Annotated in this window: 51 protein-coding genes (1 of these 51 only partly in view); 17 read left to right on the top strand and 34 right to left on the bottom strand. The window is 61.2% G+C overall.

What is annotated here, in order from left to right:
* Positions 1-68: 68 nt before the first annotated feature.
* Complete coding sequence (locus tag Q1A20_RS16225; protein ID WP_299917656.1) at positions 69-479, bottom strand: hypothetical protein; 411 nt, start codon at positions 477-479, stop codon at positions 69-71.
* Between the two features lie 91 nt (positions 480-570).
* The gene (locus tag Q1A20_RS16220) at positions 571-2,082 is read right to left on the bottom strand and encodes a class I adenylate-forming enzyme family protein (protein ID WP_299917684.1); all 1,512 of its coding nucleotides are present in this window, start codon (positions 2,080-2,082) and stop codon (positions 571-573) included.
* A 147-nt stretch (positions 2,083-2,229) separates the two neighbouring features.
* Between Q1A20_RS16220 and accB the strand changes: the two genes are divergently transcribed.
* Genes accB through aat form a run of 3 tightly spaced genes read left to right on the top strand, consistent with a single transcriptional unit; the run spans position 2,230 to position 4,734 of the window.
* Complete coding sequence (gene accB / locus Q1A20_RS16215; RefSeq protein WP_299503193.1) at positions 2,230-2,724, top strand: acetyl-CoA carboxylase biotin carboxyl carrier protein; 495 nt, start codon at positions 2,230-2,232, stop codon at positions 2,722-2,724.
* Between the two features lie 12 nt (positions 2,725-2,736).
* Positions 2,737-4,089 (top strand): acetyl-CoA carboxylase biotin carboxylase subunit, encoded by a 1,353-nt coding sequence (gene accC / locus Q1A20_RS16210; protein WP_299917654.1) that lies wholly within the window; start codon positions 2,737-2,739, stop codon positions 4,087-4,089.
* 12 nt (positions 4,090-4,101) lie between these two features.
* Positions 4,102-4,734 (top strand): leucyl/phenylalanyl-tRNA--protein transferase, encoded by a 633-nt coding sequence (gene aat, locus Q1A20_RS16205; protein ID WP_299405297.1) that lies wholly within the window; start codon positions 4,102-4,104, stop codon positions 4,732-4,734.
* On the opposite strand, the gene Q1A20_RS16200 is transcribed toward aat, so the two are convergent.
* The 6 genes from Q1A20_RS16200 to Q1A20_RS16175 all read right to left on the bottom strand — a co-directional run bounded on the left by Q1A20_RS16200 (position 4,698) and on the right by Q1A20_RS16175 (position 8,536).
* Positions 4,698-5,054 carry a DUF2155 domain-containing protein gene (locus Q1A20_RS16200; RefSeq protein ID WP_299405300.1) on the bottom strand — a complete coding sequence of 119 codons (357 nt, stop codon included), beginning with the start codon at positions 5,052-5,054 and terminating at the stop codon, positions 4,698-4,700. The two genes, aat and Q1A20_RS16200, sit on opposite strands and share 37 nt — an antisense overlap.
* Complete coding sequence (gene mlaD / locus Q1A20_RS16195; RefSeq protein ID WP_299405302.1) at positions 5,051-5,497, bottom strand: outer membrane lipid asymmetry maintenance protein MlaD; 447 nt, start codon at positions 5,495-5,497, stop codon at positions 5,051-5,053. The genes Q1A20_RS16200 and mlaD overlap by 4 nt, the downstream gene beginning before the upstream one ends.
* Before the next feature lie 8 nt (positions 5,498-5,505).
* Positions 5,506-5,889: an NADH:ubiquinone oxidoreductase subunit NDUFA12 gene (locus Q1A20_RS16190; RefSeq protein ID WP_299405305.1), complete on the bottom strand. Its 384-nt coding sequence runs from the start codon at positions 5,887-5,889 to the stop codon at positions 5,506-5,508.
* Between the two features lie 92 nt (positions 5,890-5,981).
* Positions 5,982-6,344 carry a RidA family protein gene (locus Q1A20_RS16185; RefSeq protein ID WP_299405308.1) on the bottom strand — a complete coding sequence of 121 codons (363 nt, stop codon included), beginning with the start codon at positions 6,342-6,344 and terminating at the stop codon, positions 5,982-5,984.
* Positions 6,345-6,502: 158 nt separating this feature from the next.
* Entirely contained in the window at positions 6,503-7,768 is a 1,266-nt protein-coding gene (gene clpX, locus Q1A20_RS16180; RefSeq protein ID WP_298970919.1) for an ATP-dependent Clp protease ATP-binding subunit ClpX, read from the bottom strand.
* Positions 7,769-7,906: 138 nt separating this feature from the next.
* On the bottom strand, positions 7,907-8,536 hold the full coding sequence (locus Q1A20_RS16175) for an ATP-dependent Clp protease proteolytic subunit (RefSeq protein ID WP_298970916.1): 630 nt from the start codon (positions 8,534-8,536) through the stop codon (positions 7,907-7,909).
* A 113-nt stretch (positions 8,537-8,649) separates the two neighbouring features.
* Between Q1A20_RS16175 and Q1A20_RS16170 the strand changes: the two genes are divergently transcribed.
* Together Q1A20_RS16170 and Q1A20_RS16165 are read left to right on the top strand one after the other, a co-directional pair.
* On the top strand, positions 8,650-9,891 hold the full coding sequence (locus Q1A20_RS16170; RefSeq protein ID WP_298970912.1) for an FAD-binding domain-containing protein: 1,242 nt from the start codon (positions 8,650-8,652) through the stop codon (positions 9,889-9,891).
* Positions 9,892-10,050: 159 nt separating this feature from the next.
* Positions 10,051-12,084 (top strand): PhoX family phosphatase, encoded by a 2,034-nt coding sequence (locus tag Q1A20_RS16165; RefSeq protein ID WP_299917650.1) that lies wholly within the window; start codon positions 10,051-10,053, stop codon positions 12,082-12,084.
* 129 nt (positions 12,085-12,213) lie between these two features.
* Here Q1A20_RS16165 and Q1A20_RS16160 read toward each other — a convergent pair whose 3' ends face one another.
* The 11 genes from Q1A20_RS16160 to Q1A20_RS16110 form a co-directional block, all read right to left on the bottom strand.
* Entirely contained in the window at positions 12,214-12,612 is a 399-nt protein-coding gene (locus tag Q1A20_RS16160; protein WP_299405318.1) for a RidA family protein, read from the bottom strand.
* A 28-nt stretch (positions 12,613-12,640) separates the two neighbouring features.
* Entirely contained in the window at positions 12,641-13,330 is a 690-nt protein-coding gene (locus tag Q1A20_RS16155) for an ABC transporter ATP-binding protein (RefSeq protein WP_299405320.1), read from the bottom strand.
* On the bottom strand, positions 13,327-14,082 hold the full coding sequence (locus Q1A20_RS16150; protein ID WP_299405323.1) for an ABC transporter ATP-binding protein: 756 nt from the start codon (positions 14,080-14,082) through the stop codon (positions 13,327-13,329). The genes Q1A20_RS16155 and Q1A20_RS16150 overlap by 4 nt, the downstream gene beginning before the upstream one ends.
* Positions 14,075-15,058 carry a branched-chain amino acid ABC transporter permease gene (locus Q1A20_RS16145; protein ID WP_299405325.1) on the bottom strand — a complete coding sequence of 328 codons (984 nt, stop codon included), beginning with the start codon at positions 15,056-15,058 and terminating at the stop codon, positions 14,075-14,077. Before Q1A20_RS16145 ends, Q1A20_RS16150 begins: the two co-directional genes overlap by 8 nt.
* A gap of 1 nt (position 15,059) precedes the next feature.
* The gene (locus Q1A20_RS16140) at positions 15,060-15,977 is read right to left on the bottom strand and encodes a branched-chain amino acid ABC transporter permease (protein WP_298970898.1); all 918 of its coding nucleotides are present in this window, start codon (positions 15,975-15,977) and stop codon (positions 15,060-15,062) included.
* A 98-nt stretch (positions 15,978-16,075) separates the two neighbouring features.
* Positions 16,076-17,224 (bottom strand): ABC transporter substrate-binding protein, encoded by a 1,149-nt coding sequence (locus tag Q1A20_RS16135; RefSeq protein WP_299405329.1) that lies wholly within the window; start codon positions 17,222-17,224, stop codon positions 16,076-16,078.
* A gap of 76 nt (positions 17,225-17,300) precedes the next feature.
* Positions 17,301-18,491, bottom strand: coding sequence for a kynureninase (gene kynU / locus Q1A20_RS16130; protein ID WP_299917645.1), 1,191 nt, complete (start codon positions 18,489-18,491; stop codon positions 17,301-17,303).
* Positions 18,492-19,313: a tryptophan 2,3-dioxygenase family protein gene (locus Q1A20_RS16125; protein WP_299405334.1), complete on the bottom strand. Its 822-nt coding sequence runs from the start codon at positions 19,311-19,313 to the stop codon at positions 18,492-18,494.
* A complete protein-coding gene (locus Q1A20_RS16120) occupies positions 19,310-20,929 on the bottom strand; it encodes an AMP-binding protein (protein ID WP_299405337.1) in 1,620 nt (539 codons plus the stop codon). The genes Q1A20_RS16125 and Q1A20_RS16120 overlap by 4 nt, the downstream gene beginning before the upstream one ends.
* A gap of 371 nt (positions 20,930-21,300) precedes the next feature.
* Entirely contained in the window at positions 21,301-22,359 is a 1,059-nt protein-coding gene (locus Q1A20_RS16115) for an ABC transporter ATP-binding protein (RefSeq protein WP_299405340.1), read from the bottom strand.
* A 4-nt stretch (positions 22,360-22,363) separates the two neighbouring features.
* A complete protein-coding gene (locus Q1A20_RS16110) occupies positions 22,364-23,155 on the bottom strand; it encodes an IclR family transcriptional regulator (RefSeq protein ID WP_298970887.1) in 792 nt (263 codons plus the stop codon).
* A gap of 235 nt (positions 23,156-23,390) precedes the next feature.
* On the opposite strand from Q1A20_RS16110, the gene Q1A20_RS16105 reads away from it, so the two are divergent.
* The 10 genes from Q1A20_RS16105 to Q1A20_RS16060 all read left to right on the top strand — a co-directional run bounded on the left by Q1A20_RS16105 (position 23,391) and on the right by Q1A20_RS16060 (position 34,149).
* Entirely contained in the window at positions 23,391-24,647 is a 1,257-nt protein-coding gene (locus Q1A20_RS16105; protein ID WP_299917642.1) for an ABC transporter substrate-binding protein, read from the top strand.
* 153 nt (positions 24,648-24,800) lie between these two features.
* Positions 24,801-25,727, top strand: a complete 927-nt coding sequence (locus Q1A20_RS16100) for a carbohydrate ABC transporter permease (RefSeq protein ID WP_299917640.1) — start codon at positions 24,801-24,803, stop codon at positions 25,725-25,727.
* Entirely contained in the window at positions 25,724-26,077 is a 354-nt protein-coding gene (locus Q1A20_RS16095; RefSeq protein ID WP_299405346.1) for an MmcQ/YjbR family DNA-binding protein, read from the top strand. Before Q1A20_RS16100 ends, Q1A20_RS16095 begins: the two co-directional genes overlap by 4 nt.
* A gap of 1 nt (position 26,078) precedes the next feature.
* Positions 26,079-26,927 (top strand): carbohydrate ABC transporter permease, encoded by an 849-nt coding sequence (locus tag Q1A20_RS16090; RefSeq protein ID WP_298970881.1) that lies wholly within the window; start codon positions 26,079-26,081, stop codon positions 26,925-26,927.
* Positions 26,924-29,008 carry an alpha-galactosidase gene (locus Q1A20_RS16085; protein ID WP_299405349.1) on the top strand — a complete coding sequence of 695 codons (2,085 nt, stop codon included), beginning with the start codon at positions 26,924-26,926 and terminating at the stop codon, positions 29,006-29,008. The genes Q1A20_RS16090 and Q1A20_RS16085 overlap by 4 nt, the downstream gene beginning before the upstream one ends.
* Positions 29,009-29,114: 106 nt before the next feature.
* Positions 29,115-29,885 carry an SDR family NAD(P)-dependent oxidoreductase gene (locus Q1A20_RS16080; RefSeq protein ID WP_299405352.1) on the top strand — a complete coding sequence of 257 codons (771 nt, stop codon included), beginning with the start codon at positions 29,115-29,117 and terminating at the stop codon, positions 29,883-29,885.
* A 4-nt stretch (positions 29,886-29,889) separates the two neighbouring features.
* Positions 29,890-30,795, top strand: a complete 906-nt coding sequence (locus Q1A20_RS16075; protein WP_299405354.1) for a 2-dehydro-3-deoxygalactonokinase — start codon at positions 29,890-29,892, stop codon at positions 30,793-30,795.
* Positions 30,792-31,397, top strand: a complete 606-nt coding sequence (locus Q1A20_RS16070) for a 2-dehydro-3-deoxy-6-phosphogalactonate aldolase (RefSeq protein ID WP_299405357.1) — start codon at positions 30,792-30,794, stop codon at positions 31,395-31,397. The genes Q1A20_RS16075 and Q1A20_RS16070 overlap by 4 nt, the downstream gene beginning before the upstream one ends.
* Entirely contained in the window at positions 31,394-32,254 is an 861-nt protein-coding gene (locus Q1A20_RS16065; RefSeq protein WP_299405359.1) for an SMP-30/gluconolactonase/LRE family protein, read from the top strand. Before Q1A20_RS16070 ends, Q1A20_RS16065 begins: the two co-directional genes overlap by 4 nt.
* The gene (locus Q1A20_RS16060; RefSeq protein ID WP_299405362.1) at positions 32,251-34,149 is read left to right on the top strand and encodes a beta-galactosidase; all 1,899 of its coding nucleotides are present in this window, start codon (positions 32,251-32,253) and stop codon (positions 34,147-34,149) included. Before Q1A20_RS16065 ends, Q1A20_RS16060 begins: the two co-directional genes overlap by 4 nt.
* Before the next feature lie 95 nt (positions 34,150-34,244).
* Here the strand turns inward: Q1A20_RS16060 and Q1A20_RS16055 are convergent, their stop codons facing one another.
* The 6 genes from Q1A20_RS16055 to xylF all read right to left on the bottom strand — a co-directional run bounded on the left by Q1A20_RS16055 (position 34,245) and on the right by xylF (position 41,106).
* The gene (locus Q1A20_RS16055; RefSeq protein ID WP_299917636.1) at positions 34,245-35,177 is read right to left on the bottom strand and encodes an ROK family protein; all 933 of its coding nucleotides are present in this window, start codon (positions 35,175-35,177) and stop codon (positions 34,245-34,247) included.
* A gap of 11 nt (positions 35,178-35,188) precedes the next feature.
* Positions 35,189-36,493, bottom strand: a complete 1,305-nt coding sequence (gene xylA / locus Q1A20_RS16050) for a xylose isomerase (RefSeq protein WP_299405367.1) — start codon at positions 36,491-36,493, stop codon at positions 35,189-35,191.
* Positions 36,490-37,929, bottom strand: coding sequence for a xylulokinase (gene xylB, locus Q1A20_RS16045; RefSeq protein ID WP_299917633.1), 1,440 nt, complete (start codon positions 37,927-37,929; stop codon positions 36,490-36,492). Before xylB ends, xylA begins: the two co-directional genes overlap by 4 nt.
* A gap of 4 nt (positions 37,930-37,933) precedes the next feature.
* Positions 37,934-38,680 (bottom strand): ATP-binding cassette domain-containing protein, encoded by a 747-nt coding sequence (locus Q1A20_RS16040; protein ID WP_299405372.1) that lies wholly within the window; start codon positions 38,678-38,680, stop codon positions 37,934-37,936.
* Positions 38,680-39,969: a sugar ABC transporter permease gene (locus Q1A20_RS16035; RefSeq protein WP_299917630.1), complete on the bottom strand. Its 1,290-nt coding sequence runs from the start codon at positions 39,967-39,969 to the stop codon at positions 38,680-38,682. Before Q1A20_RS16035 ends, Q1A20_RS16040 begins: the two co-directional genes overlap by 1 nt.
* Positions 39,970-40,080: 111 nt before the next feature.
* On the bottom strand, positions 40,081-41,106 hold the full coding sequence (gene xylF, locus Q1A20_RS16030; RefSeq protein WP_299917628.1) for a D-xylose ABC transporter substrate-binding protein: 1,026 nt from the start codon (positions 41,104-41,106) through the stop codon (positions 40,081-40,083).
* 201 nt (positions 41,107-41,307) lie between these two features.
* On the opposite strand from xylF, the gene Q1A20_RS16025 reads away from it, so the two are divergent.
* Complete coding sequence (locus Q1A20_RS16025; protein WP_298970848.1) at positions 41,308-42,567, top strand: ROK family transcriptional regulator; 1,260 nt, start codon at positions 41,308-41,310, stop codon at positions 42,565-42,567.
* The gene (locus tag Q1A20_RS16020) at positions 42,564-44,036 is read left to right on the top strand and encodes a CRTAC1 family protein (RefSeq protein ID WP_299917625.1); all 1,473 of its coding nucleotides are present in this window, start codon (positions 42,564-42,566) and stop codon (positions 44,034-44,036) included. Before Q1A20_RS16025 ends, Q1A20_RS16020 begins: the two co-directional genes overlap by 4 nt.
* On the opposite strand, the gene Q1A20_RS16015 is transcribed toward Q1A20_RS16020, so the two are convergent.
* From Q1A20_RS16015 to glgB, 9 genes are all read right to left on the bottom strand, one after another.
* Positions 44,033-45,340, bottom strand: coding sequence for a cytochrome-c peroxidase (locus tag Q1A20_RS16015; protein WP_299917622.1), 1,308 nt, complete (start codon positions 45,338-45,340; stop codon positions 44,033-44,035). The genes Q1A20_RS16020 and Q1A20_RS16015 overlap by 4 nt on opposite strands.
* A complete protein-coding gene (locus tag Q1A20_RS16010; protein ID WP_299917620.1) occupies positions 45,340-46,785 on the bottom strand; it encodes a glutamine synthetase family protein in 1,446 nt (481 codons plus the stop codon). Before Q1A20_RS16010 ends, Q1A20_RS16015 begins: the two co-directional genes overlap by 1 nt.
* Positions 46,786-46,852: 67 nt before the next feature.
* Complete coding sequence (locus tag Q1A20_RS16005; protein WP_299405389.1) at positions 46,853-48,175, bottom strand: aromatic ring-hydroxylating dioxygenase subunit alpha; 1,323 nt, start codon at positions 48,173-48,175, stop codon at positions 46,853-46,855.
* A gap of 83 nt (positions 48,176-48,258) precedes the next feature.
* A complete protein-coding gene (locus tag Q1A20_RS16000) occupies positions 48,259-49,890 on the bottom strand; it encodes an alpha-D-glucose phosphate-specific phosphoglucomutase (protein WP_299917617.1) in 1,632 nt (543 codons plus the stop codon).
* Positions 49,891-49,901: 11 nt separating this feature from the next.
* Positions 49,902-51,911 (bottom strand): 4-alpha-glucanotransferase, encoded by a 2,010-nt coding sequence (gene malQ / locus Q1A20_RS15995; protein ID WP_299917615.1) that lies wholly within the window; start codon positions 51,909-51,911, stop codon positions 49,902-49,904.
* A complete protein-coding gene (gene glgX / locus Q1A20_RS15990; protein WP_299917611.1) occupies positions 51,908-54,004 on the bottom strand; it encodes a glycogen debranching protein GlgX in 2,097 nt (698 codons plus the stop codon). Before glgX ends, malQ begins: the two co-directional genes overlap by 4 nt.
* A 5-nt stretch (positions 54,005-54,009) precedes the next feature.
* Positions 54,010-55,464, bottom strand: a complete 1,455-nt coding sequence (glgA, locus tag Q1A20_RS15985; protein WP_299917608.1) for a glycogen synthase GlgA — start codon at positions 55,462-55,464, stop codon at positions 54,010-54,012.
* Position 55,465: 1 nt separating this feature from the next.
* Positions 55,466-56,725, bottom strand: a complete 1,260-nt coding sequence (gene glgC, locus Q1A20_RS15980; protein WP_298970822.1) for a glucose-1-phosphate adenylyltransferase — start codon at positions 56,723-56,725, stop codon at positions 55,466-55,468.
* Positions 56,726-56,768: 43 nt separating this feature from the next.
* Positions 56,769-57,473: the 3' portion of a 1,4-alpha-glucan branching protein GlgB gene (glgB, locus tag Q1A20_RS15975; RefSeq protein WP_299917606.1), read on the bottom strand. 1,494 nt of this gene lie beyond the right edge of the window; the window shows 705 of its 2,199 coding nt (coding positions 1,495-2,199); the start codon falls outside the window, past its right edge; it ends in the stop codon at positions 56,769-56,771.

Below are 57,473 nucleotides of genomic sequence, written 5' to 3'. Positions count from 1 at the left end.
CAGCTCCACGACAAAGCCGAAGTGCCGGTAAAAACCTACGGCACTGTTCTGCGTAGCGACATCGAGCGTCAGCCACTGACAACCGGCCGCCGCCGCCGCTCGACAGAATCAGATAACAGCGCCTTGGCCAACCCATGCCCCTGCGCCGCACTTGTGACCGCTAGCTCCATGATATGGAATGCCCCCTCCCGCGGTGTCGGAAACAGCCGGTCTATCCAGATCAGATCGTCTCGCAAATGATCTGCCTCTGCGGCGCTCAGGACACTGAGTTGCAGCTGCATCGATTTCTCGAAATTGGTCTCGAGATCTCTGAGCGTGTACGCTGTAGAGAGCCCTAGCAGCTCATCCTCCTGCATCGTCACGGTCGTAAAGCGATGCGACAGCAAGGCCTGCGATGCGGGCCATTCCAACGTCAGAACCTGACGAAAAAGTCGTTTTTCAGAAAATAGAAAGCCCAAAGCGCCGGATCCGTGGACCATAGCAGATCGGCCAGGTGATCCACCGACACATCCGGTCTGACGTCTGTAAGGGGTAGGGTCATGACGCGGGGCGGACATGCTTGTCCCCGGTTCAGGCAGATGGCTCGGACAACATCGCGCGCAACTCGGTCTTGAGCACCTTACCGTAGTTATTCTTCGGCAGCGCCTCCAGCGGGATGTAGGCCTTGGGACGCTTGAACCGGGCGATGTGCTCGAGGCACAATTGGTCCAGCCGCGCGGGGTCAACATCGCCCACCACGAAGGCCACGACCTCTTCACCCCACTCGGGGTGCGCACGCCCCACCACCGACACCTCGCTGACCCCAGGGTTCAACAACAGCACCTCTTCGACCTCACGCGGGTAAGTGTTTGACCCGCCGGTGATGATCATATCCTTGGAGCGATCCCGCATCGTGACGTAGCCATCTGCGTCCATGAACCCCATGTCGCCGGTCATCAGCCAGCCGTTCACCAGCGTTTTGGCGGTGGCCGCGTCGTTTTGCCAATAGCCCAGCATGACCGTATCGCCACGCACCATGATCTCGCCATGGGTGCCGGTCGGAACCGGATTGCCCGCAGCGTCCCCGATGGCAACCTCGACGGCGGATTGCGCACGCCCGACCGACTGCAGACGGTCGCGCCAGCGCGGATGCGCGCGATCCGCCACATCCTGACGGGAGAGGGCGGTGATGCCCATTGGACACTCGCCCTGCCCGTAGATCTGCACGAAAACCGGCCCAAAACAGTCCAAAGCGTCAATGATATCGGCGGTGTACATCGGCCCGCCCGCATAAACGACCGTCCGCAACCCCGCGCCATCCCGCCCCGCCGCGCGCGCCACCTGCGTCATCCGTTGCACCATCGTGGGCGCGGCAAAGATCTGAACAGACCTGAAATGAGCAGCAAGGTGAAAGAGTTCGGCGGGATCAAACCCGCCCGACACAGGACAGACATGCCGCGCGCCGACCCGCACATGCAGCATATTGTAGATACCGGCGCCGTGGCTCATCGGGGCCGCGTAAATCGTGGCATCCTCCGCCCGGGGCGCGTCGGCATCAAGGCCGTAACACAGGCTCATCGCCGTCAGCATCCGGAACGTTATCATCACCCCCTTGGGCTTGCCCGTCGTGCCGGAGGTGTAGAAAAGCCAGGCGAGATCATCGGGGGCACGGGGGGTGATCGCGGTGGCGGGCGCATGGGTTTGCGCCGCGTCAAACGATGGGCCTGGGGCAACCGTGATCTCTCCTCGCGCCTCTGCCTGGTGCAGCGCCTCGGCCAATTCAGGCGAGGCAAAGACATGATCGGCACCGGCGTTTTCCAGGATATAGGCCGCCTCGCGCCCGTGCAGCTTTGCATTAATGGGGACAACTGCCGCGCCCGCACTCCAGATGCCGTAAAAGGCCACCAGGTATTCCGGGACATTCTTCATGAAGATCGCCACGCGGTCCCCGGGCATCACCCCCTGCGCGCGCAACCACCCCGCCACGGCCTGCGCGCGCGCCCAGAAGGTGGCATAATCCGCCACGCATTCTTCCCCCAGAAACAACGCGGACTTGTCTGGCGCGGTCAGCGCGGTGCGTTCCAGCCAATGCGCGAGATTCATCTTTACCTCCTCCTGTTCAGGGCAATCTACCGGGCTCGGCACGCCCTGCAAGAGGCGGGTTTTCATGGGCGAACCCTTCGCCTATAACGGGGACGCAGGAACAAGGGCCGAAATCAACAAGGCTCCCCCGAACGGTCGAGGACTTACATGACAAAAAAGAACCATGACGCTGATGTGGCCTTCATTCAGGCCCTGGCCGAATTGCTGCGTGAAAATGACCTGACAGAGCTTCAGGTCAAACGGGACTATGGCGCAGACGACAGCCTGAACGTTCGGGTCAGCCGCCACACCCAGCAGCAGGTTATGACGCAGGTGGCCGCACCACCTTCCCCCGCTCCAGCAGCGCCTGCAAGCCCCGCCGCCGCGGCGCCAGCCCCTGCCGCCAGCAGCGAAGATCCAGCCGATGACCCCGGCGCAGTGACCTCCCCGATGGTCGGAACCGTCTACATGCAGGCCGAACCGGGGGCAGATCCCTTCATCTCCGTCGGGGCCAGCGTGGCCGAAGGGGACACCCTGCTGATCGTCGAGGCGATGAAAACGATGAACCACATTCCTGCGCCGCGCGCTGGCACGGTCAAGCGCATCATCGTCGAGGATGGTGCCGCAGTTGAGTTTGGTACACCGCTTGTGATCCTTGAATAAGGGGCGCGCGCAATGTTCGAAAAAATCCTGATTGCCAACCGCGGCGAGATCGCCCTGCGCGTGGTGCGTGCCGCCCGCGAAATGGGCATTGCGACGGTGGCTGTTCACTCCACGGCGGACAGTGATGCGATGCATGTGCGCATGGCAGATGAAAGCGTCTGCATTGGTCCGCCTGCAGGCACCCAAAGCTATCTGTCTGTGCCCGCGATCATCTCCGCCTGTGAAATCACCGGCGCCGAAGCCATCCACCCCGGCTATGGTTTCCTGAGTGAGAACGCGGACTTCGTCCAGATCGTGGAAGATCACGATCTGACATTCATTGGTCCCACCGCCGAACACATTCGCATCATGGGCGACAAGATCACCGCAAAGGACACGATGAAAAAGCTGGGCGTGCCCTGCGTGCCCGGGTCCGATGGCGGCGTGGCCACGCTGGAAGACGCCAAGCGTATTGGCGAGGAATTCGGCTATCCGGTGATCATCAAGGCAACCGCTGGTGGCGGCGGACGCGGCATGAAAGTGGCGCAAAGCGCTGCTGAAATGGAAAAAGCCTTCATGACGGCGCGCGCCGAGGGCAAGAGCAATTTCGGCAATGACGAAGTCTACATCGAGAAATACCTGACCACCCCGCGCCACATCGAAATCCAGGTCTTTGGCGATGGCAAGGGCCGCGCGGTGCACCTGGGCGAGCGCGATTGTTCGTTGCAACGGCGCCACCAGAAGGTGTTTGAAGAGGCCCCCGGCCCTTCTATTTCGACAGAAGAACGCGCCGCCATCGGCAAGGTTTGTGCGGATGCCGTGGCGCGGATCAATTACACTGGCGCGGGCACCATCGAATTTCTTTATGAGAACGGCGAGTTCTATTTCATCGAGATGAACACCCGCCTGCAGGTGGAACACCCCGTGACCGAAGCCATCTTTGGCGTCGATCTTGTGCGCGAACAGATCCGCGTGGCCTCTGGCATGGAGATGTCGTTTCAGCAGGAGGATTTGCAGATCAACGGCCACGCCATCGAGGTGCGGATCAACGCGGAGAAACTGCCGAATTTCGCCCCCTGTCCGGGCCGGATCACACAATACCATGCGCCCGGCGGGTTAGGCGTTCGGATGGATTCCGCGCTCTATGACGGCTATTCGATTCCGCCCTATTACGACAGCCTGATCGGCAAGCTGATTGTGCACGGGCGCGACCGGCCCGAAGCCCTGGCGCGGTTGCACCGGGCCCTGGGCGAGCTGATTGTCGATGGCGTTGACACCACGGTGCCGCTGTTTCACGCCTTGCTTGCTGAGGATGATGTGCTGACGGGCAATTACAACATCCACTGGCTGGAGCATTGGTTGGAAACCAATCTCGGCGACGGCTGAGGCTTTGGCCTCATGCGACTGACCCCGGACATCTTGATGCAAGGCTATGCGACCGGGATTTTCCCCATGGCCGAACATCGAGACGACCCGGAGGTTTTCTGGGTGGATCCGCAGCGGCGCGGGGTCATGCCCCTGGATGGGTTTCACGTGTCTCGATCCCTGCGCCGCGCGATGCGCAAGACCTCGTTTGAGGTGAGTATCAATCAGGACTTTGCGGGCGTGGTCGACGCCTGCGCGGATCGCGCAGACACCTGGATCAACACCGAAATACGGCGCCTTTACATAGCCTTGCATCGAACGCGCCAGGCCCATTCACTCGAAATCTGGGACGCGTCGCAATTGGTTGGTGGTGTCTATGGTGTCACGCTTGGGGCGGCATTTTTTGGCGAAAGCATGTTTTCGCGACGCAGCAATGCGTCCAAAATTGCCCTCGCCTGTCTGGTTGACCGTTTACTGGATGGCGGGTTCCGGCTGTTTGACACGCAGTTTCTGACCGAACATCTCGCATCTTTGGGCGGGATCGAGATTAGCCGGGCGGCGTATCACAAGGCGCTCAATATTGCCTGCGATCTGCCAGCCGACTTTTCAGCGCCGCCTGTCAGGCCCCCTCAGGAGGTTGTGCAGCGCATCACCCAGAGATCGTAGCGCGCGTGGTCCATGGCGGACAGCGCAGGCGCAGAAGCCACCATCCAGCCAGAAAAGACCGTCTCGCCCCTTCCCGTATCCACAACTTGCAGACCGGCAAAGGCATCACCGGATGGGTTACCGACGGGATAGCGGCAGGAATTCAGTGTAATGCGCAGCTGGTCAAATACCGCGGTCTGTCCGGATTTCATTTCAATATCATAGACTTGGCCGCTGATCTTATCGAGACCGCGCAGGACAACACCATCCGCCTCGCTGACCTGCTGTGCCGATGCCGCGCTTGCGACAACCGCGATCGCAAGAGCGAGCCGCAGGATCATTCAGACGATCCGCTCACGAATTTCAGCAGCAATGAGACCAGGCTGACCGCCCCTTGCGTATCGGTGATGGTGTCGCCCGCCTCGAAAAAGAACGGTGACCCGCCCGGCACGATCTCCACGAAATTGCCACCCAAAAGTCCTTCGGATGAGATCACAATGGCACTGTCATCCGGGATTTCGATGCCCTGCAGCACCTCCACCGTCGTGTCGGCGCGGTAGGTTTCTGGGTTCAGGTCAACCGCCGCAACGGAGCCCACACGTACACCTGCGAGTCGCACATCCGTGCCGACGCTTACGCCTTCAAGGCTGCGAAAGCTGGCCTCCAACGGGTAGCTGGTGCCACCGCTGCCGAAGTCCGAGACCTGACCTGCATAAACGACAAAGGCGATAGCAGCAGCGAGCACGCCCGCGCCAACGATGACTTCGGTAGTATTTTCAGACATTTGGCAACTTACTCCGGCGACCAGGCCTCATAATCACTGCGCGGCGCAGGATCAGAGCGACGAATGGATCCCTTGGGGGCATAGGCAAGTGCGGTACCGGTCAGGTTTTCCTGATGCGGTTTTTCCCAAGGCTTGTGTGACAGGGGCGCGTCGGTTGGGGCGGCATCCCAGGTATGGTGCAACCAGCCGTGCCAATCTGGGTCGATCCGGCTGGCTTCCGCCTCGCCATTGTAGATCACCCAGCGGCGCGACTTGTCTTTGTTTTCGTAGAAAACATTTCCCTGACTGTCCTCGCCGACCTTGACACCGTTGCGCCATGTCCAAAGCTGCGTGTTCAACGTCTGGCCATTCCACCACGTGACTGCGCGCAGAACAGATGTCAGAATTCCCATGAAATGCCTCCGGTCGCACTGTTGCTCCACATATGCCGGATTGCGTCGGAAACGTCCAGTTGGATGCGCGGCATATGGCGGTTTTCGCCCCGTTATTCCGGTAGCAAAGCGGTGACCTCGATTTCGATGCGGTCCTCGGGCGTAATCAACCCGCATTCGATCATTGTCGCCACAGGCGGGTTCTCTCCAAACGCCTCGCGCAGCATCGGCCAACACGCGGGAAATTCGGCACGGTCGGGCAGCATATAGGTCACCCGCACGACATGGGCAAAGTCAGTGCCCGCCTCTGCCAGCGCCTTGCCGATAATTTCGAGCGCAGAGCGGCATTGCTCGACCGCGGTGGTGCCATGGCCGACCGTGCCCGCAACATGCACCCATCCACCCGCGACAACGGCCCGGCAATAGCCAAGTTTTGGTTCGAACTCTCCGCCGGAAGAAATGCGTTTTATCGCCATGACGACTCCTTTGTGTTTCTGTTTCACTGTTGGGGCAGCCGACGCCGAGCGGCTTATGCGCACCGCCCTTACGGTGCGGCGTCTTATGCTCAAAGCCCGCCCTCAATCAAAAAGGCAGGCCCAAAGACCTGCCTAGATGATTTTCGATGCGTTTTGCGCTACCCGGCGCTTGCGGGCTCTTTTTCCGTATCCGCGTGGATCATCAAAGGAGAGGCTTCGGAGACAACCGCTTCTTCGTTCACGACAACCTCGGTCACGCTTTCCAGACCCGGCAGATCGAACATCGTGTCGAGCAGGATGTCCTCCAGAATGGAGCGCAGCCCGCGAGCCCCGGTCTTCCGTTCAATCGCACGTTTGGCAATCGCCGACAGCGCGTCATCGGTGAAGGTCAATTGCGTGTCTTCAAGCTCAAACAGACGCTGGTACTGCTTGACCAACGCGTTCTTTGGCTGCGTCAGGATGGTTACCAGCGCATCCTCGTCGAGATCCTCCAGCGTCGCCAGAACCGGCAGACGCCCGACAAATTCAGGGATCAGACCAAACTTGAGCAGGTCTTCCGGCTCCAGATCAGTGAAAATTTCGCCCACGCCACGTTCATCATTGTCGCGCACATCCGCGCCGAAACCCATGGCCGACCCTTTGCCACGTGAGGCGATGATCTTGTCGAGGCCAGCAAAGGCACCGCCACAGATGAAGAGGATGTTCGTCGTGTCTACCTGCAGGAATTCCTGCTGCGGATGCTTGCGCCCACCTTGCGGCGGCACGCTTGCCACGGTGCCTTCCATCAGTTTCAGCAGCGCCTGTTGCACGCCTTCGCCTGACACATCGCGTGTGATCGACGGGTTTTCCGATTTGCGCGTGATCTTGTCGACCTCATCGATATAGACGATGCCGCGCTGCGCGCGTTCCACGTTATATTCCGAGGACTGCAGGAGCTTGAGGATGATGTTCTCCACGTCCTCCCCCACATAGCCCGCTTCGGTCAACGTGGTGGCATCTGCCATGGTGAAGGGCACATCCAGAATCCGCGCCAGCGTCTGCGCCAGCAGCGTCTTGCCACAACCGGTCGGCCCGATCAGCAGGATGTTGGATTTGGCCAGTTCAATGTCGCCACCCTTCTGGGCGTGATTGAGGCGCTTGTAATGGTTGTGAACCGCGACAGACAGCACCCGTTTCGCCATGGCCTGACCAATCACATAATCGTCCAGCACGTCGCAGATGTCCTTGGGCGTCGGCACCCCATCGGTTGCCTTGAGCCCAGAGGCCTTGGTCTCCTCACGGATAATGTCCATGCAGAGCTCAACACATTCATCGCAAATGAAAACTGTCGGTCCGGCGATCAGCTTTCGTACCTCGTGCTGGCTCTTGCCACAAAAGCTGCAATACAGGGTGTTCTTGCTGTCGCCTGTCGAATTCGTCGCCATGTCAACCCTTTCAGGTCTTGCTAATCAACTAATACACCCCTCGGCAGGAGCGTTTCGATACTCTTTTGCCAGCTTAAGCCAGCGCTGACAGGTCCACAATCGCTAATTGGTAAACTGACTGTGCGTCCTGCGCGAGCTTTAGCTGTCTTCGTCCCCTTTGCCACGGCTCTCGACGATCTCGTCGATCAGGCCCCACTTCTTGGCCTCATCCGGCGACATGAAGTTGTCACGCTCCAACGCTTCTTCAACCTTTTTAAGGGTTTGACCGGTGTGCTTCACGTAAATCTCATTGAGGCGCGTCTTCAGCTTCTGCGTCTCCTGCGCGTGGATCATGATGTCGGTTGCCTGCCCCTGATAGCCGCCAGAGGGCTGGTGCACCATCACGCGGCTGTTCGGCAGAGAAAATCGCATACCGGCCTCACCTGCTGTCAAAAGCAGCGATCCCATGGACGCGGCCTGCCCGATGACCAGCGTGGAGACCTTCGGCTTGATGTATTGCATCGTGTCGTAGATCGACAGACCGGAGGTCACGACACCACCCGGGCTGTTGATGTACATGGAGATTTCCTTGCTCGGATTCTCCGCCTCCAGATGCAACAGCTGCGCCACGATCAGCGACGACATCCCATCGTGCACCGGACCAGAGAGGAAGATGATCCGCTCCTTCAACAGACGCGAAAAAATATCATAGGCGCGTTCGCCCCGGCTGGTCTGCTCAACAACCATTGGGACAAGGGTATTCATATAGGTATCGATGGGATCGTTCATGTGGGATGCCTGTTCATTGGTGTTCGCGCAGACCATACTCCGCGAACCGTTACGCAAAGCTTAGTATCGGCAATCGGGGGCTGCAAGGGGGGCCGTTTCAATCTTAGACATTCATGTTGAAGTGGCTGCCTGCCGCGTTAGATGCCCCCGATATGAATGCGCTTGAGATCTTTGTACCAACCCGCACGGCGGCGCGGGAACGGCTTGCACGGTTTCTGCCGGATGCGGGCCGCAACTATGCCGCGCGGCGCAACTATGACCTGGGTCCGGGGGCACACGCTGGTGTCTCCACCCTGTCGCCCTATCTGCGGTGCCGGCTGATCACTGAAGCAGAGGTGTTGGAGGCTGTTCTGGCGCGCCATTCCCTGACCGCTGCCGAAAAATTCGTGCAGGAAGTCTTTTGGCGCACCTATTGGAAGGGTTGGCTGGAGCTCAGGCCGGGGGTCTGGCAGCAGTATCAGCAGGCGTTACACCGGGATATCGACGACCTGCAAACGCAGGCCGGGTTGCGAGACCGTTGGGAAGCCGCCTGCACGGGCAAAACCGGGATCGATTGTTTCGACCATTGGGCGCAGGAACTGGCGCAAACGGGGTATCTGCACAACCACGCCCGCATGTGGTTTGCCTCGATCTGGGTGTTCACGCTGCAATTGCCCTGGACGCTGGGCGCGGATTTCTTTTTGCGGCATCTGTTGGATGGCGATCCCGCGTCCAACACGCTCAGCTGGCGCTGGGTGACGGGCCAACAGACCCTCGGCAAAACCTATCTGGCCCGCGCCAGCAACATCGAAAAATACACCGAAGGACGGTTCCGGCCGCAGGGCTTGGCAGATGCCGCCGACGCGATGTCGCCACCCCCGCTGCTCCCCATACGCGCCCTGCCCGCAGTGCAGTCACCGGACCCAAAACTTAAAACGGGGCTGCTGCTGCAGGATGACGATCTGAGCCCGGGGTTTCTCCTTGATCAGATCACCCCCAGCTGCACTGCCACCCTGTCGCTCCCCAATGGGATCAGCCCGCTGCTGCCCGCACCGCATGTGGCGGCCTTCCGCGATGCCGCGGCCGAGGATGCCTGCGCGCGGTGGTCCGGCAGGTTGGGCAGCCCCGCCGAAACGGTCAGATCGGTCGCCGATATTCTGGCCTGGGCACAGCGGCAAAACCTGCGCCAAATTGTCACCGCCTATGCGCCCGTCGGGCCGGTTGCCGAGACGCTGCAGCAACTGCAGGAACACCCCGACGCGCCGCCGCTTATCCCCTTGCGGCGCGCCTATGATGAAGCCGCCTGGCCCTTGGCAACAAAGGGTTTTTTCCCTTTCAAGAAGCATATCCCCGACCTGATCAGCCAGTTGATTTGATTTCTCGCGTGAGTTGCAGCTACACTGGTGTCGGGAGATCCCAATAAAACCAGTCTGATTAGTCATATCGGCGTTACATGCGTCGGGCACATCAGATTTATGAGGCGTGGCGCAATTAAGCGACCGCGCCATTTACAACGCCACCGACAGAGGAAGCACATGAACCGTAAAGATATCATCAATAACCCAAGCATCGGAAACAAAGCAGAAGCCTATGAGGCTTTTGACGATATCCCCACAAACCCGAATCTGAGCCGCACCATTGGTGACGTGATCAACAGCCGCTACGGACGCCGCGACATGCTCAAGGGCATGCTGGGTGTGACAGCGACGACCGCGCTCTTCGGGACCTCCGCCATGATCGCGCCAAAACAGGCAGTGGCAGGCGGACATGCAAAAGGCCGGTATAATTTTGATGAACTGACCTGGGGCAACGACGAAAAGCACCACATCGCCGAAGGCTATAACGCCGACATCCTGCTGCGCTGGGGCGACCCGATCACGGCTGACGCGCCGGAATTCGACGTGATGAACCAGACCGTGGACGCGCAGTTGAAACAGTTCGGCTACAACAACGACTACGTGGGCTTCACCGCACTGAACGACGAAGGCACCCGCGGCCTCTTGTGCGTGAACCACGAGTACACCAACGAAGAAGTCATGTTCCCCGGCCTTGGCCGTCAGGACCGTGACGGGTTCACCGGCATGACCAAGGAGTTGGTGGACATCGAGATGGCCGCCCATGGTGGCACCGTGGTGGAAATCGCCCAAGGAGACGATGGCAAATGGGCGCTGGTGCGCGACAGCCAGTACAACCGCCGGATCACGCCCCTGAACACCGAGATGACCATCGACGGCCCCGCCGCCGGGCATGACCGGATGAAGACCAACGCCGACCCCGACGGCATGACTGTGATCGGCACCGTGAACAACTGTGCGGGCGGCATGACGCCCTGGGGCACCTACCTGATGGCGGAGGAAAACTTTCACGGCTACTTCTGGACCGATGTGGTCGATGCTGAAGGCAAGCCCGACGTTTCCGGCCAGGCCGAAGCCACCAGTATGAAGCGCTACGGCGTGCCCGGTGGCTGGTACGCCTGGGGCAAATTCCACGATCGCTGGAACATCGACAAGGAACCAAATGAGCCCAACCGCTGGGGCTGGATTGTCGAGGTCGACCCGCGCGACCCGTTGGCTGCGCCGATCAAGCACACGGCACTGGGTCGCTTCCGCCACGAAGGGGCGGAAACCACCATCTCCTCCAGCGGCAAATTGGTGATCTACTCGGGCGACGACAACCGCTTTGACTACCAGTACAAATATGTCTCTGGTGGCACGGTCACGGATGAGAACAGCGTCTTTGGCAGCCCACTTATGTCCGATGGTATACTTTACGTAGCGCGCTTTGACGAGGATGGCACGGTGGCATGGTTGCCGCTGGTGCACGGTGAAGGACCGCTTACGGCGGAGAATGGCTTCAACAGTCAGGCCGACGTGATGATCGACACCCGCATCGCCGCCGATCTGCTGGGCGCCACCCCGATGGACCGCCCCGAGGATGCCAACCCCGGACCAAACGGTACCGCCTACATCATGCTGACCAACAACACCAAGCGTCAGCCGGATCAGGTCAACGCCGCCAACCCGCGGCCTGAATCGTCCTTCGGTCACATCATCGAGATCAAGGAAGATGGCGGCGACCACGCGGCCACCAGCGGCACCTGGTCGATCCTGGTGAAGTGCGGTGATCCGACCATCGAAGAGGTCGGCGCGCAGTGGAACCCGGAAACCTCAGAGAACGGCTGGTTCGGTTCGCCCGACAACTGCGCCATCGATGCGGACGGTCGGTTGTGGATTTCGACCGATCAGGGCTCCAGCTGGGGCAAGACCGGCAAATCGGATGGTCTCTATGCGCTGGAAACCGAGGGCGACCTGCGCGGGCACTCCAAGCTCTTCTTCCGCTGCCCGGTCGGCGGTGAGCTTTGCGGTCCCTATTTCCATGATAGCGGCGAGACGCTGTTCCTCGCGGTTCAGCACCCCGGCACCGATGGGACCAAGGACTTCGCCGGGTTCGAACGCAGCTCAACTTTTGAAGACCCGGCAACACGCTGGCCGGACTTTGATCCAGCGATGCCACCCCGGCCGTCGGTTGTGGTGGTCACCAAACAAGGTGGCGGCAAAATCGCCATCTAAGCTATTGTTAAAGCTATTTTAAAACCATCAGGCCCCGCATCCCCCCGCGGGGCCTTTTTTCTGCTTCAATCTGTCAGGTAATCCGTTGAAAATCGCTATCCACGTGAGAAATACGGTACAAAGTCAGGCCTATTGCGTAATTTCGGCAGTGGCCTCGATTTCAACCCGTGCGGCATCTTCCACCAGTTCTGAGACCACAACCATCGTCATGGCCGGGAAATGCCGCCCCAATACATCACGGTAGGCGGTGCCCACCTCCGCCTGATGCGCCAGATATTCTTTCTTGTCGGTCACGTACCACGTCAGCCGGGTGATATCCGCTGGCGTCCCACCCGCCGCTTCGACAACCGCACGGATGTTCTGCAAAGCCTGCCGCATCTGACCGATGAAATCATGCGCCTCAAAAACTTGATCCGCGGTCCAACCGATCTGCCCGCCGACATAGAGCGTCCCACCGCGCGTCAGAACGCCGTTGGCATAGCCCTTTGCGGGCTTCCAGCCTTGCGGATGAATGATCTGATGAGACATGTGCTTTCCTCTCCCAAATTGCCATGGGTCAAACGCCAAGATATTGATCCGCGACCGCTGCGGTGACCTCTGACATCGCCCCCGACCAGACGCTGGTGCCCCGTTCCAGAATGACCGCCTTGTCAGCGACCCGGCGCAGTTCCGCGAGCGATTTATCCACGACCAGGATGGCCATGCCGGTTTCCGATTTCAGCCGATGCACCGCCGCCCAGATCTCCTGCCGGACCACCGGCGCCAGGCCTTCGGTCGCCTCGTCCAGCAGCAGCAGGCGCGGGTTGGTCATTAGGGCGCGACCGATGGCCAGCATCTGCTGTTCACCGCCCGAAAGCGAGGCCGCGGATTGATCCTTGCGTTCCTGCAGGCGCGGAAAAAGGCGCGCAACTGCGGCAAAATCCCAATGCCCCGGGCGTGCTGCGGCAATCAGGTTTTCATACACCGTCAGGTTGGGGAAACAGCGCCGCCCTTCGGGCACCAGACCAAGCCCTGCGCGCGCCGCTTTGTGGGGCGGCAGGGCGGCGATGTCCTGACCATCAAACGCAACGCGCCCCCCGGAATGTTTCAGCAGGCGGCAAATCACCTTGATGGTGGAGGATTTACCCATGCCGTTGCGCCCCATGAGCGCGCAAACCTCACCTTCCTCCAATGTCAGACTAACGCCAAAAAGCGCCTGGCTGGGGCCATAAAATGCCGCGATATTGTCCAGCGTAAGAAAGCTCATAGCGCCTCCTCCTCGCCCAGATAGGCCTCGCGCACGTCCCGGTTGGCTTTGATCTGCTCCGCGGTCCCCGTGGCGATGACCTTGCCATAGACCAGCACGGAAATGCGGTCCGCCAGGGCAAAAACCGCGTCCATGTCATGCTCCACCAGCAGGATCGGCGCTTCGCGGCGCAAATCGTCGAGGAAGGTGGTGAGCCCCTTGGACCCTTCGGCCCCAAGACCGGCCATCGGCTCATCCATCAAAAACACCCGCGGTTTCAGCGTCAGCGCTACCGCCACCTCGAGCAACCGGCGTTGACCATGGCTGAGCTCTGCCGTGCGCGAGCCCGCATGATCCGCCAGCCCGACCCGCTCCAGCGCCGCCATCGCCGCGGCGCGCAATTCAGGGCTTTTCATCACGGGGGAAAAGAACCGCCAGATGGTGCCACGCTGCCCCAGCGCGCCCAGCACCGCATTTTGCAGAACCGTGAATTCCATGGCGAGTGAGGATATCTGAAACGTTCGCCCCAGCCCGGCGCGCGAGCGCGCAACGGTCGTGAGCTTTGTCACGTTTTGCCCAGCAAACCAGACCTCCCCCGCGTCAGAGGGCAGACCGCCCGCAATCTGCTTGATCAGGGTCGATTTCCCGGCACCATTCGGCCCAATCAGCGCGTGGATTTCACCTGGGCGCAGCGTCAGGGACACGTCATCGGTGGCCACCAGCGCGCCGAACGACTTGGTCAATCCTCGGATGTCCAGCAGCGGCTCAGTCATGGGCAACCTCGCGGCCTGCCAGCGATCCGATCATGCCGCCGCGCGCGAAAAGCACCACCAACAGCAGCAAGATGCCGAGATAGACGTGCCAGAAATCCGACAGCCCGCCCAGCACATGTTCGAGCAGGATAAAGAGCGCGGCCCCCGCCACCGGGCCATAAAGCCGCCCGACGCCGCCGAGGATCACGAAAATCATGATCTCACCGGACATTTGCCAACTGAACATCGTCGGGCTGACAAACCGGTTGAGATCGGCAAAGAGCGCGCCCGCCAGCGCCGTGATTGCACCCGAGATGACAAAGGCCAGCAGGCGCAGCCGGTAAGGCGACAGACCAACGGTTTCGACACGCACCGCGTTTTGGCGTGCTGCCGACAGGGCAAGCCCAAAGGCGGAGGCCGCCAGACGCCCGGCGGCAAGGAGCGTTACGGCGAGGATCACGAAGGCGATGGCGAAGAACTGGATAGGGTCCAGCGTATTGAGCCCCGGAAACCCGTTGCGCACATAGATGGAGAGCCCGTCCTCCCCCCCATAAGCCGGCCAGCTGATCGCGAAGTAATAGAGCATCTGCCCAAACGCGAGGGTGATCATGATGAAATAGACCCCGGAGGTGCGCAGGGAGAGCGCCCCAATGGCTAGGGCCGCAAGCGCACCCGCGATCACCGCCACCAGCCAGATTATTGGCATCGCGTTGGTGCCCTCGATGAGGAACGGGACCTCCATCAGCGGCGTGTAGGTTTGCGCGTGATGCGCGAGAATGCCCATGGCGTAACCGCCGATGCCGAAAAATGCGGCGTGGCCGAGGCTGACAAGACCACCGAGCCCCAGCGCAATATTGAGACCAACACCCGCCAGCGCCAGTATGGCCACTTTGGTCGCCAGCGTGATGATGAAGGGTTCATCCAGCATCCAGGCCGCGCCAGCGGTTAGCGGCAGCATCGCGAAAAGGGCGGTGTTGATCAGGCTCTCACGGGTCATGTCAGGCGGTTCCATAGAGGCCGGTAGGGCGGAACAACAGCACACCCGCCATCAGAATGTAGATCGACATCGACGCCAGCGACGACCCCACGGCGGTGGCCGCAGAGGGCTCCATGAAGGTGGCAAAAAAGCCGGGCAGCAGCACGCCCCCCAAGGTATCCGTCAGACCGACCAGAAGCGCACCAACCAGCGCACCCTTGATCGACCCGATCCCACCGATGACAATCACCACAAAGGCGAGGATCAGCACCGGTTCGCCCATGCCCACCTGCACCGACTGGATGGCCCCAACCAGGGCCCCCGCGAGCCCGGCCAGCCCGGCCCCCAGCGCAAAGACAATGGTGTAGAGTTTGGAGATATCGACCCCAAGGGCCGCAATCATCTCGCGGTCACTCTCCCCCGCTCTGATCTGGATGCCAATGCGGGTTTTGGCGATGAGCTGAAAGAGACCAAAGGCGATCAGCAGCCCGATGGCGATGATCAGCAACCGGTAGGCGGGATACTGGATGCCACCGGGCAGCATCACCGGACCGGACAAGGCCGCCGGAATGTCCAGAAACAGCGGGAAGGAGCCGAAAACCCAGCGTGTGCCTTCGGAAAAGATCAGAATAAGCGCAAAGGTGGCCAGCACCTGATCCAGGTGGTCGCGGTCGTAAAGACGCCGGATCACCACCAGCTCAACCAGCGCCCCGGCAGCGGCGGCCGCGGCCAAACTGGCGATGATGGCCAGTAAAAACGATCCGGTCGCTCCCGCAACCGCTGCTGCCGCAAAGGCCCCGATCATGTAGAGCGACCCATGCGCCAGATTGATCAATCCCATCACCCCGAAGATCAGCGTAAGACCCGCCGCCATCAAGAACAGCATCACGCCAAACTGCAGACCGTTCAGGACCTGTTCAATGAGCAGAATCGTGGACATGGGACAAAGGCTCCGGCGGCGCGGCGACTGGGCTGCGCATCAGGGGGGTGTTGCGGGAAGGATGCTGCCCCGAAAGCCTTTCCGGAGCAGCGGTCAGATCAGTATGTGCACTCGGATGCGTAGGCATCCGCGTGATCGGTGAGGCTGGCTGATATAATCTTGTTGGTGAAGACGTCCCCTTCCTTGATCACTTCACGCACATAGAAGTTCTGCACCGGGTGCTGGTTGGAGCCGAATTTGAAATCCCCGCGCACGGAATCGAATTCAGCCTCGGCCAGTGCGGCGCGGAAAGCGTCCGTGTCGGAGACATCGGCCTTGGCCATCGCGCTCAAAAGCAGATTAGCGGTATCGAACCCCTGGCTGGCATAGAGCGACGGCAGGCGCCCGTATTCGGCCTGGAACGCTTCGACAAAGGCCTTGTTTGCCGCGTTATCCAGGTCCTTGTTCCACTGGCTGGTGTTCTTCACCCCCAGCGCTGCATCGCCAACCGCTTGCAGAATGCCCTGATCAAAGCTGAAGGCGGGGCCTACAACCGGCAGGTCGACACCCGATCCAGCGTATTGTTTCAAAAAGGAAATCCCCATCCCGCCGGGCAGGAAGAAAAAGACACTATCGGCACCTGACGCGCGGATTTGCGCAATCTCGGCAGCATAGTCGGTCTGGCCCAGCTTGGTGTAGATCTCGCCCGCAAGCGCGCCATCGTACATGCGTTTGTAGCCAGTCAGCGCGTCCTGTCCCGCCGGATAATTCGGCGCAAGGATAAAGGAGTTTTGGTATCCCGCTTCCTTGGCATAGGCACCCGCCGCCTCGTGCAGATTGTCGTTCTGCCAGGCGACGTTGAAGTATAGCGGATGACAGCCCTTGCCGGCCAAGGCCGACGGGCCCGCATTTGGGGACAGGTAGAATTTACCCTGCGCCGTCGCTGCCGGAACCACCGCCATGGCCAGGTTGGACCAGATGATACCGGTCATCACATCGACTTTTTCGGATTGGATCATCTTGTCGGCCAGTTGCACCGCAATCTCCGGCTTGCGCTGATCATCTTCGATCACGACCTCAAGATTGTCATTTCCGGCCATCTTGGCGGCCAGCATGAAGCCGTCCCGCACATCGATGCCAAGGCCCGCGCCGCCGCCCGACAGGGTGGTGATCATGCCGACCTTGACCTTGCCGCCGTGTCCATCTGCCAGCCCGGTGCTTGCCAAGGCGGCAAGCCCGGCAGCCAGAACCAATGATCGTAATTTCATCTCGTATCTCCCGTGTTGATAAAGGCGCTTTTGGCCTTTTGGTTTTTGCCGGGCATGACGCCCGGAAGGTGTGTCATCAAGTTACCTTGTTGCGTGTCTTGTACTTTGGATCATCCCAAAGCTTTTCGTCCATCACTTTGACAATACGGTCAACGGCGGTGCTGACGTCTGCCGCATCCAGATAGAGCGGCGTGAAGCCAAAGCGCATGATATCGGGCGCGCGGAAATCGCCAATCACATCCAAGTGGATCAACGCCTGCATCGCGGCATAGCCCTGCGCGAAATGGAACGACACCTGACTGCCGCGCGCTTCTGGATCGCGTGGACTGGCCAGCGTGAGCGTAGGCACACGTGCCTCAACCTCCGCGATGAACTGTTCCTGCAAGGCAATCGAGGCGGCGCGCAGATCGTGCATGTCGACGTCTTCCCAGAGGCGCATCGCGGCCTCCAGCGCCGTCATCTGCATCACCGGCGGTGTGCCAACGCGCATCCGTTCAATCCCCGCCCCGGGCTTGTAATTCAAGACAAAGTCAAAGGGGGCCTGATGGCCCAACCAGCCGCTGAGCGCAGGCTCAATCCGATCCGCCAGATCGGGCCGCACGTAGATGAAGGCCGGTGCCCCCGGCCCGCCGTTGAGGTATTTGTAGGTGCATCCCACGGCCATCTCCGCCTGCGAAGCGGTCAGATCGACCGGAATCGCCCCCGCCGAGTGCGCCAGATCCCACAGCATCACCGCGCCCTTGTCATGGGCGGCTTGCGTGATGGCGTTCATGTCGTGCATGCGCCCGGTCCGGTAATCGACCTGTGTCAGCATCACCACCGCCACCTCATCGGTGATCGCGTCCGCGACCTCCTCCGGCGCAACCGTCCGCAGCACATAGCCCTGCCCCAGCGTATTGATCAGCCCTTCGACCATATAAAGGTCGGTGGGGAAGTTGCCGGTGTCGGACAGGATCACCCTGCGTCCGGGGTTCAGCTTGAGGCCTGCAGCGACCGCCTGATAGACCTTGATCGACAGGGTATCGCCCATCACGACGGACTGTGGTGGCGCGCCGATCAGACGGCCCACCATGTCGCCAACCCGCGAGGGCTGTTCCATCCAGCCCGCCGCATTCCACCCCTTGATCAGCAGGTGACCCCATTCCGCTTCCAGCATCTGCGAGAGATGATCCGGCATCATTTTCGGCATCGGACCCAGTGAATTGCCATCCAGATAGATCATGCCCTCCGGCAGGGCAAAGGCCTCTTTTCGCAAAATACTTACCACCTACAAGGCCCCTCTCACGTGCCAAAGCTCCGGAAACAGTTCAACTTCCAGCATTTTGCGCAGATAGCCAACACCTGACGTGCCGCCCGTGCCGCGTTTGAAGCCAATGATCCGCTCCACCGTGGTGACATGATTGAAGCGCCAGCGCCGGAAGTAGTCTTCCAGATCGACCAGCTTTTCGGCCAACTCATAAATCTCCCAATGCGTCTCCGGGTGCTCATACACCTGTTGCCACAGGTTTTGGATGCGGTCCTGCGGGTGCCATGCGGTCTGCCCGACCGGGCCTGCCAGATCCGGCACCTGCATGCGGTGGCCCAGCAGATCAAGCGCCACCTGATAGAGCGAGGGCTGCGCCAGTTCCGCTTCCAACGCCGCCGTGGCTGCGGGCTTATGGGCGTGAAGCTGCATCAGTTTCGCATTGCGATTGCCGAGGATAAATTCGATCAGCCGGTATTGATGCGACTGAAACCCGGAGGAATTGCCCAGGCTGGGCCGAAACGCGGTGTATTCGCTTGGCGTCATCGTGCGCAAAACATCCCAGGCCCCGTTGAGCTGCTCAAATATCCGCGCCACCCGCGACAGCATCTTGAACGCCGGTCGCAGATTGCCGGACCGGATGGAGACCCGCGCCGCGTTCAATTCATGAATCGCCAGCCGCATCCAGAGCTCTGACGTCTGGTGCTGCACGATAAACAACATCTCATCATGCGCCTCAGACAGCGGGTGCTGCGCATCCAAAATCGGATCGAGGCGCAGGTAGTCGCCATAGGACATGTCGCTGGCGAAATCCATCTTTGTCCCGTCGGATGGGTTGTCGGTCATTGTTGGCCTCTCAGGGCAAAACGCTGGATTTTCCCAGTCGCGGTTTTGGGCAGCGCATCGATGAATTGAATGTCACGCGGGTATTTGTAGGGCGCGATTTTTGCTTTCACGTGATCCTGCAAGTCCTTGATCAGGCGATCATTTTCAGACTTCTTGTCGCTCAGAACGATATAGGCCTGGACAATATGGCCCCGCGTGTCATCCGGCAGGCCGACGACGGCGCATTCGGCCACAGCGGGGTGCGACAGCAGCGCGGCCTCAACCTCCGGACCGGCAATATTGTAGCCCGACGATATGATCATATCGTCGTTGCGCGCGGCGAAATGCAGATAGCCATCCTCGTCCATCGCAAAGCTGTCACCGGTGATGTTCCAGCCGTCCTTGACATAGGCCGCCTGCCGATCATCGGCGAGATACCGACACCCGGTGGGGCCGCGCACTGCCAGCCACCCGACCGTGCCGCGGAGAACCTCCCTGCCCTCCATGTCGATGATTTTAGCCTCATATCCGCGCACGGGCTTGCCGGTACAGGCGGCCTTGTGATCATCGAAACGATTGGAAATGAAGATATGCAGCAATTCGGTAGCACCAATCCCGTCCAACATTGGCTTGCCCGTCTTTTCCTGCCAGTCATGGTAGACGGGCGCAGGCAGGGTTTCGCCCGCTGAGACTGCTGCGCGCAGACTGCTGAGATCAGCGCCCTCCGCCATCGCCGCGAGCATGGCGCGGTAAGCGGTGGGGGCCGTAAAACAGACCGTTGCGCGATATTTTTCAATGATTTCAATCATATTGGGCGGTGACGCCGTTTCCAACAGCGTGGCCGCCGCGCCAAAGCGCAGCGGGAATATCGCCAAACCGCCCAGCCCAAAGGTAAAGGCCAGCGGCGGCGAGCCGACAAAGATATCCTCAGGCACCACCCCCAGAACCTCGCGCGCGTAGCCATCGGCGATGATCAGCAGATCGCGGTGAAAATGCATGGTGGCCTTAGGATCACCGGTTGTGCCGGAGGTAAACCCCAGCAGCGCCACATCATCCTGCGCGGTGGGAACGGCCTCGAACTGCACGGGCTTCTCCAACGCGAGCCGGTCAAGCTCCGCATCATGGTTGGAGGTCCCGTCAAACCCCACCACCGATTTCAGAAACCCGCTCGCCTTGGCGCAGGCGGTCATTTCATCCATCAGACGGGTGTCGCACAGCGCATGGCTGATCTCGGCCTTGTCGACAATGGCCGAAAGCTCACCCGCGCGCAGCATCGGCATCGTGTTCACCACAACCGCGCCCGCTTTGGTCGCCGCCAGCCAACAGGCCACCATGGCCGGGTTATTGGCAGAGCGGATGAGGACGCGGTTGCCGGGCTTCAACCCGAGATTATCCACCAGCGCATGAGCCAGCCGATTGGTCCAATCGCTCAATTCCTTATAGGTCCGCCTGCGCCCGTTTCCGATCAGCGCGGTGTTGTCGCCGAAGCCGCGCTCGACCATCGCATCGGTGAGCTCAACGGCGGCGTTGAGCTGGTCGGGATAGTCGAATCCGTCCAGCAGGAGATCAGGCCAGGTGCCCTCAGGTGGGAGGTTATCACGGGCGAATGTGTCGCTATGGGCGGAAGGCCTCAGCATCAGAGCATCCCCTCCGCCACCATCGGGTTGCTGAGCTCTGGTGGCAACATCAAGGCTCTGAGCGCGGCCAACAGCAACAAAGCCCCTGCGGGAATTAATGAAATGCGGGCTGCGCACCATTCCATTCTGTCACAAATTGAACAGATACCGGAGGTGCCCATCCATCGGAACGACGAGAGACCCCGGCCTGGGACTGCACATTCGAAAACCCGAAATATCCGTTGCGCCACGAAGGTTGCCCCTACCATATCTCCGGCGCAGATAGACGCCGCCCTGCCTGAAAGGTTAGGGCGAGTCGCAATTTGCTTCAAGGAAAAATATTTTATGCCTAAAATATATTTCTCAGTGGGACGTTCTGGTGGATCTTCCGCCTAACGGATGCGCAATCCGCTGTCGCGCGCGAAGACCATCGCCCGTCTCGGCTCAAATCCAATGTCGACGGTATCGCCCGCAGAGGCACGATCATCGCCCCGTTCCTCCGCGATGATGCGCTCGCCGGTGCTGGCCACGAGGTGCAGGTAGGACACCCCGCCCAGCGCTTCGGATAGCTCCGCATTCAAATCGCCTTTGGTCATATCCACCTCGATGTGCTCGGGGCGAATGCCCAGGGTCACCTCGGTCCCGGCAGCGGGCAAATTCGCAGTGACCGCCACCGTGCGGCCCAGCGCGGGGACATCAACGCCCCCTTCCGCCACCACACCATCCAGGAAATTCATCGCCGGGGATCCGATGAACCCGGCAACAAATTTGTTATCGGGATTGCGGTAGAGCTCAAGCGGTGCGCCCACCTGCTCAATCCGGCCCGCACGCAGCACCACGATCTTGTCCGCGAGCGTCATCGCCTCGACCTGATCGTGGGTCACGTAGATCATGGTCGCGCCGATGTCCTTATGCAGACGGGCGATCTCCACCCGCATCTCGACCCGCAGTTCCGCGTCGAGGTTGGAGAGCGGTTCGTCAAAGAGAAACACCTCCGGCCCGCGCACAATGGCGCGGCCGATGGCCACCCGCTGCCGCTGCCCGCCGGAGAGTGCTTTGGGCTTGCGTGCGAGATACTCGTCGAGCTTCAGAATATCGGAGGCGCCTTTCACCTTCTGCTGAATCTCGGCCTTGGGCACCCCGTTCATCCGCAGACCGAAGCCCATGTTTTCCTCAACCGTCATATGCGGGTACAAAGCGTAGGTCTGGAACACCATGGCCACGCCCCGCTCGGACGGGTCCATATTGGTGACGTCGCGCGGGCCGATGTGGATCTGGCCGTCGCTGGTTTCCTCCAGCCCCGCGATCATCCGCAAGAGCGTGGATTTCCCGCACCCGGATGGCCCCACGAACACGCAAAACTCCCCGTCCTCGACCTGAAGATCGACCCCATGGATCACTTGCACGTCGCCATAGCGTTTGATCGCGTTGTTCAGCGTTACACCTGTCATTGGTTTATGTCCCTGTGTGTTGAAGGTGGGAATCCGGGAAGCGCCAGGCCTGTGCCTCATAGGCAATGGCCTCGGCTGTCCGCGCAAGACGCGGTGCCCAGGTTTCGAGTTGCGTTAGGTTGGTGGTTTCAAGTGAGCCGGTGATGGACATCGCGCCCAAAACGCGACCGCGGTCGGTCAGGATCGGATGCGCGATGCAGATGATGCCCGGCTCATGTTCTTCACGGTCAAAGGCGTATCCGCGGTCTTTGATGGCTTCAAGCTCTGCGCAGAGCGCCTCTGGCGTGGTGTAGGTGTGGTCGGTGAACCGGTGAAAGGACTGCTGTTTGATCACCCGCTGCAAATCGCTTTGTGGCATGAAGGCGAGCATGGCTTTGCCCACGCCGGTGCAATAGGCGGGGCCGACTTTGCCCGCATCGCTGTACATCTCGATGGGCTGGGCGGCATTGCGTTTGTCGACATAGAGCACCTGCGCATTGTCGAGCTGCGCCAGATGCACCGTGTGCCCTGTCTCGGCGCTCAGACGGTCCAGATGCGGGCGCGCAATGGGGGCCAGCGAGCTTTGTGTCCAGGCGGCGTGGGCCAGACGCACCAGCCGAACCCCAAGACTGTAGGTCTGACGATCCGGATCATATGCCAGCATGCCCTGGCTGGTGAGGGTCTGCAGGAACCGATAGAGCGTGGCCTTGGGAAAATCGCTGGCTTCTAGCAGGGTCGCAAAGCGCACAGGCCGCCCGTAGGCTGCCACCTGATCCAGCACATCCAAAGCTTTGCCAACGGTTCCGTCGCCGGACATAACCGGTATCCTCCCAACTCAATCACAGCCTCGCTTTTCGGAAATACTCTTAAGCATCAGACGCTTAAGCTCAAAACCGCCTCCCGGAGCGCTGTGCGTGTTCTGCAGTTTCCCAAAGAACACTGTTGACAGTCTATGCAGATTGCAGTGTAGTTTTCAATATATAAAACTAGGTTTCAAATAATGGAACCTCAAAACAGTTTCATATCTGAACACGCATCTTAGGGAGGACACCATGCGTTTCACCACCAAATCAATGCTCATGGCATTGGCGGGATCGACCATGCTTGCAGGCGCGGCTCACGCCGAGCTGACGGGCGATCTGAAGATTTTCCTCGACACCTCGAACCCTGCCCCCCGGGCGACCATGGAAGCGATGATCGCAGACTTCCAAGAGCTGCACCCCGACCTGAGCATCGAAACCACCATCATCGACCGGGACGCGTATAAGACGCAGATCCGCAACTTCCTGACGGCGGATTCGCCCGATGTTGCCACCTGGTACGCGGCCAACCGGATGACCCCTTTTGTGAACGCCGGGTTGTTCGAAGACGTCTCGGATCTTTGGGAGGAGCCCGAGATCGCCGAAGCCCTCGCCTCCACCAGGGGCGCGATGACCATCGACGGCAAGCAATGGGGCGTGGCTTACACCTATTATCAATGGGGTGTTTACTACCGCAAGGACATCTACGAAGAGCTGGGTCTGAACGAACCTGCGAACTTCGACGAGATGAAGTCCAACTGCCAGGCGGTCCTCGACTCCGGGCGCAAGTGCTACACCATCGGCACCAAGTTCCTCTGGACCGCAGGTGGCTGGTTTGACTACCTCAACATGCGGACGCACGGCTTTGATTTCCATATGGAACTGGCGCAAGGCAAGGTCAAATGGACCGATGACCGCGTCAAGCAGACCTTCGCCAACTGGCGTGAGCTGATCGACATGGGCGCCTTTATCGACAACCACCAGAACTACAGCTGGCAGGAATCGCTGCCCTTCATCGTTAACGGTGAGGCGGCGGCCATCCTCAAGGGTAACTTCGCCGTAGCCCCGCTGCGCGAAGCGGGTCTGGATGACAGCAAACTGGACTTCTACCAATTCCCCGAAATCACACCCGGGATCGCTTTGGCGGAAGACGCGCCGACCGATACTTTCCACATCCCGGCCAATGCTTCCAACAAAGAAGCGGCGCGCGAATTCCTGCGCTATGTGGTCTCGGCAAATGTGCAGACCGAGATCAACAACGGCTCCAACCTCGGGCAACTCCCGGTGAATGCGCAATCCGCGGTGGATGACGACAAGTTCCTCAACGAGGGCTTTGCCATGTTGTCGGAAAACTCTCCGGGGGGCGTGGCGCAGTTCTTTGACCGCGACTTCCCGGCGGAAATGGCCAACGAAGCCATGCAGGGCCTGCAGGAATTCATGGTCTTCCCGGACAACCTCGACGACATCCTAAACCGTCTCGATAAGGTTCAGGAGCGCGTCTACAAGTAACGATCAACTGGCCGGGCGGCTCCCAAACGCCCGGCCAGTTTCCGACCCATTCGAGAGTATGGCCCGCGCCCTATTGCCGAATGCGCCGCGACACCGACCGCATGCCCTGTACGATCATGGCAGCATGTCATGCATGACCGAGGAGACCCGTCGATGACAGCAATGGACCCCACAAACACGCCCGCGACATCGCAGCGGAGTTGGTACAAACGCAACGAGATTGCGGTCACGCCCTGGCTGTTTCTCGCACCCGCGATCCTGTTCTTTGCCTTTTATGTGATCTGGCCGATCTACCAGTCGATCGCGATTTCCTTTTACGACTGGGACGGCTTGGGCGACGCAACATTTGTCGGCATGGCAAACTACGCCGAACTGATGGAGGACAGCGCCTTCGAAGTGTCGCTCTGGAACAACCTCAAATGGCTGCTGCTCTACCTGCTGGCCATTCCCGGCGGGCTCTTCATCGCACTGTTCCTGAACCAGACGGTGACAGGCATCCGCATCTACAAGTCCCTCTTCTTCTTCCCCTTCGTGCTCAGCCAGGTGGTTGTGGGCCTGGTGTTCTCCTGGTTCTACCTGCCCAACGAGGGGCTGCTGAACGGGGTCCTGGGGCTGGTGGGTCTGGGGCCGGTCAACGTGCTGGGCGATCCGACCCTGGCGACCTACGGCATCATCGCGGCTGGCCTCTGGCCACAGACCGCCTATTGCATGATCCTCTATCTCACCGGCCTCAACGCCGTTGACCCCGAGCAGATCGAAGCAGGCCGCCTGGATGGGGCCAAGGGCTGGCGGATGCTCTGGTTCATCATCATCCCGCAGCTGAAACCTGCGACCTTCATCGCCTTCGTGGTGACGATCATCGGCGCCCTGCGGAGCTTTGATCTGATCTCGATCATGACCAACGGCGGTCCCTTCGGCCAGACGCGGGTGCTGAGCTTCTACATGTTCGAAAAGGCGCTCAGCGAATACGGCTTCCGCATGGGGTATGGCGCGGCCATCGCCGTGATCCTCTTCCTGATCATGCTGATCTTCATCGCCTACTTCCTGTGGTCCATGTGGCGCGAGGAGAAAGGCCGATGAGCTTTCGCAGACGTGTTGACATGATCTGCGGCGACCTGCCCGGGGCGGAGAAATCCGACCCTTGGGGCGGTGGCCACGACGCCTGGAAAGTGGGCGGCAAGATGTTCGCCTGCATCGGATCATCGGCACCGGGGATTTCCGTGAAAACCCCGGACATCGAAACCGCAACAATGCTGATCGAGGCCGGCGTGGGCAACAAGGCGCCCTATTTCCACCGCAGCTGGATCAACCTGCCGGAAAAAACAGAAGATGGCGAATTGCGCCACAGGCTCTGCACATCCTACGACATTGTGCGCGCCAGTCTGACCAAAAAAGCGCAAGCAGCGCTGCCCGCCCGCGAGGAGGCCTGAGATGTTCCCGACACCGATTGAGAAAACCCCCCGTTCCTGGCAGCTGACCTATCAGTCGCTCTTGCCGATTGCCCTGATCATGTGGCTCCTGCCGCTGATCGCCGTGGCCGTGTTTTCAGTCAAGCCAGCGGTGGATTTCACCCAGGGCAACTATTGGGGCCTGCCCTCGTCGTTCGAGATGTTCAATAACTACGGTCAGGTGTTCTTCAACTCCGACATGCCGCGCTACATGCTGAATTCGGTGCTGATCACGGTGCCCACGGTCATTGGCGCGGTGGCTCTGTCCTGCCTCGCCGGGTTCGCCCTTGGCGTCTACAAGTTCAAATCCAACATCTGGATCTTCTTCATGTTCGTGGCGGGCAACTTCGTGCCCTTCCAGATTCTGATGGTGCCGGTGCGCGACCTGACGCTCGACATGGGGCTCTATAACACCAAGACCGGCTTGGTCCTCTTTCACGTTGCGTTTCAGACCGGGTTCTGCACGCTCTTCATGCGCAACTTCATCCGCGCCCTGCCCTATGAACTCATCGAGGCCGCGCGCGTCGAAGGCATCGCGGAGTGGAAGATTTTCTGGTATGTGGTGATCCCGCTGATGAAACCCGCGATTGCGGCGCTCTCGGTGCTGATCTTCACCTTCATCTGGAACGACTACTTCTGGGCGGTGGTTCTGACGCAAGGCCCTGAAAGCCAGCCGGTCACAGCAGGGATCACCAGCTTTAACGCGCAGTTCCGCGCCGCCTATCACCTGATGAGTGCGGGCTCCATCGTGGCCGCCCTGCCGCCGGTGCTGATGTTCTTCCTGATGCAGCGGCACTTCATCGCGGGCCTCACCCTCGGAGCCGTAAAGTGACACAATGCTGGCGGCTGGACGACGAGCGTCAGACACTGGCGCTCGCCTCTTCCGGTGGGCGCTGCCCACAGGTTGTTTATTGGGGCGCACCGCTGCCCGCAGGAGAAGACCTGACGGCGATCACCCGCATCAGCACGCTTGATGTTACGGGTGGCATGCTGGATGAAAACCCGGACCTGTCGCTCTGTCCGGAGGCCTCGCGCACCTTCCCCGGCCAACCCGGGCTGATCGTCCGCGATCAGGACGGCACACCGCTCTTGCCGAAATTCCATCTCGATGGGGTCGAAGAGCGCCCTGACGGGCTGACCGTGATCTGCAAGGATCAGGGGAACCGGCTAACTTATACTGCGGACTTTGCGCTTGATCCCGAGACCCATGTGATCGCGATGACGGCAGCCCTTTCGGCAGATCGCCCGCTGCATCTGCACTGGCTGGCGGCCCCGGTACTGCCTGCGCCGCAGCATGCCAATGACATGATCGACTTTGCCGGGCGCTGGTGCGGTGAGTTCCAGATGAACCGCACCGCCTGGTCGCCCGGCATCCGTTACCGCGAAAACCGCACGGGCCGCACGGGGCACGAACACTTCCCGGGCCTGATCGTCCCCTGCCAGGCCGCCACCAACACCAGCGGCGAGGCCTTTGCCTTTCACTACGGCTGGTCCGGTGGGCACCGCATGATCGCCGAAGAACTGCCCGATGGCCGCCGCCAGATCCAGTTCGGCCACGCGGCGCGCATGGAAACTTCCCCCTCGACGGAATTCCGCACCGCCCCGCTCTATGCGGTCTATTCCTCGGATGGCTTGAACGGCTGCGCGGTGTCCTTTCAGCGGCATCTGCGCGACCGGGTGGTCACCTGGACCAAACCGGGACGCCCGCGCCCGGTGCATTACAACTGCTGGGAAGCGGTCTATTTCGCCCATGACCTGCCCGTGCTGAAAGACATCGCCACCCGCGCTGCTAAACTGGGCGCGGAGCGTTTCGTGCTGGATGACGGCTGGTTCGGGCAACGCGACGATGACACCTCGTCCCTGTCCGATTGGGAGGTCGATCCACGCAAATACCCTGATGGTCTCGGCCCGCTCATCGACTATGTGCACGGGCAAGGCATGAGTTTTGGCATCTGGTTCGAGCCCGAAATGATCAACCCCAACTCCAACATTCACCGCGCCCATCCCGACTGGGCGCTGGGGTCGGAGGATCAGGTGCTGGGCCGCCAGCAAAAGGCGCTGAACATGGCGCTGCCGGAGGTGCGCGATTTCCTCTACGAGCGGATTTCCAAGCTGCTGTCCACCCACCCCATCGACTACATCAAATGGGACCATAACCGCGTGCTGCCGATGCCGGATGCCGCGCAGACCCGCGGGTCTTATGCGCTGATCGACCGGTTGCGCGCGGATTTCCCGGATGTGGAAATTGAAAGCTGTGCCTCGGGTGGCGGGCGTATCGACTTCGGCATCCTCAGCCGGACACAGCGGGTCTGGCTATCGGACAGCAACGACGCGCTGGAGCGGCTGAAAATGCAGCATAATGCGTCGATCTTCATGCCCTCTGCCGTGACCGGCAGCCATGTGGGCCCGCGCAAGTGCCATACTTCCGGCCGTGTGCTGGACATCGAATTCCGCGCCTGGGTTGCGGCGCAGCGGCACATGGGGTTCGAAATGGACCCGCGCGAACTGACCGATCACGAGGCACGCGTGCTGGCGGATGTCACCGCATGGTGGAAGGAAAACCGCGACTGGATGTATGCCGCCGACATCCTGCGGCTCGATGCCTCCGACCCTTCGGTTATTGCCGAACAACAGCAGGCACGGGACGGCAGCCGCTTTGTGGTCTTTTCCGGCAAATCGGGCACCTCACCGCAGATTGCGCCGCGCCCGCTGCGGCTGACGCGCCTGGAACCGGACGCGCAGTATGAAATCAGCCTGCGCAACCGCGCCTCCGCCACCGTGCTGTCGCGCGGCAATCTGGCGCTCAAGGACGGCCCGCTGACGCTGACCGGGGCCGCGCTCATGCACAATGGGGTGACGCTGCCGTGGAGTTTCCCCGAGAGCATGTGGGTGCTGGAAGGCAAGCGGCTGTGACACAGATCAACGGAACGCCATTTCGCTTGAATATCATCGACCTTCGGGGCACATCGCTGCCATCACCTGCACCATCCTGCCTTCGGGCAACAACCGGGACAGTATCATGACAAAGACCGCAAGTTTTCACGATCTCGACGGTGCCTCGATCTATATCACAGGGGGCGGGTCGGGCATTGGGGCGGACCTTACCGATGGCTTCCTGGCCCAGGGCGCCAATGTCGCTTTCATCGGTCGCTCCGATGCCAGCGCCTTCGTGGCGGAAATGACCGAAAAACACGGACGCGCACCGCTGTTTTTCCAGGGTGACATCACCGACACCGACGGTCTGCGCAAAACAATCGCGGCTGCGGAAGAGGCGCACGGCCCCATTGACACGCTGGTCTCCAACGCCGCCAATGACCGCCGGCACAACTGGCTGGAGCTGACGCCGGAGGAGTGGGATTTCCTGTTGTCAGTCAACCTCAAGGCCTATTTCTTTGCCGCACAAGCGGTGGCGCCCGCCATGATCAAACGGGGCTCCGGCGCGATCATCAACTTCAGCTCGATCAGCTATATGATGGGCAACGCGGGTTACCCCGCCTACACCAGCGCCAACGGCGGCATCACTGCCATGACCCGCAGCCTGGCGCGCGAATTGGGCCCCGATGGCATCCGCGTCAATGCGCTGGCACCGGGCTGGGTTCTGACCGAAAAGCAATTGGACAAATGGGCGACACCGGATGCCTTGGCGGCACATCTGGGACGCCAGTGCCTCAAGACCCACCTTGAACCGCAGGACATTGTCGATGCGGTGCTGTTTCTGGCCTCGAACACCAGCAAGATGATGACCGGGCAGTGCATGGTCGTGGACGGCGGCGTGGTCACCACAGGATGAGCGCATGAGCCAGACCATAGCACCTGACTGGATCGCGGTGGATTGGGGCACAACCAATCTGCGCGCCTTTGCGATGCAGGGGGGGGCGGTGCTGGCGCGGGCGCAATCCGACGACGGCATGGGCCGGTTGCAGACCGAAGAGTTTGAACCTGCGCTCCTGCGGCTCATCGGCGATTGGCTGACCGGCGGCCCCGTGCCGGTGATCGCCTGCGGTATGGTCGGATCGCGCCAAGGATGGGTCGAGGCGCCCTATCGCTCGGTGCCCTGCACCCCCCTGGCCGAAACCCTGACCACGGCCCCCACCACCCAAGGGTTGAACGTTCGCGTCGTCTCCGGTCTGGCCCAGGCCAGCCCCGCGGATGTCATGCGCGGCGAGGAAACGCAGATTGCCGGGTTCCTGCACCTCAATCCGGGCTGGGACGGCGTGCTCTGCCTGCCCGGCACACATACGAAATGGGTGCACTTGAGTGCGGGTGAAGTTGTCAGCTTTCAAACCTTCATGTCGGGTGAGCTCTTTGCCCTGATCAGCGACGGATCGGTTCTGCGCCATTCCCTTGCTGAGGACGGGTGGGAGAACGCCGCCTTTGATGCGGCCGTCAGCGATGCCATGGCCAAGCCGGAACGCTTTGCTGCGCGGCTCTTTGGGTTGCGCGCAGATCACCTGTTGCATCAGACCCCGGCGGCCAGCACCCGCGCGGCGCTGTCGGGGTTTCTCATTGGTGCAGAACTCGCCGCTGCCCGCCCCTATTGGCTGGGCCAGAACGTTGCCATATTGGGCACGGGCGATCAGGCCCACGCCTACCAATCGGCCCTGCGCCCTCAAGGCGTTGAGGCGATGCTTGTCGATACGGAACGAACAACCCTTGCCGGGCTGACCGCCGCTTATAGAAACGCAAAGGCTCTCACATGACACTGCCCCTGATCGCCATCCTGCGTGGCATTACACCGCCCGAGGCCCCCGCCATCGCCGAGGCGCTGCTGGACGCGGGCATCACCCAGATCGAGGTGCCACTAAACTCGCCCGATCCGCTGGAAAGCATCGGCAGCCTGGCGCGCGCCTTCGGCGACCGGGCGCTGATCGGGGCTGGCACCGTTTTGACCGTGGCGGAGGTGGATGCCGTCGCCAACGCGGGGGGCAAGCTGATTGTATCGCCCAACTGCGATGTCGCGGTGATCCGCGCAACCAAGGCCCTTGGCATGCAAAGCTGGCCGGGTGTCTTCACCCCCACCGAAGCTTTCGCAGCCCTGCACGCCGGAGCCGATGGGCTGAAACTCTTTCCGGGCGCGATGGCGGGCACCGCTGGCCTCGCAGCCATGCGTCCGATCCTGCCCAAGGGCACGCTGGTCTTTGCCGTCGGCGGCGCAGGTCCGGAGAATTTTGGCGAATGGATTGCCGCCAGCGCAGACGGCTTCGGGTTGGGATCGGCCATCTATAAACCGGGACTGACCGCACCGGATGTGGCCGACCGCGCCCAGAAAATCGTTGAGGCCTATAAACAGGCCACGGCGTGACGTTTTCGGTCCATGATGCCCGGCGCTGCCAGCTGGGTGAAGGACCGCTGTGGCATCCGCTGCGCCAGCAGCTTTTCTGGTTTGATATTGTCGGTCAGAAACTCCTGAGCCAGTCAGGCGCGGACCCGTTGGAGTGGCCATTCGACGAAACGGTTTCCGCTGCCGGTTGGATTGATGCCGATACCCTGCTGATCGCCTCGGCCACCGGGTTGTGGCGGTTTGACCTGATCACCGCTGAAAAGTCCCGCATCGTTCCGTTGGAGCAAGGCAATCCCGTCACACGCTCCAACGACGGGCGCGCAGATCCCTGGGGCGGGTTCTGGATTGGCACCATGGGCAAGAATGCCGAAGCCGGGGCCGGTGCAATTTACCGGCTCTACCAGGGAGAGTTGCGGAAGCTTTTTGGCGAGATCACCATCTCCAACGCCATCTGCTTTGCGCCCGACAGAAGCTTTGCCTATTTCGCCGATACCGCGCAGGCGCAGGTCATGCGCCTGCCGCTGGACCGCAATGGCTGGCCCGATGGCACACCGCAGGTGTTCCTTGATCTCAGCACCGAAGGTCTCAACCCCGATGGGGCCATAGTGGACAAAAACGGGGCGCTGTGGATTGCCCAATGGGGCGCGGGGCGGGTTGCGGCCTATTCTCCGGAGGGTACATTCCTGCACGCCATCGAACTGCCCGCAGCGCATACCACCTGCCCGGCCTTTGGCGGGAAAGACTTGACCACGCTCTTCGTCACCAGCGCCATGCAGGGGTTGGAAACGGCGCATCTGAAGGCCGAAAAAGCTCACGGGCAAACCTTTGCGATCCCCGGCGTTGCGCAGGGGCTGGCGGAGCCACGGGTGATCTTATGAAACGTGCGTTGGGCACCTGCTACTATCCCGAACACTGGCCCGAAGACATGTGGGCGCAAGACGCCGCCAATATGATCGCGGCGGGCATCACCTGGGTCAGAATCGGCGAATTTGCTTGGAGCCGGATGGAACCCACCTCCGGCAATTTCACCTTTGATTGGCTCGACCGCGCCATCGACACGCTGAGCGCTGCAGGCCTGAAGATCATCCTCGGCACGCCCACCTGCACCCCGCCACGCTGGATGCTGGACAGGTTTCCCGACATGTTGGCCGTTGACGCACAGGGGCAGCCACGCAAGTTCGGCTCCCGGCGGCATTATTGTTTCAGCCACGCAGGCTACCGCGCGGCCAGCGGTCGGATCGCCGAGGTTCTGGGAGATCGCTACGGCCGCGACCCGCGTATACACGGCTGGCAGATCGACAATGAATATGGCTGCCACGACACCGTTCTGTCCTATTCGGACGCCGCGCGGGAGGCGTTCCGGCTGTGGTTGCAGAACCGGTATGGCGACATCGATGCGCTGAACGCCGCTTGGGGCAACGTGTTCTGGTCGATGGAATATCGCAGTTTTGACGAGATCGACCTGCCCAATCTCACAGTGACGCAGGCCAACCCCAGCCATGAGCTGGCGTTCCGCCGGTTCAGTTCCGATCAGGTGGTGGCCTATCACGCGGTGCAGGTGGCCGCCCTGCGCGCCCGCACCGATGCGCCGCTCCTTCATAATTACATGGGCCGGGTTCTGGATTTCGACCACTTCGATGTCGGGGCATCGATTGATATCGCCAGCTGGGACAGCTACCCCATCGGATTTCTGTCCGACCGGCTGGAGGGCAGCGCGGAACACAAGGCGCGCTACCTGCAACAGGGCGACCCGGATATGCAGGCCTTCCACCACGATCTCTACCGCGCCGTTGGCAAGGATGGGCGCTGGTGGGTGATGGAACAACAACCCGGCCCGGTGAACTGGGCCCCGCATAACCCCGCGCCCCTGCCCGGCATGGTGCGGCTCTGGAGCTGGGAGGCCTTTGCCCATGGCGCCGAGGTGGTCAGCTACTTCCGCTGGCGTCAAGCGCCCTTTGCACAAGAGCAGATGCATGCCGGATTGCGCCGCCCCGACGATGCCCCGGCGCCCGGATTGGCCGAGGCGGCGCAGGTCGCGCAGGAAATGGCGCAGATGCCGGATGTCGCGGTCACCAAGGCGCCGGTTGCGCTGATTTTCGACTACCCGTCTGAATGGGCCTGGGCCACGCTGCCGCAGGGCGACGGGTTCAGCTATTTCCGTCTGATGCTGGAGGCGTATCGTGCCCTGCGGCGAAAGGGTCTTTCCGTCGATATCATCCCCTCGACGGTCGACGATGTATCGGGTTACGCCATGGTTCTGGCCCCCGGTCTGGCCCATCTGCCTGATGCTTTGAAAAAAGCCTTGACGGGGACCGTCGTCCTGCTTGGCCCGCGATCCAATGCGGTGACCGAAGAGCTTTGCATACCTATGCCGATGGGGCCGGATCTGCCGGGTCTGGATACCACTGTGGCGCGGGTTGAAAGCCTGCCACCGGGCGTGACCCGGGCGGTCAAGGGTGGTGGCACGATCCAGCATTGGGTGGAAATGCTGGAAGGACAGGCCACGACGGGTCTGGAGACGGTCACGGGTGACGCGATCCTGAAAAGCGAAGGCGCGCTGCACTATCTGGGCGCCTGGCCGGATGAAGCACTCTGGGACCGTATCATTGTAGATCTGGCGGAACAGGCAGGCGTCGAAACGCGAGAATTGCCCGAAGGATTGCGCCTCAGAGAAACGCAGACGCACCTCTTTGCCTTTAACTACAGCCCCGATATGGTCTTATTTGACGGTGTGCAAATCCCGCCTGCCGGCGTGCATTGGTGGGCACGGTAGAGCATTTCGGCTTTCACTTGAATTACTTGGGCGCGGCCCCTACCGACGATTGAACGCAAAAAATGGACCGCGGTTCACCGAAAGGTCAAAAAGCTTCAAAGCGCCGCCTTGGCATAGGCGAGGCACCCCAAAAGCGCGGCCTCATCCTGGGTGATGACGGAAATTACCACCGGCGGCAGCGTTGATTTCACCGTGGGCTGTGCGCTGACCGTCTGCACAAAGGTCTCGCGCGCCGGGCTGTCCAGCAGCGCGCGCACCACAGAACCCGCCAGAAAGATCCCGCCTGTGGGCATGTAAAGCAGGCGCAGGTCCTGCACCCATTCGCCGAGCATCTTGGCAAAGACCTCGCGGCTGGCCATGGCCTTTGCCTCCCCGGCACCGGCCTGCTCCAACACCACGCGCGCGTCCAACGCATCCCCCGTGGCTTCTGCATGCAACCGGGATAGACCCGGCCCGGAAATCACATCTTCGACGCAGCGCACCCAATCCGCGGGCCTGCCCAAAAACGCCTCCAGAGGACGGCGCATGCGGCTTGGCAAACTGCCAAGGCCTGCTTCGGCCAGCAGACAGGTCACACCCCCATTGTGGGTCAGAACCGGGCTGACGTTGAACCCGGTGCCGATCCCCACAACAAGGCGCTGCATCTGCGCTGCTGTTGTGCTCTCGGCCTGCACAACGACACGCACACCACCGTCATCCAGACTATCAAGAGCGTATCCTAACGCCCCGAGATCATTCATTAAGCTGACTTGATGCGCACCGTGCGCTGACGCCAGCTCACGCGCATCAAACCGCCAGTTGCGATTGGTTAGCCGCGCCGTCACCCCGTTCCCGGGTCCCGCGACGGCAATGGTCAGCGCTTCGACGGTTGCGACCTTCACCTCTGCCAGATAGCTCGACAATGCAGCGTCGAAACTGGCGTAATCATCATTTTGAAAGCGACGGGTCAGGGCGGCATCAATGGCCCCGCCTCTGGCGCAGGCAAAGCGTACGTTCGTTCCTCCGACATCCGCCAGAATGAGTGCCATTTTATGTGTCCTCAGACAAATCGACTGACGTAATTCTCAAGGATTTCCTGTTGCCCTGAGCGTGGCGCAGGATCGATCCCACCCCCGGCAACAGTTGCCTCGATCTCTTCCAGTGTAGCATTGGTGAGCCAGCCCTGTGCTGCACCATTTTCCCACTCTGCATACCGTGCGACGCGGGCTGTTTCCAGACTGCCATCCTTCAGCATCGCGGCAGCGGCCTTGAAGCCACGGGCGCAGATGTCCATGGCACCCACATGGGCGGCGATCAGATCCTTGGGGTCGAGGCTTTGGCGGCGTAGCTTGGCATCGAAGTTCGTCCCACCTGTGGTGAAACCGCCCGCCTTGAGGACCTCGTAGTAGGCCAGCGCCACCTCGGGCACGTTGTTGGGAAACTGGTCGGTGTCCCAGCCGGATTGATAATCGTTGCGATTCATGTCGATGGAGCCGAAGATGCCCAAGGCCGCCGCCATCGCCAATTCATGCTCAAAACTGTGCCCGGCAAGAATGGCATGCCCCTGTTCGATGTTCATCTGAACCTCACCCTCCAACCCGAATTCCTTGAGGAACCCGTAAACGGTGGCGACGTCATAGTCGTATTGGTGCTTGGTTGGCTCTTGTGGTTTGGGCTCGATCAGAATGGCGCCTTTGAAACCGATCTTATGCTTGTAATCGACAACCATCTGCAGGAAACGTCCGGCCTGCGCGCGTTCCCGTTTCAGATCGGTGTTCAGCAGCGTCTCATAGCCTTCGCGCCCCCCCCAGAGCACGTAGTTTTCACCGCCCAGCTTATGCGTCGCATCAATGCAGTTTTTCACCGTCGCCGCCGACCAGGCAAAGACCTCAGGGTCCGGGTTGGTGGCGGCGCCTGCCATGAACCGGCGGTGCGAAAACAGGTTCGCGGTGCCCCAGAGCAATTTTGTGCCCTGCGCGTCCATCTTGGTGCCGATGTAATCGATGATTTCTTCGAAATTGCGCTTGCTCTCGGCAAAACTGTCGCCTTCCGGTCGGATGTCGGCGTCATGCCAGCAGTAGTAGGGCTGCCCCAGCAGCGCGAACATCTCAAAGGCGACATCGGCCTTAAGCCGGGCCAGATCCATCGTGTCCCCGAACCAGGGCCGCTCAAACGTCTGCCCACCGAAGGGATCCCCGCCCGGCCAGGCGAAGCTGTGCCACCAGGCCACGGCGAAACGCAGGTGATCTTCCATGCGCTTGCCCGCGACGATTTCATCGGCGTTATAGTGGCGAAAGGCCAAATCGTCCGCGGGCGCATCGGGATTGTAGGAAACGGGCGAGATGCCTGCGAAGAAATCGGTCATAGGGCCTCCTTAAGGGCGGAATACGCCGCGCGGTATTGCGCGTGGCGGGTCGTGAATGCATCGGTCAGCGCAGGATCGGGCGCGATGGTGCGTGCCGTTGCCGGAGGGGTGGCGCGTTCCGCCCCTGCCCCCAGCACGGCCATCTGGGCCAGACGCGCGGACCCAAAGGCCCCGCCGAAATCGCCAGCCGCAGGCACATCGATCGGCATGTCCAACACCGTGGCCAGAAGGCTCAGCCAGTATTCGGATCGGCTACCGCCGCCGACGGCAACAAGGCTGTCGATCCGGGTGCCAGTGCTGCGCAGCGCATCATAGCAATCCCTGAAGGCAAAACTGACGCCCTCCAGCACCGCACGGGTGCCTGCGATTCCATCCGTTGCGTGGCTGAGGCCCAGAAACGCCCCGCGGGCGCTGGCATCGTTGTGCGGCGTCCGTTCGCCCCCAAGGTAGGGCAGGAACAGCGTCTCGCCCGGCGCTTTTAGAGCGCCGAGATCGGCGGTCAGGCTGCCCGCGTCGGACCCGACGAGCGCCGCATACCAGTTGAGCGCATCGGTGCAGGCGAGAATGACCCCCATCTGATGCCAGGTGTCGGGCACCGCGTGGCAGAAGGTGTGCACCGCAGAGGGCGCATCTGGTTGATAGGCCGCACTGGAGGCAAAGAGCACGCCGGAGGTGCCCAGCGACACAAAAGCCTGCCCCGGTTTCACAACGCCCATGCCGACGGCCGCCGCTGCGTTGTCACCGGCCCCACCCGCAACGATCACGCCTGCCGGCAATCCCCAACGGGCGGACAGCGCCGCACGCAGCGTGCCTGAAGGTTCGGACCCTTCGACAAGGCGCGGCATATGCTCACGGGTGAGCCCGGAGGCCGCCAGAAGCGTATCTGACCAATCGCGTTTGCCGGTTTCCAGCCAGCTTGTCCCTGCCGCATCCGACATTTCCGACACCGCATCGCCGGTCAGCCAGAGGCGCAGATAATCCTTGGGCAGCAGCACTTTACGGGTTTTTGCAAAAATGTCGGGCTCATGCATCCGCACCCAATCTACCTTGGGGGCTGTGAAGCCGGGGAACACGATATTGCCGGTGATCGCGCGCCACTGCGGATCGCCGTCGAAGGCCGCCGCCTCCGCATGGCTGCGCGTATCGTTCCAGAGCATGCAGGGCCGCAACACCTCATCCGAGACATCCAGTAGCGTTGCCCCATGCATGTGACCACTGAGGCCGATCCCGCGCACCGCGCTCAGATCATGCTGCGCGGCCAGCGCCGTCATCACGGTTTCCGCCGCCGTAAGCCAATCGGCCGGGTTCTGCTCCGACCAGCCGCTCTGCGGGCGCTGCACCGTTAAGGGCGCGGTCGCCTCGCCCAACAAATGCTGATCCTCATCGATCAGCACCGCCTTCAGGCCGGAGGTCCCCAGATCAAGCCCCAGATACATCGCCTTAAGCCCCCTGATCCGGTTTCTTGCCCATGATGATCATGCTGAGGATATCATCTTCGGTCACATCCTCTACCCGCTCCGTCCCGATCAACTGGCCGTTTTTCATCACTGACACGCGGTCGCACAATTCCAGCATTTCGCGGGTATCATGGCTGATCAGGAAAATGCCCAATCCCTGTTTTTTCAACTCCTGAATAAGCTCGGCCACCATCTGCGTCTCGTGCACACCGAGGGCCGCGGTGGGTTCGTCCATGATCAGGATCTTGGCGTTGAAATAGACCGCGCGGGCGATGGCCACCGATTGACGCTGACCGCCGGACAAGGCCGATACCGGCTCCTTGAGCTTCTTGAAGTTGGGGTTGAGACGCGCCATGATCTTGCGCGTCTCCGCCTCCATCCGGTCGTCATCCACAAACCCCATCCAATTGGTCAGCTCGCGCCCCAGAAAGAGGTTCGAGGCGGCATCGAGGTTATCGGCCAAGGCCAACGTCTGGTAGATCGTCTCGATATTGTAGCGGCGGGCGTCGCGCGGGCTGGTGATGCTGGCCTTCTGCCCCTCCACGTAAATCTCGCCGCCATCGGCCTTGTAGGCGCCGGAAAGGATCTTGATCAGCGTGGACTTCCCGGCCCCGTTGTGACCCAAGAGGCCCACGACCTCACCGGGGTTCACATGGATCGACACACCGTCAACCGCCCGCACACCGCCAAAACAAATCGAGATGTCGCGCATTTCGCATAAAGGTGCCATCAGCGGCCTCCAGTCTTTTTACGGTAGATCGTGTCGATCAAAACGGCGGCGACCAGAACCGTGCCCACCACGATGTTCTGCAGCGGTGCGTCGACGCCAACCATCGCCATGCCCGATTGCAACGATTGCATGATCAGGGCGCCCAGAATGGCACCGTAGATCGTCCCGATGCCCCCGGCCAGCGCGGTACCCCCGATGACAGCGGCAGCAATGACGCGCAGTTCGTCCAGCGTGCCGATGTCGTTGGAGTGGTTGGTCAGACGGGCCGAGGCCACGACCGCCGAGATGGCGCAGAGCGCCCCCATCAGGGCGAAGACCTTTACCGTCAGCATCCGCGTGTTGATGCCCGAAAGCTCCGCCGCGTCCGGATTGCCACCGGTGGCAAAAATATAGCGGCCAAGTCGTGTGCGCTGTGCAATCAGCGTCATGACCACGGCAACCGCGATGAGCAACAGCACGGAGATCGGCAGGCCATATGAAGCAGTGAAGCCTTCGGGCATGACCTCGCCGCGCGCCTCAAACATGCGTTCCAGCCGCCGGGACGGGATTTCATAAGCGTTGAGAATGGCGATGAAGCCCAGAATGCCCACAGCGATGATGCCGCCGATTGTGGTTTCGGCCCAGGCAGGTTTCACCGGGAAGCCATGTGCGAGTTTGGCGCGGCGCGCGGACCAAAGCGCATAGAGCGCCCAGATGACCGCCAGCACACCAAAGATCCAGCTCCAGGTCTCCCCAAGCGTGCCGTTGATGCCGCCGAATTTCATGAAGGTCGTGTCGAGCGGGCCGATGGTCTGGCCGCTGGTTTGATACCACGCCACGTTGCGCCAGACGAGCAGGCCCCCGAGGGTCACGATAAAGGCCGGGATCGCCAGATAGCCGACCAGCCACCCCTGAAACGCGCCGATGAGCGTGCCCACGGCAAGCCCCGCGATGATCGTGATCCAGGGCGTCAGCGGATGACCTAGGCCCAAACCGAAGAGGTCGGGCAGGTAGCGCGTCTGCAGCATCGCCATGAACGCAGAGCATGTCGCCAGCAGCGCACCCACGGCCAAATCGATGTGGCGCGTCACGATGACGAACACCATGCCGGTTGCCATGATCGCCACGCTCACCGTCTGGATAGTCAGATTGAAAATGTTGCGCGCCGTCAGGAAACGCCCGTCGGTCAACACGTTGAAACAAATACAGATCACCAGAAACGCGCCGATCATGCCTAAAAGCCGGGTATCGACTTCCAGCGCCTGAAAGCCGGTGCGTTTTGCGTTTTGCGGGGCGGGCACATCCGTCATGGAGTTTGCTCCTGCGAAAAAGACAAAAGGACTGGGTTCGCGCTGTAGCGCAAACGCAGATTTGAGATGTGCGGGCCCCTCAGAGGTGAAGGGCCCGCCAGTTTCGGGAGATTAGTTACAAGGTGCCGGGCCGCCGGAGACGCCCTGGCAAAGTGCTTCCTGTGTGATCCAGCCCGCGTCGACAACGGCGGAAAGGTTTGCCGAGGTAACAGGCACAGGTGCCAGGAACCGCGCGGTCATCTTGGTGCCACCGGGGGAGGTCCATTCCTGAGCGTCGCCCACTGCGGTCATTTCGGTGCCACCGGCCAGTTCAACCGCAATCTCGGCTGCGGCTTTGCCCAGCTCACGCGCGTCTTTCCAGACCGATACGGTCTGTGTGCCCTTGGCAACGCGGTTCAGCGCGGCGTGATCGCCGTCCTGACCGGAGACCGGGATGCCTTCCATGCCCTGCGCCGTCAGCGCCGCGACAACGCCACCGGCGGTGCCGTCATTGGAGGCCACAACCGCATCGACCTTGTTGTCATTCGCGGTCAGGATCTGCTCCATGTTGCGCTGCGCATTCGCGGGCAACCAGCCGTCAGTGTAGGCCTCCGCCACGATGTTGATCTTGCCCGCATCGATGGCTTCCTGCAGCACTTCCTGCTGACCGCCCCGCAGGAAATCCGCGTTGGGATCGGTGGGCGAGCCCTTGATCATCACGTAATTGCCTTCAGGCAGGGCATCGAACACGGCACGGGCCTGCATGCGACCCACTTCGACATTGTCGAAGGTCAGATAAAACGCACGCGGGTCTTCGATCAGACGGTCATAGCCGACAACCGGAATGCCCTCGTCTGCCGCCGCTTGCACGGCTGGGCCAATGGCGGCGCTGTCTTGTGCGAGGATGATCAAGGCATCAACGCCCTGCGCGATCAGGCTTTCCACGTCTGACAGCTGCTTGGCCGAGGAGCTTTGCGCGTCAGCGGAAACATATGTGGCACCAGCGGCGTCAAGTGCTGCTTTGATGGCGGCTTCGTCTGTCTTCCACCGCTCTTCCTGGAAGTTCGACCAGCTGACGCCAACCGTCAGGCCTTCCGCCAGTGCTGTTGTGGACAGGGCCGCCGACAAAACGACTCCCATAAGTGCGATCTTCTTCATGATATCCTCCCAAAGGACAGTTCTGTTGACTGTTGATGCCGATAGTTTCTGCGGCACGTTCAAAAGGATTGACTGTTTTAATTCAGCTGTCAAAATAAATTTATGCATATTGAGCCAAAATATCAGGCGAACGCCGATAATTGCGTGGAATTTTTGATTAATTCGACGTTTTTCGATATATTATTTTTGGATACTGAATAAATGAATGTCGAAATTTCCCAATCGGAGAGCGAAGCAAATCCCGCAGGATGCGGACCGATTCGCCCGGAATCGGAGGCGATTGGCAGCAGTTTGCGGCACCGCGTATTTGATTCCGTGCGCTCTGCCGGGCAAATCTCGCGCATTGATCTGGCCAAGCAATTGCGGGTCAGCCCGGCATCAATCACAGCCCTGGTGGGAGAGTTACTGGACCTCGGCCTGCTTCGGGAAAGCAGCGACACCACCCGCATGTCCACCCGGGGCCGCCCGCCCGTCGCACTTTCGGTGCAACCGGATGCCGGTTACGTGGTCGGGATCAAGCTGGCGCGCGCGCAGCATACCGCGCTGCTGGTGGATGCGGCGGGGCGTCCGCTCGCTCAGGCCAGCCTCGCCTGCGCCCAACGCCGTCGCTCTCTGGCACAGACGCTGGAAGAGACCGGTCAGGTTCTGGATGCGCTCCTGAAAGAAGCGGGCCTGGCCCGCGCGGATATCGCCTGCATCGGATTGGGCATGCCCGGCATGATCGATCATGCCACAGGCCAGATGGTCTGGTCGCCGCTGCTGACCGAACGGGACCGCCCCCTGCGACAACTGGCCGAAGATGCCTTTGGCGTGCCGGTCGCCGTCGACAATGACGCCAATCTGGTCACGCTCGCGGAGCTTTGGTTTGGCAAGGGCCGCGCCATGGCCGATTTTGCGGTTGTGACGATCGAACAGGGTGTGGGTATGGGGTTGGTCATCAACCACCGGCTCTACCGTGGCGCGGGATCTTTGGGCATGGAACTGGGCCATACCAAGGTGCAAATGGATGGGGCGCTCTGCCAATGCGGGCAACGCGGCTGTCTGGAGGCTTACATTGCCGACTATGCGCTGGTGCGCGAGGCCTCCACCGCGCTCGATCCATCGCATGTCGATGTCGCCGCCCCCGACGTGATGCTGCAGCAGCTGTATGAACAGGCCAAGGCTGGCAATGAGGCGGCGCGCGTCATTTTCCGCCGTGCTGGGCGTTTTCTGGCACTGGGGTTGGCCAATGTGGTGAACCTCTTTGATCCGCCGCTGATCATTCTGTCGGGCGAGCGGATGCAATATGACTACCTCTACGCCGATGATGTGCTGCGCGAGATGCACGCGCTGGCGCTGAACCGGGATGCCGCGCCACAAAAGGTCGAAACCCACGCCTGGGGCGATCTGATGTGGGCGCATGGCGCCGCGGCCCTGGCCTTATCCGAAATCGCAGATGCCATGGCGGAGGGGCGTGGATGAGGGCGATTGCACTTTGCCTCATGGCGCAGACCGCGCAGGCCGATGTTATTTTTGAGAACCTCTCCACCCATCTGCCCGATCACAGCTACACCGGCGGATGGGAGCATTTCGTGGGCGGTGGCGTCGCCGTCTTTGACTGCAATGGGGACGCCCTGCCCGATATTCTGGCCGCCGGCGGCACGACCCCGGCCAAGCTGATGATCAACCGGGGCGACATGCAGTTTACTTCCACCGCCCTGCCCGTTTTTACCGGCACCACCGGGGCCTATCCGCTGGATGTCGATGGCGATGGCCATCTGGACGTGATGCTCTTGCGGGTCGGGGAAAACCAACTGTTGCGCGGCGATGGCGCTTGCGGGTTCAGCCCGGCCAACGCGCTCTGGGGCTTTGACGGTGGGGATGCCTGGTCCACGGCATTCTCCGCCACATGGGATACGTCTGGGCCTGTTCTGGCGGTCGGAAACTATGTGGACAGAACCGACCCGGAAGGCCCCTTCGAAGCCTGTGATGACAACACCCTGCACCGCTGGACCGGCGACCGTTTCGACGCAGCCCACCTGTCACCGGGATACTGCGCCCTATCGATGCTCTTTGCCCGCGATGCCAGCGGCACCAAACGGCTGCGGATTTCAAACGACCGGCATTACTACGTCAGCGATGGTGCGGAGCAGATGTACGATCTGGGTCTCTCCCGGTTTCTCGGCCCGGAGGATGGGTGGGAAACGGTTCGCCTCTGGGGCATGGGCATCGCCAGCCGCGACATCACGGGCGATGGCCGGGCGGAAGTCATGCTGACCTCCATGGGGGATCAGCTGATGCAAATGGCTGGCGCGGATGGGCGCTATACCCCTGCGCCTTTTGCATTGGGCACCTACGCGCAGCGCCCGCATCTGGGTGACGATGGCCGCCCCTCCACCGGGTGGCACGCGGAATTTGGCGACGTGAACAACGATGGCCGCCCGGATCTGTTCATCGCCAAGGGCAATGTGGATCAGATGCCGGGCCTCTCGATGGAAGATCCCAACACCCTGTTGGTCCAACAAACGGGTGGCAGTTTTGCAGAAAGTTCCATCACGGCGGGGGTTGCCACGGTGGACCGGTCGCGGGGGGCGGCGCTAGCGGATCTGGATGGTGACGGGCGGCTCGATCTCGTAGTGATGAACCGGCGGGCACCCATGGAGCTCTACCGCAACATCACAGCGGATAGCGGCTCCTGGCTGGCCATTGACCTGGCGATGCCCGGTGCAAACACCCGCGCCATTGGCGCCTTGGTCGAGGTCACCACTGGTGATCTCACCCAAACGCAGGAGCGCACCATCGGGGGCGGGCACGCAGGCGGTCAGGCAGGACCTCTTCACTTCGGGCTGGGGGATGCGCGGAGGGCAAGCGTGACCGTCACCTGGCCCGATGGGCGGGTGACCGAGCATCGCGATCTTGAGACCGGTCAGCGCCTGACGCTCACGCCTTAGCGATCAACCGGCAACCCGCTTGGCACCGCATCGGGCACCCCAAGCCTGCCCTTCAACGCTACCGGGTCGCTCAAACTGCTCAGAAAGGCAACCAAAGCGTCAACGTCAGCCCCCGTGAGCGCCACCGGTGCCATCGTGATGGCCGCACGCAGGGCCGCCTGCTCTGCCGGATCATTGATATGCCGCCAATCGTCAACTCCCGGCATCTCCGCCAGCGCAACACGCGCCGGATCAAAGCGCCCCAACGCCGCGGCGGGATCCGCGTGATCGGCGATGAAACGCGCCAGATCCGCATGGCTGCCAGTATGGCCATAGGGGCCGGTGTGCACGACATTGCGCAACGAGGGCGTGCGAAACGCATAGGCATCCTCGGCACGGCCCGTCACTCGCATCCTGCCCGTATCGCGCGCGTGGCTTTCGAACCGCGCGGCTTTGCCCGGCCCGAACTGCGGCACGGCCATTGCGTGAAAGCCGTGATCCGTCTGAAAGACACCGGCGTGACAGATGCTGCAGCCAGCCGCGCCGTAAAAGAGCTCCATCCCACGGCCTGCATCCGCAGGCAGCGTCGCTTGCCCGCGCAGATAAGCGTCAAAAAGGCTGGTGTCGGAACGCCATTCAAAAGCAACAAAAGCGGCGATGGCATCCGATATATCGGTGAAACTCAGGGGATCTGCATCTGGAAAGGCTTCGGCAATCAGCGGCGCGTATCCCGGCGTCCCGGAGACCCGCGTACTGAGCTTTGCCCAGGCGCCCTCTGGCCCGGTGATGCGCCCTTGCCGGACCGCCTGACTGATGTCGTTTTCACTGTAATGCCCGGCCATCTCATCGGCGCTGAGCACGGGAAACATCGTCTGGGCCGAGAGCAGATTGGCAAACCCCTGGGTCATCTCGGCCCCCATCGGCGTGCGCAAGCCACCGGGCTTGGTCGCATCAACCTCGATCCGCCCGTCATGAAACATGACCGTGAATTCATACGCCCCGAGATTGAACAGCGCAGGCGCATTGCGTGGGATGCGTTGTTCGGGCGTGTTTTCGGCCCCCGCGCGCCGTTCCGGCCCTAATCCGACCCCCCCCTCACCGATGGAAAGCGCCACACCATCGGCGGTCGCGAATTTGGGGTGGTGGCAGGTGGCGCAGGAGATGTTGCGGTTCCCCGACAGGATCGGGTCATAAAACAGCATCTGCCCCAGTCGCACCTGCGCCATGTCCAGCGGTGCATAGTCGGCGTCCGTGACAGGCGCGGGCATCTCGGCCCCGGCCGCAGATCCCAAAAGAACCGCCGTTAAGATGTTCAATATCCGCATCAATAAAGCCCGAAATACTCCGCCTGTTCCCAATCCGAGACATGCGCCAGATAACGTTCCCATTCAGTGCGTTTCAGACGCACCAGATAGTCCACAACCCCGTCGCCCAGGGCCGCGCGATAAAACGTGGACGTCTCGAATGCCTCAATGGCAGCGCCCAGAGAGGCAGGCAAGACCTGTGCGGCATCCGCATAGGGGTTTTCCACGGGCGGCGGTGGGGTAAGGCCGCGCGTGATCCCATCAAGCCCGCTGAGGATTTGGCTGGCAAAGGCGTAATAGGGATTGGCCGCCGCCTCGGGCACCCGATTTTCCACCCGCGACGCAGGGTCGCCCGGCGCCATCAGCGCCCGCAGCATCGCACCGCGATTGTCGCGCCCCCAGACCACCCGGTCTGGTGCCAGTTTGAAGGGCTGATAGCGCTTGTACCCATTGACGGTCGGCGTTGTCAGCAGGCAGCTTTCCACCGCGTGGTCGAGCAGCCCCGCGATCCAGCCCGCGGCCTGGGGGCTCAGCGTACCGTCCTGCGCGGGCATCATCACCGAAGCGCCGGTGTCATCCAGCAGCGATTGATGCAGGTGCCAGCCCGAGGCACAACCGTTTTCGACCTTGGGGCGGCTCATGAAGGTGGCGTGCAGCCCGTCTTGAGCGCAGATTTCCTTCACCAGCGTGCGCAGCATGACCAGATGATCCGCATGGGTCATCGGGTCCGCAGGATCAAAGGTGAATTCCAATTGGCTCGGCCCCATCTCGACCTCCATCGAGCGCAGCGGCAGGCCCACCGCCTGTATCATCCGGCGCAGTTTCTCGGCGAAGGGTTCAAGCCGGGCATAGACCGTTTCGGTGAGGAACTGGTAACCGGGCGCGAGATTGCGGGTCTGGGGCGGCGCTGGCGGCATGGTCGCCTCGACATGAGACAGCGCGTCATCGGTGACCGCGAAGACGTGAAATTCCACCTCCAGCCCGACGCGCAGTTGCAACCCGGTTGCGGCCAGTTGTGCGACCGCGCGGCGAAGCACGGTGCGCGGCGCAAAGGGAAGCGGCGCGCCCGACTTCATCACCGCATCACAGAGGATCCAGGCCGATCCCGGCGCATGTGGCAGCACGCGGAACGTCGCCGGATCGGGCACCAGCAGCACGTCGCCTGCGCCCTGAACCGGGCTGTCACCGGACGCGTCCCAGACCGGATAGACGGTGCGATGCGCGGTGTCCTTCAGAAAGAGCGTCGAGGGCGCGGCAATGCCGCTGGAGACAGCAGAGGCAAAGGCGGCGGCGACAATGGTCTTGCCACGCAAGACACCGTGCTGATCGGGAAAAAGGATGCGAATGGTTTCCAGATCGCTGTCCTGCACCTGCGCCAGCAAGGCCTCTGCCGCCGCAATCGCATCGACATCCAGCAGCCCAAGTCGCGCCAATGCCCCATCAGAAATCTTTAGCTTATCGCCCATGTGGTCTCCTGCCCCGATGGGAACCTAGCCGCAGAGACCGCGAGGCGTCACGCGAAAAAACACTGTTTCACCCGATGGTTGCATCCCACTGCCTGCACCCGGCCCGGCGTTCTGCATCACTCGCCGTGAAGGCGGCTTTCCAATCGGAGGTCATGGCGATGGTGTCATTGCTGATCGGCCCCTGCACCGTGGCGGGGTCTGTGCTGTTTCGCATGGGCAAGCTGTCTTCCTCCCCTTTTTCCAGCGCCGCCATTGCTGCGCGCAGCATGCGACGGTAGCGGATGATCGCCACATCGGTTTTACCCAGATGTTCGCGCGTCCGGTCAAAGATCGCGCCCGGGCTTTCCACCGCCCACTGGTCATGCACATTGATGTCCAAGCCCATACCGGTATAGGTCTCGCCCGCCTGTTCGTCCGGGTCGTAGCCGTAGTTGTTGCGCTTGTTCTTCAACGGTGCGTAGTCCGGCAAACGGTGCTCCTTCAGACGCTGATCGCGCATCCTATCCTTGTCCACGGGGCCGTCAAAGCTGGTGAACATCGCATACCAATAGCAGGTTTCATCATCGACCGGCACGTGCCACTGGGTGATGATCATCTCGCGGCTCATGGGGATGGAAATCGCCTGCGGAAAGATCTGATTGGTCACCCGCACATGGGTGCGCCCGTCGTCCAGATGGCGCAGCGCGATCAGGCGCAGACCATATTCCGTCTCCTCGACAGAGATGTCAGGGCGGGGATAGTCGCGCAGCAGTTTCGTCATCGGGATTTCGGTATTCGCGGCCACGTCGCGGAATTGCTTGCCATAGCTGTCGGCCGGGTCCTCGTCCTGCAGGAAACGGTGCAAAAAGGAGGCATGCGCCGGATCAATCCCCACTTCCATCGCCTGCAGCCAATTGCATTCCCACAGGCCCTTGAAGGTAAAGACATGGCTGTCCGGCGCGCGAAAGCAGTCAAACCCCGGCAAGGGCGGTGGTTCACCGGGGCCCATATAGGCAAAGACGATGCCGTTTTTCTCGATCACCGGGTAGCTCTGGTTGCGGATCTGCTCATGCATGGTGGAGCCTTCGGGCTCGCCCGGCTGCTCGACACATTGCCCGGTGCGGTCAAAATGCCAGCCATGAAACGGGCAGCGCAGGCCGTTGTCTTCGAGCCGCCCGTAACATAAGTCAGCGCCCCGGTGTGGACAGGCGCGCGCGATCAGGCCCAGCTCACCCTCGCTGTCGCGAAAAAGCACGAGGTCCTCCCCCAGCAGGCGCACCGGCACCACCGGTCGTTTGACCGCCAACTCATCGCTCAGCGCTGCGGGCTGCCAATACCGACGCATGACCTCTCCGGCAGGCGTACCCGGCCCCGATTGCGTCAAGGCTTGGTTCAATTCCTGGCTGATCATGCTGGGGCTCCGCGACGCAGTGGTAAACTGCGCCAATGCTCTGCGAGCCGCGCGGAGCTGTCAAGGAATTGAAGGCGTTGCGCCTAAGTCTTCACGTCCGGGTCGGTGCGCCCGATCCGTTCCTGCATGTCGGTGATGCTGAGCACCGCAGCCCGCACGGCTTTCAGGGCAACATCTGGCGACAATCCGTGATCCGCCTCCGCCGGGGCATATTGCTCCAGGTAGACCCGCAGCGTTGCCCCTTCCGTCCCGGTGCCGGACAGGCGCAGCACCGCGCGCCCCTCACCCGCAAAGCCGATGCGCAGACCCTGATTGTGGCTGACCGAGCCGTCCACCGGATCGTGATAGGAAAACTCATCCGCCGAGGTGATCGCCAACCCGCCATGGGTCGTGCCCGGCAGCGCCTCCAGTTGATCGCGCACCCCTTGCATCAGCGCATTTGCCGCCGCCACCGGGACCGCCTCGTAATCGTGCCGCGAATAGTAGTTGCGCCCGTAGGTCGCCCAGTGATCGGTCATGATCTCACTCACGGATTGACCACGTTCGGCCAGAATGTTGAGCCACAACAGAACCGCCCAGAGACCATCTTTTTCTCGCACGTGATCAGACCCCGTGCCCGCACTTTCCTCACCGCAGAGTGTCACCTTGCCCGCATCGAGCAGATTGCCGAAGAATTTCCAGCCGGTGGGCGTTTCAAAACAGCCCAGCCCCAGACGTTCGGCCACCTTGTCGCTCGCTGCACTGGTAGGCATGGACCGCGCAACCCCGGCCAGCCCGGCCTTGTAGCCCGGCGCAAGATGGGCGTTTGCCGCCAATACCGCGAGGCTGTCGGAGGGGGTCACATAAGCCCCCCGCCCCACGATCATGTTGCGATCGCCGTCGCCATCGGAGGCCGCGCCAAAGTCAGGCGCTGTGTCTGACATCATCTCATCCATCAGCACCTTGGCCCAGACCGGGTTCGGGTCAGGATGGCCGCCGCCAAAATCCTCGCTCGGCACCGCATTGATGACGGTGCCCGCAGGGGCGCCCAACGCGCCTTCCAGGATCGCTGTCGCATAGGGGCCGGTGACCGCATGCATGGCGTCAAACCGCATGGTGAACCCGCCCGCAAAAAGTGCGCGGATTTTGTCAAAATCAAAGAGCTGCGCCATAAGTGCCTGATAGTCGGTCACCGGATCAATAATCTCGACCTGCATCTCGCCAATCTGGGCGGTGCCGAGGGTCGACAGATCAACATCCTCTGCCTCCAAGATGCGATATTCGGAAATCGTTTGCGTCTGCTCAAACATCGCCTGCGTGATGTTTTCCGGCGCAGGCCCGCCGTTGCTGACGTTGTATTTAACCCCGAAATCCGCGTTGATCCCGCCCGGATTGTGACTGGCCGAAAGCACAAAACCGCCGTCGGTCTTGTTCTGGCGGATCAGGTTGGACACAGCAGGCGTGGACAGCAAACCGCCCTGCCCCACGATGACCTTGGCCGCGCCATTTGCCGCCGCCATCTTCAGCATGGTCTGAATGGCTTCGCGATTGAAAAACCGCCCGTCGCCGCCGATCACAAATGTCTTGCCCTCAGCACCGCCGATGGCGTTGAGCGTGGCCTGCACAAAACACTCCAGATAGCCCGGCTCCATGAAGACGCGGGTTTTCTTGCGCAATCCGGAGGTGCCCGGTTTCTGACCGTCAAAGGGTCCTTTGGAAATGATCTGAATGCTCATGCAACGTCCTTTCAGGTCTTTTGTTTCAGCGTGCCGCGCCCGGCATCTGCCATCATCTTCGCGGTCTCACACAGCCCTGCGTGTGCCGCCATATCTGCAACGGAGACCGGCGATCTGCGCCGCCAGTTTGGATGCTCATCCACGGTGCCGGGCAGGTTTTGCGCCTCAGCCACATCCAGCACATCATCGAGTTGAACCGCGACCAGCGCCGTCGGGCCCCGGGCAAGCGCGCGATGTGCTTGCGTTGCCAGATCGGTGGCCTCAAATGCATTCACTGTCTCGGGTGTCGCACCAACCAGATCGACCTTTTCAAGCGCGCGGCGTTCTTCCGCCTTGGCTTTTTCACCTGCATCGATCCAGCCCAATTGATGCCACCAGCCAATGTCACGCCCTTCCCAGAATCCCCTGAGGGTCGGCGTATCATGGGTCCCGAAACAGGCAAGCGACTGCGGTCTCATTTCATCCGTTTTTCGAAATTTTCCGTCATCGGTTTTTTCATATTGCGCAACGGTGTAGCCATAAATCCCCCTGGCCGCCATGGTCGCGCGGAAACCTGCCGGTACAAGGCCCAGATCTTCGCCGACGATCAACGTCCGGGCCCTTTCCGCCTCAATGGCGATGATCCCCATCAGTGATTGAAAAGGCTGCCGGATGTAGCCGCCCGGCGCACCATTTTCAGGCACCCAATAGCTGCGGTTGAGACCCAGAGCGTGGTCGATCCGCAGCACGCCGCAGTGTTGCATCGCCTGTCGCAGAACCTGTCGCAGCGGGCGGTATTGCTGCGCTTGGAGTTTTGCCGGGGCAAAAGCCGCCAGTTGCCAGGTCTGACCCGCCGGGCTGAGATGATCCGGGGGGGCACCGAGCGAGACCGACTGCGCCAGAACCTCTGCAGCCCCCCAGGCTTCTGCCCCGCCAAGGCGTGACCCCACGGCCAAATCGAGATACAGCCCCAGCGCCATGCCGTTTGATTGGGCGCGGGTGTGGGCCGCCTCCAACTGGCGCGCGGCCAGCCATTGCAGCCAAACGTGGAACTCCGTGTCCACAGTACCCGCAACGGCTTGGGCGAAGGTTGCTGTCTGGACAGTTTTTGGCCAGGAGCGCCAATCAGGACCATGGGTTTCAGACAAGGCTTCAAACAGCGCGTAATCTGCCAGCGCGGCCCCCCCTTCGCGTTTGAACCCCGCCAGATCGCCGTGCACGGTGCCCTCGGCAACACTCTGAAAGGTTTCAAAGGCAGCCCGCAAGGCCGCGCGGTGGGTTTGGGCAAACCCTGCGTAGTCGATCCGCGGGCCGGAGTGTGCGGGCAGAGATGTCGACGCATCGACATGGGGGATTCGGTCCAGCGCGATATGGTTCGTGTTCAAAAACCCGCGGTGGGTCGGCGAGTAGGGGCTGATCGTCGCCACATCCGCCCATCCCAGCGCATGCACCGGGTTGATGCCCAGAAATCCTGCGCCCTTTTCGCCTAAGACCTCGGCCAGCTGCGCGAGATCTTCGAAATCTCCAAGCCCTTGATTTCGCTCGGAGCGCAACCCGTAGAGCGCCGCAACGACGCCCCATGTCTGATCGGCCCCGGCCATGTCCTGCAACGAGGGCACGCGATCCGGCGCCGCGATCAGCGTTGCGGATTGCATGTCTGACCCGCGTTGAACCTGAAGGTCATGCACCCCTGAGGGCAAGGCCGATATTTCAATATCCGATCGGCTTTTCCCTTCGGCGTAGACCTCCGAGGTGCCTTCAAGGATCACCTGCCATGCGACCCCGGACGCACAGGGCACCGTCGTTTGCTTGTGACTGGGCACCACAACGTCCCGCGGCAGGATGCGCGCGGTGTCTTCGGCACGCATCATCTGGAGCGTTTCACGCATTTCGGCAGACGATCCAATGGGCACACCCATGGCCTGCAACAACGCGCGCTGGGTGTCCGGACTTGCAGACCGGAAAATGCCATCCAGATCCTTGAATTCTGCAACGAGCCCGCAGTGATCCGCCAGATCAGACAGGATTTGATCTGCGTTCATGCGGCGTTCCCGGCGGGGCCTGGCACCAGAGCGACGACAGAGGGGCCGCGCACTGTGATGGTCCATGCATCAACCGGTGCCTGGCGCGCGTGACTTCCGGAGGTATCCAGTCCAACACACCATTGCGTGCCCTTGGCGCAGGCAGGTATCTGTACCTCGGCAGAGGTGTCGGCGCGGTTGAAAATGACAAAGACGGCGTCGTCATGATCCATTGCTGCAGGCGCTTCAGCAGAAGCGCGTAACATCAGGCAAAGGCTGGATAAACCCGGATCGCGCCAATTGAGGGGATGCCCCTGGAAGTCCATCCATTCCACATCCGGCTGACCGTCCGCAGCGCGCAGCGCCGCATGTAAAAACCGTGATTGTCTGAGCACCGGATGCGCACGGCGCAACGCGGAAAGCTCGGCAACAAACGCCGTCATCTCTACATCTGCCTCTGCCCAGTCCAGCCAGGCAATCTCATTGTCCTGACAATAGGCGTTGTTGTTGCCGTCCTGCGTGTTCCCGATCTCATCCCCGGCCAGGATCATCGGCGTACCCTGCGACAGGAACAGCGTGGCCAGCATGTTGCGCTGACGACGCTGGCGCAGGGCGGTCACGGCGGGGTCATCGCTGGGCCCTTCCACACCGCAGTTGTCGGAGTGATTGGCGTTGTGCCCGTCCTGATTGCCTTCCTTGTTGGCCTCGTTATGGCGTTTTGAGTATTGGGTGATATCCGCAAGGGTAAAGCCATCATGGGCCGCCAGAAAATTCACCGAAGACCACGCCCGCCGGCCCCCGCGGTCGAACTCTCCCGCCGATCCCAGCAGCCGCGCCCCCAGTTCCTGCGCGCTATGCGCATCCCCTTTCCAGAACCGCCGCACGGTATCGCGGTAGGCATCATTCCATTCACCGAATTTGGGGGGAAACTGCCCAAGGCGGTAGCCGCCCGGTCCAATATCCCAAGGTTCCGCAATCATCTTGATGCCCGCGAGAGTCGGATCCTGACGCAGCGCGTCGAGAAAACCGCCGTGCACGTCAAACCCGTCGTCCTCGCGCGCCAGCGTCGTTGCGAGATCGAAGCGGAACCCATCGACCCCCATGCATTCCACCCAGAAACGCAGAGAATCCATCACCGTGCGCAGCACATAGGGATTGGCCACATTGACCGTATTGCCGGTGCCGGTGTCGTTCACGTAATAGCGCGGCTGGCCATTGATCAGCCGGTAGTAAGAGGCGTTGTCCAGCCCGCGAAAGCAGATCGTCGGCCCCCGATGATCGCCCTCCGCAGTGTGGTTGTAAACCACATCAAGGATCACCTCGATCCCCGCGTCGTGAAAGCGCTGCACCATGTTGCGAAAGCCCATGATCCCTTCGGGGCCAAAGTATCGCGGCTCCGGTGCGAAAAACCCGATTGTGTTGTAACCCCAATAGTTTGTCAGACCTTTCTCAAGTAGAAAGCCATCATTGACAAAAGCATGAACCGGCAGCAGTTCAATGGCCGTCACGTCCAGCTTGTGCAGGTGATCGATCAGCGCATCCGAGGCCAGACCCTCATAGGTGCCGCGCAGGTTTTCCGCGACATCCGGGTGCAATTGTGTCGCCCCTTTCACATGCGCCTCATAGATCAGCGTGTCTTCCCATGCGTGGCCCAGATGGGACGTCATCGCCTCAAAGAGCTTTGGATCGGAAACCACTGACTTCGGCACGAACCGTGCGGAATCGCGACCGTCAAAGGACAGATCCCCGGCGCTGGAGCGCACGTCATATCCCAAGAGGGCCGGGTCGTCGATCCACCGTCCGCGCAGCTCGCGGGTATAGGGGTCCAGCAACAGCTTGTTGGCATTGAACCGGTGCCCGTGCTCGGGCGCATAGGCCCCGTGGGCGCGGTATCCATAGAGCGTTCCCGCGGGCAGCCCCGCGACGTGCCCGTGCCAGATATCACCGGTCCGTTCGGGCAAGGGCAATCGCTGTGTCTCCCGCCCGCCATCCGCAGAGAACAGGCACAGTTCGATCTTGGTGGCATGGGCGGAGAACACGGCGAAGCTTACACCGTCACCATCGACATGCGCCCCCAACCGGAACGGGGTACCAGAGGTGATTTGATATCCCATGCGGCTCAATCCTGCGGTGGTTGCACGCTTGTGAGGCCCCGATAGATGTCTTTGTAGGCCTGCGCAGAGACGTCCCAGCCCACGGGATGGCGCATCGCCCGGCGCATCATCCCTGCCCAGACGGCGGGTTGATCGAAAAGATCACATGTTCTCAGGATTGCCTGTTCCATCGCGGCCGTGGTCACCGGGGCAAATTGCACGCCGGTTGCACATTTGGTGGTCAGCGCAGCCTCATTCGCGTCGATCACGGTATCGGCCAGCCCGCCGGTGCGCGCAACCACCGGGATCGTGCCATAGCGCAACCCATAAAGCTGTGTGAGCCCACAGGGTTCAAACCGCGACGGGATCAGAATGGCATCACTGCCCCCCTGGATCAGGTGCGACAGCGGCTCATCATAGCCGATGATCACACCGACAGAACCGCTATGGGCCTGTGCTGCTGCCACGAACCCGTCTTCCAGCGCCTTGTCGCCGCTGCCCAACACGGCGAGCCTGGCGCCCCGCGCCACCAGCGCAGGCAGCGCCTGCAACAGCAGGTCCAGCCCCTTTTGCGTCGTCAACCTGCTGACAACGCAGAAAAGCGGCCCCGCGCCGTCCTCATTAAGCCCGAACCGTTTCATCACCTCCGCCCGGTTTGCGGATTTGCGTTTCAGCGTGCGTGCGCTGTAGGGCGCGACCAAGGCATCGTCGTCTTCGGGGTTCCAGACATCCAGATCGATGCCGTTCAGAATGCCAAAAAGATCCGAGGCCCGTGCGCGCAGCAGCCCCTCAAGCCCCATACCAAACTCCGGCAGCATCAGTTCGCGCGCATAGGTCGGGCTGACCGTGGTGATTTTACTGGCATAGGCGATACCCGCTTTCAAGAACCCAATGCGCCCGAAATATTCCATACCATCCGGCGTATAAAGCGCGGATGACAGCCCAAGCGCGGTCATCAAAGAGGGATCGAACAGGCCCTGAAACGCGATGTTGTGAATGGTCAGCACACAAGGCGGGGTTGGCGCGGGATGCTGATGCAGGTAGGCGGGTACCAGACCGGCCTGCCAGTCATGAGCGTGAACAACATCCGGTATCCAGCCCTCGACGCCCTGCCGGGCCACCTCCGCCGCGACGTAGGATAACGCCCCGAAGCGTTGTGCGTTGTCCGGCCAATCCTGCCCGTCCGCGCCCAGATAAATACTGCCGGGCCGGTCAAAGAGATGGGGCGCATCCAGCAGCAAAAGATCGATGCCCTCTGCCTCACAAGCGATCAGGCGCGCCGGTCCGCCGTGTAGCTCCGCTGTTTCCCAGACAGATTGCCCCTGCGCCACCAGATCGCCAAGCGCGGGATAGGCCGGCAGCATCACCCGCGCCGCAACGCCCAGCGGCGCCAATGCTTTGGGCACGGCCCCAATCACATCAGCCAGCCCGCCCGTTTTGATGAAAGGGGCGCATTCAGAGGCAACAAAGAGAATTTTCACGTCAGGGGTCCAGTTTGTCGATCATCGGTTGCGTAATAAGACAAATGCCGTTTTCGGTGCGGCGGAACCGTCGGGCGTCCTCTGCAGCGTCCTCGCCCACCACCAGGCCCTGGGGAATAACCACGCCCCTGTCGATCACCACATTGGTAAGCCGCGCCTTGCGGTTGATCTCGACATAAGGCAGGGCGACCACCCCGTTCAGTTGTGAAAACGAATGGGTTCTGACCCCGGTAAAGAGCAAACACTGGTCCAGGCTGGAGCCGGAGATGATGCACCCGCCCGAGACCATGGACGAGACCGCATGGCCGCGCCTGCCCTCTTCGTTGTGGATGAATTTCGCCGGGGCGGTCAGTTCTGAATAGGTCCAGATCGGCCATTCGTTGTCGTAAAGGTCAAGTTCGGGTTTGAAATCCGTCAGATCGATATTCGCCTGCCAGAACGCATCAACCGTCCCCACATCACGCCAATAGGCTTTCTCCTCGATGCCCGACCGCACACAGGACCGGCTGAACGGATGCGCGATGGCCTTGCCGTCCCGCACAATCTGCGGGATGACATCGCCGCCGAAATCGTGATTGTATCCTTCGCTGCCCGCGCATTCATCCAGCAGTTTGAACAGGTAGTCCGTGGCGAACACATAGATACCCATGCTGGCCAATGCGTGGTTTGGATGGCCCGGCATCGCAGGGGGATCGCTAGGTTTTTCGACAAAATCAAGGATGCGGTCTTCGGTATCGACCTTCATCACGCCAAAACCCGTCGCCTCCATGCGCGGCACCTCAATGCAGCCCACGGTCACATCTGCCCCGCTTTCGACGTGGTGGCGGATCATCTGCGCGTAATCCTGTTTGTAGATGTGATCGCCCGCAAGGATGATGATGTATTTGGGCCCGTATCCTTCGATGATGTCACGGTTTTGCGCAACCGCATCTGCTGTGCCTTTATACCAGTTTTCATTGTCCATCTGCTGCGAGGCTGGCAGGATATCCAGCGATTCATTGCGTTCCGCGCGGAAGAAACTCCACCCCCGTTGCAGATGGCGGATCAGCGAATGCGCCTTGTATTGTGTGGCCACGCCAATGCGCCGAATACCCGAATTCACCGCGTTGGAGAGAGGGAAGTCGATGATCCGGCTCTTGCCCCCGAAATACATTGCCGGTTTGGCGCGTCTGTCCGTCAGATCGTAAAGCCTGCTGCCCCGACCGCCGGCCAAAACGAAGGCCATGGTTTGCTGCGCGAGCCGCTGCGTTTCTCTGTCCATCTATCTTCCTCCCCAAAAGATCTGTTGAATTAAAATTGAAACACTAGTCCCGCTCCAACTCGAAAAAGAGTGTCGTCAAAGGCGGCAGCGTGATCTTGATCGACTGCGCCCTCCCTGAGGCTGCGATCTGTTCGCTATGCACGCCGCCCATATTCCCTCGGCCATCGCCCCCGTAAAACTCCGAATTCGTATTCAAACGCTCACCCCAGTGCCCTTGTTCCGGCACACCGACGCGGCGCTCCGCCCGCTCAACGGGCGTGAAATTTGACACCACAAGGATCGGCGGCGCACCGTCGGTCCCATGGCGCACCCAGGCCAGTACGGATTCGTCACCGTTGTTTTCCTCAACCCATTCAAATCCTTCGGGTCTCGTGTCCTGCGCATAGAGCGCAGGGCGTTCACGGTAGAGCATGTTGAGGTCGCGGATCAGGGTCTGGATGCCTTTGTGCAGATCAATATCCAGAAGATGCCAGTCGAGGCTGCTGTCGTGGTTCCATTCGGCACCTTGTGCAAATTCACAGCCCATGAAGATGAGCTTCTTGCCCGGGTGTCCCCACATGAACCCATAATAGGCCCGAAGGTTGGCAAATTTATCCGCGCCCTCGCCCGGCATCTTGTCCAGCAGCGAGCCTTTTCCGTGCACTACTTCGTCGTGGCTGAGCGGCAGAATGAAGTTTTCTGAAAAGGCGTAGTGCAAGCCGAAGGTCATCTTGGAATGATGGTATTTGCGGTGGATCGGGTCCTCGGC

The sequence above is a fragment of the uncultured Roseobacter sp. genome, from assembly GCF_947501835.1.
In the GTDB taxonomy this organism is placed as follows: domain Bacteria; phylum Pseudomonadota; class Alphaproteobacteria; order Rhodobacterales; family Rhodobacteraceae; genus Roseobacter.
Note: the sequence above shows the minus strand (reverse complement) of the source record. Positions and strands in the feature narration are given on the sequence as shown.

Bases quoted from the DNA above. Each gene is read 5' to 3' on its own strand.
- malQ (WP_299917615.1), bottom strand. From the start codon at position 51,911: ATGAACGCAGATCAAATCCTGTCTGATCTGGCGGATCACTGCGGGCTC.
- Q1A20_RS16025 (WP_298970848.1), top strand. From the start codon at position 41,308: ATGAATGTCGAAATTTCCCAATCGGAGAGCGAAGCAAATCCCGCAGGA.
- Q1A20_RS16060 (WP_299405362.1), top strand. From the start codon at position 32,251: ATGAAACGTGCGTTGGGCACCTGCTACTATCCCGAACACTGGCCCGAA.
- Q1A20_RS16010 (WP_299917620.1), bottom strand. From the start codon at position 46,785: ATGGGCGATAAGCTAAAGATTTCTGATGGGGCATTGGCGCGACTTGGG.
- glgC (WP_298970822.1), bottom strand. From the start codon at position 56,725: ATGGACAGAGAAACGCAGCGGCTCGCGCAGCAAACCATGGCCTTCGTT.
- Q1A20_RS16105 (WP_299917642.1), top strand. From the start codon at position 23,391: ATGCGTTTCACCACCAAATCAATGCTCATGGCATTGGCGGGATCGACC.
- Q1A20_RS16145 (WP_299405325.1), bottom strand. From the start codon at position 15,058: ATGACCCGTGAGAGCCTGATCAACACCGCCCTTTTCGCGATGCTGCCG.
- xylF (WP_299917628.1), bottom strand. From the start codon at position 41,106: ATGAAGAAGATCGCACTTATGGGAGTCGTTTTGTCGGCGGCCCTGTCC.
- Q1A20_RS16185 (WP_299405308.1), bottom strand. From the start codon at position 6,344: ATGGCGATAAAACGCATTTCTTCCGGCGGAGAGTTCGAACCAAAACTT.
- Q1A20_RS16055 (WP_299917636.1), bottom strand. From the start codon at position 35,177: ATGGCACTCATTCTGGCGGATGTCGGAGGAACGAACGTACGCTTTGCC.
- Q1A20_RS16160 (WP_299405318.1), bottom strand. From the start codon at position 12,612: ATGTCTCATCAGATCATTCATCCGCAAGGCTGGAAGCCCGCAAAGGGC.
- xylB (WP_299917633.1), bottom strand. From the start codon at position 37,929: ATGTATCTGGGGCTTGATCTGGGGACCTCCGGCCTGAAGGCGGTGCTG.
- accB (WP_299503193.1), top strand. From the start codon at position 2,230: ATGACAAAAAAGAACCATGACGCTGATGTGGCCTTCATTCAGGCCCTG.
- Q1A20_RS16125 (WP_299405334.1), bottom strand. From the start codon at position 19,313: ATGACCGACAACCCATCCGACGGGACAAAGATGGATTTCGCCAGCGAC.
- Q1A20_RS16120 (WP_299405337.1), bottom strand. From the start codon at position 20,929: ATGCTGAGGCCTTCCGCCCATAGCGACACATTCGCCCGTGATAACCTC.
- clpX (WP_298970919.1), bottom strand. From the start codon at position 7,768: ATGGCGACGAATTCGACAGGCGACAGCAAGAACACCCTGTATTGCAGC.
- Q1A20_RS16005 (WP_299405389.1), bottom strand. From the start codon at position 48,175: ATGATCAGCCAGGAATTGAACCAAGCCTTGACGCAATCGGGGCCGGGT.
- Q1A20_RS16040 (WP_299405372.1), bottom strand. From the start codon at position 38,680: ATGGCACCTTTATGCGAAATGCGCGACATCTCGATTTGTTTTGGCGGT.
- Q1A20_RS16095 (WP_299405346.1), top strand. From the start codon at position 25,724: ATGAGCTTTCGCAGACGTGTTGACATGATCTGCGGCGACCTGCCCGGG.
- Q1A20_RS16110 (WP_298970887.1), bottom strand. From the start codon at position 23,155: ATGTCCGGCGACGGAACCGTTGGCAAAGCTTTGGATGTGCTGGATCAG.
- mlaD (WP_299405302.1), bottom strand. From the start codon at position 5,497: ATGTCTGAAAATACTACCGAAGTCATCGTTGGCGCGGGCGTGCTCGCT.
- Q1A20_RS16035 (WP_299917630.1), bottom strand. From the start codon at position 39,969: ATGACGGATGTGCCCGCCCCGCAAAACGCAAAACGCACCGGCTTTCAG.
- Q1A20_RS16165 (WP_299917650.1), top strand. From the start codon at position 10,051: ATGAACCGTAAAGATATCATCAATAACCCAAGCATCGGAAACAAAGCA.
- Q1A20_RS16080 (WP_299405352.1), top strand. From the start codon at position 29,115: ATGACAAAGACCGCAAGTTTTCACGATCTCGACGGTGCCTCGATCTAT.
- Q1A20_RS16225 (WP_299917656.1), bottom strand. From the start codon at position 479: ATGGTCCACGGATCCGGCGCTTTGGGCTTTCTATTTTCTGAAAAACGA.
- Q1A20_RS16090 (WP_298970881.1), top strand. From the start codon at position 26,079: ATGTTCCCGACACCGATTGAGAAAACCCCCCGTTCCTGGCAGCTGACC.
- Q1A20_RS16155 (WP_299405320.1), bottom strand. From the start codon at position 13,330: ATGAGCTTTCTTACGCTGGACAATATCGCGGCATTTTATGGCCCCAGC.
- Q1A20_RS16115 (WP_299405340.1), bottom strand. From the start codon at position 22,359: ATGACAGGTGTAACGCTGAACAACGCGATCAAACGCTATGGCGACGTG.
- Q1A20_RS16020 (WP_299917625.1), top strand. From the start codon at position 42,564: ATGAGGGCGATTGCACTTTGCCTCATGGCGCAGACCGCGCAGGCCGAT.
- Q1A20_RS16175 (WP_298970916.1), bottom strand. From the start codon at position 8,536: ATGAACGATCCCATCGATACCTATATGAATACCCTTGTCCCAATGGTT.
- Q1A20_RS16200 (WP_299405300.1), bottom strand. From the start codon at position 5,054: ATGATCCTGCGGCTCGCTCTTGCGATCGCGGTTGTCGCAAGCGCGGCA.
- Q1A20_RS16170 (WP_298970912.1), top strand. From the start codon at position 8,650: ATGTTGAAGTGGCTGCCTGCCGCGTTAGATGCCCCCGATATGAATGCG.
- Q1A20_RS16015 (WP_299917622.1), bottom strand. From the start codon at position 45,340: ATGCGGATATTGAACATCTTAACGGCGGTTCTTTTGGGATCTGCGGCC.
- glgX (WP_299917611.1), bottom strand. From the start codon at position 54,004: ATGGGATATCAAATCACCTCTGGTACCCCGTTCCGGTTGGGGGCGCAT.
- Q1A20_RS16150 (WP_299405323.1), bottom strand. From the start codon at position 14,082: ATGACTGAGCCGCTGCTGGACATCCGAGGATTGACCAAGTCGTTCGGC.
- Q1A20_RS16135 (WP_299405329.1), bottom strand. From the start codon at position 17,224: ATGAAATTACGATCATTGGTTCTGGCTGCCGGGCTTGCCGCCTTGGCA.
- Q1A20_RS16220 (WP_299917684.1), bottom strand. From the start codon at position 2,082: ATGAATCTCGCGCATTGGCTGGAACGCACCGCGCTGACCGCGCCAGAC.
- accC (WP_299917654.1), top strand. From the start codon at position 2,737: ATGTTCGAAAAAATCCTGATTGCCAACCGCGGCGAGATCGCCCTGCGC.
- Q1A20_RS16000 (WP_299917617.1), bottom strand. From the start codon at position 49,890: ATGAGCATTCAGATCATTTCCAAAGGACCCTTTGACGGTCAGAAACCG.
- aat (WP_299405297.1), top strand. From the start codon at position 4,102: ATGCGACTGACCCCGGACATCTTGATGCAAGGCTATGCGACCGGGATT.
- Q1A20_RS16100 (WP_299917640.1), top strand. From the start codon at position 24,801: ATGACAGCAATGGACCCCACAAACACGCCCGCGACATCGCAGCGGAGT.
- Q1A20_RS16075 (WP_299405354.1), top strand. From the start codon at position 29,890: ATGAGCCAGACCATAGCACCTGACTGGATCGCGGTGGATTGGGGCACA.
- Q1A20_RS16140 (WP_298970898.1), bottom strand. From the start codon at position 15,977: ATGTCCACGATTCTGCTCATTGAACAGGTCCTGAACGGTCTGCAGTTT.
- Q1A20_RS16190 (WP_299405305.1), bottom strand. From the start codon at position 5,889: ATGGGAATTCTGACATCTGTTCTGCGCGCAGTCACGTGGTGGAATGGC.
- xylA (WP_299405367.1), bottom strand. From the start codon at position 36,493: ATGACCGATTTCTTCGCAGGCATCTCGCCCGTTTCCTACAATCCCGAT.
- Q1A20_RS16070 (WP_299405357.1), top strand. From the start codon at position 30,792: ATGACACTGCCCCTGATCGCCATCCTGCGTGGCATTACACCGCCCGAG.